Annotated in this window: 44 protein-coding genes (1 of these 44 running past the window's edge); 30 read left to right on the plus strand and 14 right to left on the minus strand. The window is 39.0% G+C overall.

Translation table 11 applies throughout. The features are described 5' to 3' along the window. Together AACZ88_RS21675 and AACZ88_RS21680 are read right to left on the minus strand one after the other, a co-directional pair. Positions 1–136 (minus strand): DUF6660 family protein (locus AACZ88_RS21675; RefSeq protein WP_339715411.1); only part of this gene is annotated, 136 nt, incomplete at its 3' end. Between the two features lie 51 nt (positions 137–187). Further along, positions 188–1,402, minus strand: a complete 1,215-nt coding sequence (locus AACZ88_RS21680) for a site-specific integrase (RefSeq protein ID WP_339715137.1) — start codon at positions 1,400–1,402, stop codon at positions 188–190. A 449-nt stretch (positions 1,403–1,851) separates the two neighbouring features. Between AACZ88_RS21680 and AACZ88_RS21685 the strand changes: the two genes are divergently transcribed. The 14 genes from AACZ88_RS21685 (at position 1,852) to AACZ88_RS21750 (ending at position 15,638) form a co-directional block, all read left to right on the plus strand. After that, positions 1,852–3,120 carry a site-specific integrase gene (locus AACZ88_RS21685; protein WP_339715140.1) on the plus strand — a complete coding sequence of 423 codons (1,269 nt, stop codon included), beginning with the start codon at positions 1,852–1,854 and terminating at the stop codon, positions 3,118–3,120. A 417-nt stretch (positions 3,121–3,537) separates the two neighbouring features. Further along, positions 3,538–4,497, plus strand: coding sequence for a hypothetical protein (locus tag AACZ88_RS21690; protein WP_339715143.1), 960 nt, complete (start codon positions 3,538–3,540; stop codon positions 4,495–4,497). A gap of 21 nt (positions 4,498–4,518) precedes the next feature. Continuing rightward, the gene (locus tag AACZ88_RS21695; protein ID WP_339715146.1) at positions 4,519–6,111 is read left to right on the plus strand and encodes a nickel-dependent hydrogenase large subunit; all 1,593 of its coding nucleotides are present in this window, start codon (positions 4,519–4,521) and stop codon (positions 6,109–6,111) included. Positions 6,112–6,192: 81 nt separating this feature from the next. Then, a complete protein-coding gene (locus AACZ88_RS21700; protein WP_339715149.1) occupies positions 6,193–6,672 on the plus strand; it encodes a hydrogenase maturation protease in 480 nt (159 codons plus the stop codon). Then, entirely contained in the window at positions 6,669–6,986 is a 318-nt protein-coding gene (locus tag AACZ88_RS21705; RefSeq protein WP_339715151.1) for a hypothetical protein, read from the plus strand. Before AACZ88_RS21700 ends, AACZ88_RS21705 begins: the two co-directional genes overlap by 4 nt. A gap of 11 nt (positions 6,987–6,997) precedes the next feature. After that, positions 6,998–7,255, plus strand: coding sequence for a hypothetical protein (locus AACZ88_RS21710; RefSeq protein ID WP_339715153.1), 258 nt, complete (start codon positions 6,998–7,000; stop codon positions 7,253–7,255). Then, positions 7,230–8,711 carry a hypothetical protein gene (locus AACZ88_RS21715; RefSeq protein ID WP_339715156.1) on the plus strand — a complete coding sequence of 494 codons (1,482 nt, stop codon included), beginning with the start codon at positions 7,230–7,232 and terminating at the stop codon, positions 8,709–8,711. The genes AACZ88_RS21710 and AACZ88_RS21715 overlap by 26 nt, the downstream gene beginning before the upstream one ends. Next, on the plus strand, positions 8,711–9,058 hold the full coding sequence (locus tag AACZ88_RS21720; protein ID WP_339715159.1) for a hydrogenase maturation nickel metallochaperone HypA: 348 nt from the start codon (positions 8,711–8,713) through the stop codon (positions 9,056–9,058). Before AACZ88_RS21715 ends, AACZ88_RS21720 begins: the two co-directional genes overlap by 1 nt. A 62-nt stretch (positions 9,059–9,120) precedes the next feature. Further along, a complete protein-coding gene (hypB, locus tag AACZ88_RS21725) occupies positions 9,121–9,816 on the plus strand; it encodes a hydrogenase nickel incorporation protein HypB (protein WP_339715162.1) in 696 nt (231 codons plus the stop codon). A gap of 7 nt (positions 9,817–9,823) precedes the next feature. Beyond that, complete coding sequence (gene hypF / locus AACZ88_RS21730; protein WP_339715164.1) at positions 9,824–12,085, plus strand: carbamoyltransferase HypF; 2,262 nt, start codon at positions 9,824–9,826, stop codon at positions 12,083–12,085. 3 nt (positions 12,086–12,088) lie between these two features. Then, positions 12,089–12,364: a HypC/HybG/HupF family hydrogenase formation chaperone gene (locus AACZ88_RS21735; protein ID WP_339715167.1), complete on the plus strand. Its 276-nt coding sequence runs from the start codon at positions 12,089–12,091 to the stop codon at positions 12,362–12,364. Positions 12,365–12,375: 11 nt separating this feature from the next. After that, on the plus strand, positions 12,376–13,470 hold the full coding sequence (gene hypD, locus AACZ88_RS21740) for a hydrogenase formation protein HypD (protein WP_339715170.1): 1,095 nt from the start codon (positions 12,376–12,378) through the stop codon (positions 13,468–13,470). A gap of 10 nt (positions 13,471–13,480) precedes the next feature. Next, complete coding sequence (gene hypE / locus AACZ88_RS21745) at positions 13,481–14,542, plus strand: hydrogenase expression/formation protein HypE (protein WP_339715172.1); 1,062 nt, start codon at positions 13,481–13,483, stop codon at positions 14,540–14,542. A gap of 1 nt (position 14,543) precedes the next feature. Next, a complete protein-coding gene (locus AACZ88_RS21750) occupies positions 14,544–15,638 on the plus strand; it encodes a hypothetical protein (protein ID WP_339715175.1) in 1,095 nt (364 codons plus the stop codon). On the opposite strand, the gene AACZ88_RS21755 is transcribed toward AACZ88_RS21750, so the two are convergent. Beyond that, the gene (locus AACZ88_RS21755; RefSeq protein WP_339715178.1) at positions 15,635–16,342 is read right to left on the minus strand and encodes a sulfite exporter TauE/SafE family protein; all 708 of its coding nucleotides are present in this window, start codon (positions 16,340–16,342) and stop codon (positions 15,635–15,637) included. The genes AACZ88_RS21750 and AACZ88_RS21755 overlap by 4 nt on opposite strands. An 815-nt stretch (positions 16,343–17,157) precedes the next feature. On the opposite strand from AACZ88_RS21755, the gene AACZ88_RS21760 reads away from it, so the two are divergent. The 7 genes from AACZ88_RS21760 (at position 17,158) to AACZ88_RS21790 (ending at position 26,013) form a co-directional block, all read left to right on the plus strand. Continuing rightward, on the plus strand, positions 17,158–17,559 hold the full coding sequence (locus tag AACZ88_RS21760; RefSeq protein ID WP_339715181.1) for a BfmA/BtgA family mobilization protein: 402 nt from the start codon (positions 17,158–17,160) through the stop codon (positions 17,557–17,559). A 19-nt stretch (positions 17,560–17,578) separates the two neighbouring features. Continuing rightward, entirely contained in the window at positions 17,579–18,238 is a 660-nt protein-coding gene (locus AACZ88_RS21765) for a hypothetical protein (RefSeq protein WP_339715184.1), read from the plus strand. 467 nt (positions 18,239–18,705) lie between these two features. Further along, complete coding sequence (locus tag AACZ88_RS21770) at positions 18,706–19,881, plus strand: DUF4198 domain-containing protein (RefSeq protein WP_339715187.1); 1,176 nt, start codon at positions 18,706–18,708, stop codon at positions 19,879–19,881. Continuing rightward, the gene (locus AACZ88_RS21775; RefSeq protein ID WP_339715190.1) at positions 19,882–20,565 is read left to right on the plus strand and encodes a HupE/UreJ family protein; all 684 of its coding nucleotides are present in this window, start codon (positions 19,882–19,884) and stop codon (positions 20,563–20,565) included. Positions 20,566–20,754: 189 nt separating this feature from the next. Continuing rightward, positions 20,755–21,126 (plus strand): hypothetical protein, encoded by a 372-nt coding sequence (locus AACZ88_RS21780; RefSeq protein WP_339715193.1) that lies wholly within the window; start codon positions 20,755–20,757, stop codon positions 21,124–21,126. A gap of 268 nt (positions 21,127–21,394) precedes the next feature. After that, positions 21,395–24,544 carry a TonB-dependent receptor gene (locus tag AACZ88_RS21785; RefSeq protein WP_339715196.1) on the plus strand — a complete coding sequence of 1,050 codons (3,150 nt, stop codon included), beginning with the start codon at positions 21,395–21,397 and terminating at the stop codon, positions 24,542–24,544. A gap of 11 nt (positions 24,545–24,555) precedes the next feature. Next, a complete protein-coding gene (locus tag AACZ88_RS21790; RefSeq protein ID WP_339715199.1) occupies positions 24,556–26,013 on the plus strand; it encodes a RagB/SusD family nutrient uptake outer membrane protein in 1,458 nt (485 codons plus the stop codon). A 77-nt stretch (positions 26,014–26,090) separates the two neighbouring features. Here the strand turns inward: AACZ88_RS21790 and AACZ88_RS21795 are convergent, their stop codons facing one another. Next, on the minus strand, positions 26,091–27,338 hold the full coding sequence (locus AACZ88_RS21795) for a hypothetical protein (protein WP_339715202.1): 1,248 nt from the start codon (positions 27,336–27,338) through the stop codon (positions 26,091–26,093). After that, on the minus strand, positions 27,339–27,851 hold the full coding sequence (locus tag AACZ88_RS21800; RefSeq protein WP_339715205.1) for a TlpA disulfide reductase family protein: 513 nt from the start codon (positions 27,849–27,851) through the stop codon (positions 27,339–27,341). Between the two features lie 196 nt (positions 27,852–28,047). Between AACZ88_RS21800 and AACZ88_RS21805 the strand changes: the two genes are divergently transcribed. The 6 genes from AACZ88_RS21805 to AACZ88_RS21830 all read left to right on the plus strand — a co-directional run bounded on the left by AACZ88_RS21805 (position 28,048) and on the right by AACZ88_RS21830 (position 40,454). Then, positions 28,048–30,852, plus strand: a complete 2,805-nt coding sequence (locus tag AACZ88_RS21805; RefSeq protein WP_339715208.1) for a triple tyrosine motif-containing protein — start codon at positions 28,048–28,050, stop codon at positions 30,850–30,852. Positions 30,853–31,091: 239 nt separating this feature from the next. Then, complete coding sequence (locus AACZ88_RS21810) at positions 31,092–34,220, plus strand: TonB-dependent receptor (RefSeq protein ID WP_339715211.1); 3,129 nt, start codon at positions 31,092–31,094, stop codon at positions 34,218–34,220. Positions 34,221–34,235: 15 nt separating this feature from the next. Further along, positions 34,236–35,750 carry a RagB/SusD family nutrient uptake outer membrane protein gene (locus AACZ88_RS21815; protein WP_339715214.1) on the plus strand — a complete coding sequence of 505 codons (1,515 nt, stop codon included), beginning with the start codon at positions 34,236–34,238 and terminating at the stop codon, positions 35,748–35,750. Between the two features lie 11 nt (positions 35,751–35,761). Next, a complete protein-coding gene (locus AACZ88_RS21820; protein WP_339715217.1) occupies positions 35,762–37,369 on the plus strand; it encodes a hypothetical protein in 1,608 nt (535 codons plus the stop codon). A 10-nt stretch (positions 37,370–37,379) separates the two neighbouring features. Then, on the plus strand, positions 37,380–38,978 hold the full coding sequence (locus AACZ88_RS21825) for a glycoside hydrolase family 16 protein (RefSeq protein WP_339715220.1): 1,599 nt from the start codon (positions 37,380–37,382) through the stop codon (positions 38,976–38,978). A 153-nt stretch (positions 38,979–39,131) separates the two neighbouring features. After that, positions 39,132–40,454 carry a glycoside hydrolase family 2 TIM barrel-domain containing protein gene (locus AACZ88_RS21830; protein ID WP_339715222.1) on the plus strand — a complete coding sequence of 441 codons (1,323 nt, stop codon included), beginning with the start codon at positions 39,132–39,134 and terminating at the stop codon, positions 40,452–40,454. 130 nt (positions 40,455–40,584) lie between these two features. Here the strand turns inward: AACZ88_RS21830 and AACZ88_RS21835 are convergent, their stop codons facing one another. The 7 genes from AACZ88_RS21835 to AACZ88_RS21865 all read right to left on the minus strand — a co-directional run bounded on the left by AACZ88_RS21835 (position 40,585) and on the right by AACZ88_RS21865 (position 49,879). Continuing rightward, entirely contained in the window at positions 40,585–42,939 is a 2,355-nt protein-coding gene (locus AACZ88_RS21835) for an alpha-L-fucosidase (protein ID WP_339715224.1), read from the minus strand. Positions 42,940–43,068: 129 nt separating this feature from the next. Further along, on the minus strand, positions 43,069–44,172 hold the full coding sequence (locus tag AACZ88_RS21840) for a heparan-alpha-glucosaminide N-acetyltransferase domain-containing protein (RefSeq protein ID WP_339715227.1): 1,104 nt from the start codon (positions 44,170–44,172) through the stop codon (positions 43,069–43,071). Between the two features lie 272 nt (positions 44,173–44,444). Next, positions 44,445–45,473, minus strand: coding sequence for a Gfo/Idh/MocA family oxidoreductase (locus AACZ88_RS21845; protein ID WP_339715230.1), 1,029 nt, complete (start codon positions 45,471–45,473; stop codon positions 44,445–44,447). A gap of 10 nt (positions 45,474–45,483) precedes the next feature. Continuing rightward, complete coding sequence (locus AACZ88_RS21850) at positions 45,484–46,752, minus strand: MFS transporter (protein WP_339715232.1); 1,269 nt, start codon at positions 46,750–46,752, stop codon at positions 45,484–45,486. Positions 46,753–46,761: 9 nt separating this feature from the next. Further along, positions 46,762–48,147 (minus strand): four-carbon acid sugar kinase family protein, encoded by a 1,386-nt coding sequence (locus AACZ88_RS21855; protein WP_339715234.1) that lies wholly within the window; start codon positions 48,145–48,147, stop codon positions 46,762–46,764. Positions 48,148–48,152: 5 nt separating this feature from the next. Next, positions 48,153–48,794 (minus strand): cyclase family protein, encoded by a 642-nt coding sequence (locus tag AACZ88_RS21860; RefSeq protein WP_339715237.1) that lies wholly within the window; start codon positions 48,792–48,794, stop codon positions 48,153–48,155. A gap of 5 nt (positions 48,795–48,799) precedes the next feature. Next, entirely contained in the window at positions 48,800–49,879 is a 1,080-nt protein-coding gene (locus AACZ88_RS21865; RefSeq protein WP_339715240.1) for an isocitrate/isopropylmalate family dehydrogenase, read from the minus strand. 645 nt (positions 49,880–50,524) lie between these two features. On the opposite strand from AACZ88_RS21865, the gene AACZ88_RS21870 reads away from it, so the two are divergent. Together AACZ88_RS21870 and AACZ88_RS21875 are read left to right on the plus strand one after the other, a co-directional pair. Then, entirely contained in the window at positions 50,525–51,631 is a 1,107-nt protein-coding gene (locus tag AACZ88_RS21870) for a hypothetical protein (protein WP_339715243.1), read from the plus strand. Positions 51,632–51,675: 44 nt separating this feature from the next. Further along, positions 51,676–53,550: a DUF5060 domain-containing protein gene (locus AACZ88_RS21875; RefSeq protein WP_339715246.1), complete on the plus strand. Its 1,875-nt coding sequence runs from the start codon at positions 51,676–51,678 to the stop codon at positions 53,548–53,550. A gap of 35 nt (positions 53,551–53,585) precedes the next feature. Here AACZ88_RS21875 and AACZ88_RS21880 read toward each other — a convergent pair whose 3' ends face one another. Both AACZ88_RS21880 and AACZ88_RS21885 read right to left on the minus strand, forming a co-directional pair. After that, positions 53,586–54,608, minus strand: coding sequence for a LacI family DNA-binding transcriptional regulator (locus AACZ88_RS21880; RefSeq protein ID WP_339715248.1), 1,023 nt, complete (start codon positions 54,606–54,608; stop codon positions 53,586–53,588). Between the two features lie 145 nt (positions 54,609–54,753). Continuing rightward, positions 54,754–55,554, minus strand: coding sequence for a hypothetical protein (locus AACZ88_RS21885; RefSeq protein ID WP_339715251.1), 801 nt, complete (start codon positions 55,552–55,554; stop codon positions 54,754–54,756). 455 nt (positions 55,555–56,009) lie between these two features. Here AACZ88_RS21885 and AACZ88_RS21890 point away from each other — a divergent pair, with 455 nt between their 5' ends. Beyond that, positions 56,010–57,671, plus strand: the 5' portion of a protein-coding gene (locus AACZ88_RS21890; RefSeq protein WP_339715254.1) for a T9SS type B sorting domain-containing protein. 642 nt of this gene lie beyond the right edge of the window; only the first 1,662 of its 2,304 coding nucleotides appear in the window; it begins with the start codon at positions 56,010–56,012; the stop codon falls past the right edge of the window.

Below are 57,671 nucleotides of genomic sequence, written 5' to 3' on the forward strand. Positions count from 1 at the left end.
AATCTTGACTGTGGTCACCATCAGCATCGATTACCGTAACAACTTGGGAATCATCTTCGCTATAATTCATATCATTGCAAGGCACAGCATTAAGTGCCAAGAAATAAAACGAAAGTATGATTGCTATAAATTTCACAGTACAAAGATAACAGAATTTTTGTGCAACTGTGTTGCAAAATTGGAATGTTCAAAAGTTGATTACACTATCCAAAGCATCATCAGCATCTTTGTGGATGAAATTTGCTTGGTAGCTTATTGTTGTTTTCAGGTCGCTGTGTCGGTAGAGTTTTTGCAGCATTTTAATTGGAATTTTGTCTTCGGATAGATTTCCAAAGCTGTGACGTGCAATGTGCATCGTTACTTTCTTTTTAACTTTTGCTTTCTTAGCAACTTCAACTAAGTATTTATTGAATTTTTTTGTAGCTGTTTTTGTCTTGGCATAAACATCCCTTGCATCGTCCAGGTCAGCCTTTTTCAATTCCGGAAAGACAAAATCGTTGTCGCTACGTTTTGTGCTCTTATAATATTCTAAGATGGATAACGCCTTTTCAGGAATCTTAAGAGAAAGCAATTTTGAATTTTTATTCATTCTATAATGCAATCTTTCGTCATAAATATCGGACCATCTTATTTCAAGAACGTCTGCGGCTCTAATACCTGCAAAATAAAAGCTGAATAACCAAATATTGCGAGCGTGGGTTTCACTATCTGTTAAGTTTTTTACAGTTTCAAAAGCCACTATATCTTTTTTATTGAGCCCGATTTTTTCAGTTTCTGGAAACTTAATCCTAACCTTATCTGAACCGAACGGATAAAGCTTTCTGTCCACTAAGTTCATTTTAATCGCCCTGTTGTAGATAGTTCTTATAACCACTAAGTTGTTTACTATGGACCTGTCAGAGAGCTTAAACTCTTTCTTTAAATAGATTTTGAATTTCCTTAAGAACTGCTCATCAATTTCGGGAAAAGTTAGTTGCTTACTTTTATTGAAGTTTATGACGTGATTCACACGAACTTTGTCTGCGGATAGTTGGGCAAGCTTATTATTTTCTTCAAGTTCAAAAAGAAAATCATTCGCTACATCATAAAAAGTACTTGATTTGGATTCGGAATAAAGAGACTCTTTAATCTGATTTGCTGAATAATCCTTTTTCTCAGACTGTAAATCCACAAGTGCTTTATTGACCTCTAATAATTTTGTTGCTAATAAATTATTCAATCTTACTGAATTGGTATTGGACTTTCTAACTCGCGATTTATTTTCATCCCAATCTTGTAAATCAATATAATGACCTATATAATGGTATGTAGATTTACGATTTTGAGTAATTCTTATTGCCAATGGGTACAGCCCTTCTTTATTTACCTTTTTTCTTACTACGATTTTTGCGTTCGATGCCATACTCTTAAAATTTAGATTATAAAGATAATCATTTTTGGTACAACATAGGTACAACAAATATTGATTTTAGATGATATTAAATGAAATCAATTAAAATTAAATTATTGTTAATCAATTGATTATAAGAGTAGTTAATGAATTTTGGTATTAAAATCGCTGGATTCAAAATCCAGTTCCTTTGGAGTGTGGGTTCGATTCCCACCTCGAGTACTAAGAACTCATCAAATTAAATCAAAACCCTATAAACCTCAATGTTTATAGGGTTTTTTATTTTCAGTGATATCATTTAATAGTATTTAAATTCAACCAAAAGGTGTCTAATTCGGTGGCACTAGTAATATTTAATTTAGTGCAACCGAATTGGTTTTAATTATCTTGTATTCAGTAGTTTATAAGCATGCTCTTTAAGATTTATTTTCTACATTTAAGTGTTTTAAACTTAAATAATCGTGCAAGATTTATTATCCATATTATTTTATATCAGAAAAAAGGGAACTAGCGACCCAACAATGGCCACTATCTATCTTAGAATAACAGTCAACGGGAAAAGAGCAGAAGTGAGTACTATGCACAAAGTACCACTGTCTAAATGGAATGCTAAGGCGAACAAAGTAATCGGTTATAGCATAGAAGCAAGACAATACAATAGACAACTAGATGTTATCAAAAACAGAGTATATGAAATTTATCAGAATCTGTCCAAGGATAATAGTAATATAATTTCTGCAAAAACAATACGTGATGAATACATTGGGGCTAATAAAAAACAGAAACTAATTTTAGAGTTATTTATTGAGCATAATTTGAGAATGGAAAGGTTATTGGGTAAAGATTTCTCTTACAGGACCCTTCAACGCTACAAAACAACTAAAAAGCATCTGGGGAAATTTATAGAGAATAACTATAATTTGAAAGATTTTGCAGTAAATAAAATAGATGTCATTTTCATTAACGCGTTCATCTATTTCTTAAAAACTGAGCAAAATCTTTCGCATAACTCTGCTTTAAAGTACATAGCTTATTTCAAGAAAATTATTAGAGTTGCTTATGCAAATGGATGGTTGGATAAGGACCCATTTTATAATTTTAAACTTCGACCAAATATTATTAACAAGGAATTTTTGAGTAACGATGAGCTTGCGAAACTCATACAAAGTGATTTTTATATTAAACGACTAGAGCATGTTAGAGATGTTTTTGTTTTTAGCTGTTATACGGGGCTTGCTTATGTTGATATTGAAAAACTTAAGGAAGATGATATTGTAATTGGGATTGATGGTGAGCGCTGGATAAAAGTGAATAGAACCAAGACCAAGACTTTGAGTAGTATTCCAATTTTACCTATTGCTGAGCAAATTATAAGTAAGTATTCGGGTCAAACTAAGTTTAATGGTAAACTTCTTCCTGTATTTAGCAACCAAAGAACAAATGGTTATCTCAAGGAAATAGCAAACTTAACGGGGATAAAGAAAAAGCTGACTTTCCATATGGCTAGACATACTTTTGCAACAACAGTAACCTTATCTAATGGAGTTCCACTAGAGTCAGTTAGCAAGATGCTAGGTCATAAATCATTGAAAACTACACAGCATTATGCAAAAATTTTAGATACTAAACTTTCAGAGGATATGAAAAAACTTAGAATAAGGTTTGATTATGAAAATATACACTCTCCTATAAACGGATATTTGAGTAGAGAAATTCACAGTACTAAATAGAAAGTAAATGTCCTACAAAAGGTCAATTAACGAAACTATTAAAAGAGACCAAGAAAAAAAACATCAATTATCCAGAAATTGTTTTTGTAATCCCATCCGTTAAAATGGCCCATTTTTGGGTTTGTACAATAGTATCATTAAGTCACTAGAAACCATTGGTCTTATTGCAATTAGCGGTATAGTTGAAAACTTTCTATTTCCCTAATAGACACAGTCAAGAGCCTTTTGTTTTAAATAAAAGCTCGTAATTATAGGTAAATTCTTAATATATCGAAAATGGTTATTCGGACTATTCTATAAAAATTGAGTGCTTATTATCTGGAACAATTCTAAACAAATTAGAATATCATTTATTTTTTGTTAAATAAATGACATATTACTATTTTAAAGCCTTGTAAAATAAATAACTAATAATTTATGGCAAACGTACTATGGTTACAAGGAGGAGCATGCAGTGGGAACACCATGTCCTTTTTGAACGCTGAAGAGCCAACAGTGGTTGAACTTATCACCGATTTCGGTTTAAACATTTTATGGCATCCAACAACTGGTTTACAGATCGGAGACCAAGTTCAAGATTTGTTAAAAGATATTCTTGACGGTAAAATCCAGATGGATATTTTTGTGTTCGAAGGCTCTATTATTCAGGGACCTGACAATACGGGTACTATGAATCTTTTTGCGGACCGTCCTATGAAGGACTGGATTGATGAACTTTCTAAAGTAGCAGGTTATGTAGTTGCTATTGGCGATTGTGCAACATGGGGAGGAATACCCGCAGTTGCTCCTAATCCAAGTGAATCAACGGGTTTCCAATTTCACAAAAAGAAAAAAGGTGGTTTCTTAGGACCCGATTTTGTTTCTAAAGGTGGTTTGCCAGTAATCAATATCCCTGGTTGCCCTGCGCACCCAGATTGGATTACTCAAATTCTTGTTGCTATTTCTGTCGGAAGAATTGGTGATGTTCTTATTGATGAATATCACAGACCAAAAACTTTCTTTACTGATTTCGTTCAAGATGGTTGTACCAACGTAACCAATTTTGCTCAAAAAGTGGATGGTGGCTTTGGTCGTCGAGGTGGATGTCTCTTTTATGAAGTAGGATGTAGAGGTCCAATGACTAGAGCAAGTTGTAATAATATTCTTTGGAATAGACAATCAAGTAAAACACGTTCTAACCATCCATGTCTGGGTTGTACTGAACCAGGATTTCCTCATAATGATCTTGCTAAGGGTAGTGTGTTGAAGACAATGAAGCATCTAGGAGTTTTTCCAAAAGAAGTTCCTGAAGGTAGAACTAAGTTAGCTTATTATTTGGAAGCTGGCTTTCAAAAGGTCATGCCAACTAATAAGAGAGTTATGGAAACTTCTAAATAAATAGAATTTAAAGAAAAGAAAATGTCAGTTACAGAATTAAATATTTCGCCTGTAGGTCGAGTTGAAGGTGATTTGGACGTAAAAGTATATATCGACAATGGCAAGGTTACTCGCGCACACACGCAAGCGGCAATGTTTAGAGGTTTCGAGAAAATTATGGAAGGTAAAGACCCGCAATCAGGACTCATTGTTACTCCTAGAATTTGTGGTATCTGTGGTGGTTCGCATTTGTACTGTGCATCATCAGCCTTAGATACTGCTTGGGGAACCAAGTTAAGTCCAAATGCGCTGTTATTAAGAGCTATTGGTCAGGCTACAGAAACTATTCAAAGTATTCCAAGATGGTTCTATGCTATTTTTGCTACAGATTTAGCAAATAAAAAATATGCAGATAAACCTTTGTATAAAGAAGTAGTAAAACGCTGGTCAGCTTATGTTGGTGAAACCTTTCAAATTGGTTTAACCGCTAGTGGTTTGCCAGTTCAAGTTTACGCTTTGTTTGGTGGACAATGGCCACATTCAAGTTATATGGTGCCAGGCGGTGTAATGTGTGCTCCTACTTTAAAGGATATCACAAGAGCACATGCCATTATGACTCAGTTTAAAAATGATTGGCTTGAGCCAGTTTGGTTGGGCTGTTCAATCGAGCGCTATTTAGAAATTAAATCATGGGATGATATGTTGGCTTGGGTTGATGAGAATGAGTCACATAAGAATAGTGATTTAGGATTGTTAATTAGAGCTGGTCAAGAATTCGGATTAGATAAATTCGGACAAGGTGTTGGCAAATTCTTGGCGACTGGAACGTATTTACACAAAGACCGATATAACAACCCTACAATTGAGGGGAGAAATGATGCCTTAATTTCATCTAGCGGATTCTTTGATGGCGAAAACTATCATGAATTTGACCATATGAAAGTAAGTGAGCATGTTAAGCACTCTTGGTATAATGACCAAGAAGATGGTTTACACCCATGGGACGAGCCATTACCAACACCCGCCAAGTCACAAACTTTACATGATAGTGACTTTGATGGTCAATATAGCTGGTCAAAAGCTCCTCGGTATGATGGTCACGCTGCAGAAGCAGGACCCTTGTCTAGAGTTATTATGAATGCTAATCCGAATAATAAAGACCATCAAATTAATGACCCTTTGTTTGGAGACATTATGAAAAAGCTCGGACCTAGTGTGTTTACTAGAGTACTGGCGAGAGTTCATGAAGCACCTAGATTATATAAATTTATTGAGCAATGGTTATCTGAAATTGATTTAGATGGCGAATTCTACATCAAACCTGTCGAAAAAGACGGTAAAGGTTTCGGTGCTACAGAAGCTGCTCGTGGTGCATTAGCCCATTGGATAGAAATTAAAGATGGTGTTATCAAAAACTATCAAGTAATGGCGCCAACAACATGGAATGTTGGTCCGCAAGATGGTAATGATAATCCAGGTCCTATAGAAGAGGCTTTATTGGGTACAACAATCGAAGACCCATTAGATCCAGTAGAAGTAGGTATCGTAGCACGCTCTTTTGATTCATGTTTGGTTTGTACTGTACATGCGCATGATGCAAAAACTGGCGTAGAGCTATCACGATTTAAACTATAACTTCTGACATATAGTTTTATATAGACTTTCCTGGGGGCAACCTCGGGAAAGTCTTTTACTTTAACAGGAAATTAAAAAGATATGAAGACGGCAATAATGGGGTTTGGAAATCCGGTGCGAAGTGATGATGCCATTGGTATTTATGTAATTGAGCAATTAAAAGAAAAACTACCTGTTTCTGAAGACATTAGCATATTTGATATGGGTACCGCTGCTTTTGAAGTGCTTTTCAGATTGAAAGGTCATGATAAAATAATTCTCGTAGACGGAGTTTTGAACAGCAATGAACCAGTAGGCACTTTATTTAAAGTACCTGCCGAAGAAGTTATGAAAGCACCACAAGACGACCCTCTGGTTTTTCTCCATGGAATGAAATGGGACCAAGCCTTATCTTATACCAAAAAGATTTTGCAAGACGAGTATCCAGAAGACATTCAGGTATACTTAGTGGCAATTGAAAACACAAAGTTAGAAATTGATATGAGTGATGGGGTAAAGGAAGCTGGAGATAAAGTGGTTCAACATATTCTAGAAGATTTAAATCTATCTATTCATACGTGAGTACAAAAATTACCCTAAAGACTTCCCATATCTATTTGGATAATGAATTGATTGAACCCATTTTTGGAGAAATTCATTACGCCTACGTCACCTATTTGGAAGAAAAAGGGACCATTTTAATTACTCCTGTTTCTAGTCAGTGGTTTGTTAAAATGTACAAACCGACTCAGTTTCTATTAAAATCGCGTAACTTAAAAGGAGATAAAACTCTAGCTATTCGTGAGATATTGATTGACAATGATTTAGACACGACAGATAGAGATTTAGAATATGAAATTATTGAAAAAACAAGTTTGATAAAAGTTAGTATTTAAGACTTAGCAAAATGTCGAAACAAAAGAGCGATTGGTTATTGGATGCGGAGGTACAATACAATGTTACACCAGTCAAAGGGCGTTGGGAAGTTTCTCTTATATTTATAAATACCAAAGACCCAAACCAAGTTTTAATTCAAACCATTGGGGATTACAGAACAGAACGCCTAGCCGAAATATATGGGAGAAGTATGCAGCAGACGGCAGCAAAAGACCCAAGAGGCACACAAAAAGTAGACAAAGATGCTTACGATATTAACAACAACTGATTCATATAAAGAAGTTCAGAAAGCAATTGCTTCTGTGGAACGTTTGGGTGAACTAGTTACTATAACTGAAGATTCGGAAACTATAAAGGACCTAAAAACCTTGGTAGTTGATTCCGATGAAATTACAGTTCCTTTAGATTGGTATGATTTAGAGCCTCCATATGTATTTCCCGCTAATCCATATAACAGAGAAAATTTACTTGCTTTGGTTTTTTATAAACTAGGAAATCAACAGAAAGCTTTTGAGTATGTCTCTGAAGAATATCCCATTTACCATCATCTTTTGATTGCAACACATTTGCAATTCGGGTATGAAATTTCGGCTGATATGATTGATTTTTGTTACAATACATCACCGCATAATAGTGCTATACTTAGTTATTATGGTAATGTCGAAAGTCAGCAAGACCATATGCAACTAAAAAAAGGATTTTTAGATGCATTGAGTAAGACAGAAAATGATGAAGTCAAAGTATTTTCAGCAAAACACTTTCTGAATCTATTACTAGATGCTGGAGAATTACAAGAAGCGAAACAATTAGCAGAAGAACAAAAAGCAATTGCCATTTCCGACGATGCAAAATTTGCAATGAATACTCATTTAGCTGGTATTTTGATGGTGCAATTACAAGTACCTTATAGTAACGAAGAGCTAGAAGAAGTTCATGAGTTACAATTACAGTCTATTGCCCATTTTGAGAGCAAAGGTTTAAAAGTTCAAGCAGGTATGTTATTGGTTGATGCTGCTGAGATTGCTAATTTCAAGGAAGATTTTATTGCCTCCAAAGAACTGATAAATAGAGCGATTCAATATTTTAAACAAGAAGATATTCCTGAATTTTTAGGAGAAGCAGGTTTCAAAAAAGCCATCCTTCTTTATACATGGTCAAAAAATGGTAGTCCGCAATATTACAAAGCAGCCATTAATGCTTTTCAAGATGTGCTAAAGGTTTTTAAACGAGATACACATCCCCAAAAATTTGCAGATGTGCATCATAACTTAGCGTTGATATATTCTGAAATTCCTGTGGGAGCAGAAGAAAAGCCAATGTGGACAGCCTTTTGTGCTTCATCGTTTAAAGAGGTTTTAGCTTTCTATAACAAAGAGCAGTATCCCTATGAATATGCCATGGCAAGTCATAACTACGCTACAGCGTTGATGCATTTTCCACCGGCGAAATTGCATGATAATTTGAAAAAATCATCAGGTCTTTTTCAAGAAGCGCTTGACATACGTACGGTAGAAACATATCCTTTTGAACGTGCTTTAACCTTAATGAATATGCTAGAATTAGGATGGTTAACACATAATGAGGATAGTTCTGATGAATTAAAAAAATACGAGGAAATGAAGTCGAAAGCTGAAGAGATCAAAACATTGGTCAAAGATGCTGATTTGATTTCACAAGCAAATGACCATTTAAAAGAATTAGAAAAAGTAAAAAGTTTAATTTAATGCACGAAACGTCTATTGTGAATAGCATTCTGAGAACCCTTGAACAGGAGTTTGAGACAGAGAAATTGAATAAGATGAAGACCATTCATCTAAAGGTTGGCATTCTCTCAAATATTGAACCCCGTTTGTTGTACAATGCATATGAGGCATCTCAAATGATGAATCCAGAGTACCATCATGTAAAGCTCAAAATAGAAATGACGGAGCTAAAAATAGAATGTGAAGTCTGTGACCATATAACTGATGTGAAAAATTATCGGTTTATATGTGACAACTGTGAAAGGCCCAGTAAGAATGTGATTCAAGGTGAAGAGATGCTAATTCATAAAGTTGAATTTGACGACTAGCCTTGGCGGCTGGTCAGTTTATAAAACTAAAAACTATAAGGTTTCTCAAATAGAAAAAGAAAATGGTAGATAAATCAACAAAAGCAGCACGTGGAACGGTGCAATGTGAAAACACTAATATTAATTTGCTTAAAGCAAATGATTTTGTGGCAGATATTATTAAGAAAGAAATGGCAAAGACCAATACTTTGCTAATCAATATAACATCTTCAGCGGGAAGTGGTAAAACCACTTTAATGCAGAAAACTGCTGAAAAGCTGAAAGACAAAATAAAGATTGCCGTTATGGTCGGCGATTTAGAAACTGAACGCGATGCAGACCGTATTCGTGAAACGGGAATTCAAGCTTTACAAATTGTCACTGGTGGGATTTGTCATTTAGAGGCGCAAATGATTCATCAGGTACTCGACCAATTCGATTTAGAAAATATTGATTTACTGTTTATTGAGAACGTTGGGAACTTGGTTTGTCCATCTTCTTTTGATTTAGGAGAAGACTATCGGGTAACACTCATGGCAACAACAGAGGGCGACGACAAACCAAAGAAATATCCAAAAATGTTTTTGACAAGTGATATGATGCTGGTTTCCAAAGCTGATTTATTACCCTATGTGCCTTTCTCTGTAGAGGCCGTAACAAAAGATGCACGCGAGGTAAATCATGAACTAGAGGTAATTCAAATTTCTTCGCTTTCTGAGGAGGGAGTTGATGAATGGTGTGATTGGTTACTAGAAAAAATCGAACAAAAGAAAGGATAATGCCTAAATGCTGCAAACCTTTCAGATTATAATTTCAGGACAAGTACAAGGCGTAGGTTTTCGTCCTTTTGTGTATGGGTTAGCGCGTAAAAATTTACTAAAAGGCTCGGTTTGCAATAATGCTGACGGTGTTCTAATCCATATAAATTCAACAGAAGAAAAGGCAAAAGAATTCTTGACTTTGATTCTTGATGGTGCGCCTGAAATTTCTGTTATTCAATCACATTCCATTTGTAAGGTTTCGCATGAGGCCTTTGATGATTTTGGAATTATTCCTTCGGAAATAAATAATCAAATTAATATTCCATTAACGCCAGACTTCGCCATTTGTGAGTCTTGCAAAGCAGAAATTAAAGACGCAGATAATCGTCGATATGGCTACGCGTTTACGACCTGTACCAATTGTGGCCCTCGATATGCGGTAACCACAAAATTTCCATTTGAAAGAACAAATACTACCGTTTCAGTGTTTAATATGTGTGAAACGTGTCAAACGGAATATGCCAACCCTATCGATAGGCGCTTTCACTCGCAAACTAATAGTTGTTCTGATTGCGGTATACAATTGAAACTAAGCGATTGTGAAGGTCGGCAACTCATCGGAAACCAAAATGAGCTTATCAAAAAAGCGGCAAACATACTTCGAAAAGGAAGCATTCTCGCTTTGAAAAACACCAATGGTTATTTACTTTGTTGCGATGCAAACAACAAAAAAACTATAGGAAAACTTAGAGAAAAAAAACAACGCCCTACAAAACCTTTTGCTCTACTTTATCCATCCATAAAAAAAATAAAGAATGATTTTCAACTAAGCCAGGTTGAAGAAGAAACACTATGTTCTGCTATAGCGCCTATTGTGATTCTAAATCCGAAAGACAAGATTCAAGACATAGAGCACCAAAGTATTGCGCCGAGATTAAATCAATTGGGAGTTATGCTTCCGTCTTCTGCTCTGCTTACGCTTTTGATGGTTGAACTTCAAATGCCCATCATTGCGACAAGTGGAAATATTCATGGTTCGCCCATTATTTCTGAAGAAACTGATGCTGAGAAAAAGCTATCTGGAATAGCCGATTATTTCTTGCATCATGATTTAGAAGTTTCTTTTCCTCAAGATGATTCTGTAGTTCGTTTTATTGGAGAGAATCAAGTTATTTTGCGGCGCTCTCGTGGATTAGCTCCTAATTATATAGGGACTATACAATCTTATAATGAGAAGGTTTTAGCTATGGGTGCTCATTTAAAAAGCACTTATGCCTTTGTACCTAATTCGCATACTTATGTGAGTCCGTATTTTGGAAATTTGGATAGTTACGACGTTTCAGAAAGGTTTGAAGAAAGTGTAAATCAATTCGAAAAGCTGTTTCAAACTCAAGCTGAAACTGTCTTAATCGATGCACACCCACAATATCAGAGTAGTATTTTGGGAAGAGAACTATCCGAAAGATGGAATGCCAATCTAATTTCTGTTCAACATCATAAAGCCCATTTTGCCAGTGTTTTGGGCGAACATGATTTATTTGAATCCGAAGAAAAAATATTGGGTGTTATTTGGGATGGTACCGGATTCGGAGAAGACCAAGCCATTTGGGGTGGCGAATTTTTCAATTGTGAAAACCATAAAATGGAAAGGCTGACTCACTTTGAATATTTTGACTGGCTGGCTGCCGACAAAATGGCAAAAGAACCGCGATTATCTTTATTGAGTGTACTTCCTGAAACTGAAAAAGAAGCCGTGAAATCCAAATTCTCTGAAACTGAATGGAGAATCTACGGTAAGATGCTAGTTAACAATAGCTTAAAAACTTCATCCGTTGGACGATTATTTGATGGGGTGGCATCTCTGTTAAATATTATTGACAAAACGACTTACGAGGGGGAAGCAGCAATGCTATTAGAAAATGAGGCTAGAAAGTATAAGGAAGATGCATTTGTTGATTTTCTAGAAAATGTTCAATGTGAAACCATTCCCACCAAAGTCCTTATTGAAAATATAATGCGAGCGCAAAGAGAAGAAATGGCTGTAGAAAGATTAGCGAACAGTTTCATCCATACTTTGGTCTTGATTATTTTAAAAGTAGCCATCAAAAATAATTACAAAACTATCGCTTGTAGTGGTGGTGTTTTTCAAAACTCAATTTTAATACAAAAGCTCTCGCAGCTATCCAAAAAACAAGGAATCAAATTAAAAATTAATCGTATATTGTCTAGTAACGACGAGAACATTTCGTTCGGCCAGCTGTGTTATTATCAGCATATAAAAAATTGAAGTATGTGTTTAGCAATTCCAGGGAAAATTAAGAGTATCGAAATGCAATATGACGGTAGGGTTAGAATGGCCAAAGTATTATTTGGCGGTATAATGAAAGAAGCTAGTTTAGAGATGTTACCTGATGCTGATATTGATGATTATGTCTTAGTACATGTTGGGGTTGCGATTAGTAAAGTAAATGAAGAGGAAGCGCAAAAAACTTTCAAATATCTTGAAGAAATTGGCGAATTAGGAGATCTCACTGATGTGGATGAATACTTACCAAAAACCAACTAAAACGTACTATTATGAAGTACATGTCAGAATACCGCGACCCAGATTTAGCAAAAAAATATTTAGAGGAAATAAAAAACACGGTTTCTAGGCCTTGGTCTATCATGGAGGTTTGTGGCGGACAAACACATAGTCTCGTTAAAAACGGAATCATTGAAATGTTACCTGATTCGGTTACTATGATTCATGGTCCGGGTTGCCCTGTTTGTGTAACCCCTTTAAACTTGATTGACAAAGCGGTTTATCTTGCATCCGAAAAAGGAGTAATTCTATGTTCTTTTGGAGATATGTTACGAGTGCCAGGATCTCAAAAAAGTCTTTTGGAGGCCAAAGCAGAAGGTGCTGATGTACGTATTTTATATTCCCCGTTAGAAGCCGTTAAAATTGCTGAAGATAATCCTGATAAAGAAGTAGTGTTCTTTGCTGTTGGTTTTGAAACTACCGCACCTGCAAATGCCTTGTCTGTAGTTCATGCACATCGTAGAGGCGTGAAAAATTACTCGATTTTAGCATCCCATGTACTAGTGCCACCCGCAATAAAAGCAGTTATTGATGATGAAGAAAGTAAGATTGATGGATTCTTAGCAGCGGGACATGTTTGTACAATAATGGGCAACACTGAATATCACCCATTATCTGCTGAATATAAAGTACCTATTGTAGTTACTGGATTTGAACCTTTAGATGTGCTACAAGGCATTTTAATGGTTATTAGACAGTTAGAGCAGAGCAAATCAATAGTTGAAAATCAATATGCTAGAATCGTTCGCGAAGACGGAAATCCCGATGCGCAGAAAGTCATTGATGAAGTTTTTGAAGTACGTAATCAAATGTGGCGGGGTATTGGCGAAATTCCAGATAGCGGTTATGCTGTTAGAGAGAAATATGCTGATTTCGATGCTACCAAAAAATATAATGTTACCATAGAAGAGGCGCCAGAAAATCCGGATTGTATTTCGGGTCAAATAATGAAAGGAATTAAAAAACCTTTTGAGTGTTCTCAATTTGGAAAAACCTGTAAACCTACCAATCCACTTGGTGCACCAATGGTCAGTAGTGAAGGAGCTTGTGCTGCCTACTATCATTTTTCGGGACTGGTTGAAGCTTAATCACTTTTAAATGTCGGAAAACAACAAAATTCGCATGCAGCTGCAATGCCCCATGCCCAAACTTGACTTTGATGTCATCACCCTAGGTCATGGAAGTGGTGGCGTATTAACCAATAAACTACTAGATAGTGGTGTTTTCGAGTTGCTAAGCAATGATATTTTGGATGAACGTCATGATGGTGCCTTTTTAGAGTTGAATGGTAAAACGGCTTTTTCTACGGATAGCTTTTTAGTTTCCCCAATATTTTTCCCAGGTGGAAATATTGGAGAGCTGGCTGTTAACGGAACTGTTAATGATTTAGCCATGTGCGGTGCAATACCCAAATACTTATCCTTAAGTTTTATTATCGAAGAAGGACTTCCAGTAAAGGAGTTCTGGGATATTTTAGTAGCCATTAAATTCGCTTGTGAAAAGGCAGGAGTAAAAATCGTAACAGGAGATACTAAGGTGGTTGAAAAAGGGAAAGGAGATAAAATTTTTATAAACACTTCTGGAGTTGGTCCAATTCATCCAAAGGCAAAAATAAGTGCTAAAAACATTTCAATAGGTGATAAAATAATTATTAGTGGAAATGTTGCTTCTCATGGCATGACGATTATGTCCGTCCGTGAAGGTTTAGAATTTGAATCAGAAATTAAAAGTGACACCACCAATTTGAATCATACTATTCTAAATTTGATAGAACAATTTGGTGAAAATATTCATCTATTGACCGACCCGACGCGTGGAGGAGTTGCAACTGTACTAAAAGAAATCGCTCAATCTTCTGAAATAGGAATTGACTTAGTACAAAGAGATTTTCCTATCGATGATCAAGTTGCAAGTGCCTGTGAATTATTAGGTTTAGACCCTTTGTATGTAGCAAACGAAGGGCTTTTTATTGCTTTTGTTTCTGCTTCGAACGCCGACGCTGTTCTGGCGGCTTTGCAGGAAGAAGAAAATGGAAAAAATGCAAGAATTATTGGGAGCGTGGTTACCGAACATCCAAAACAAGTTATTATGGAAAGTGCTATTGGTGGTAAACGCGTGATAAGTATGTTGCCAGGAGAACAATTACCAAGAATTTGCTAATATGAACTTCGAAACCCTCGGCAAACAGGTTACAAATTCACGTATTTTTAAAGGTTCAAAGCAAATGCCTTTTTTGGCCCCAAGAGGAGTTTTTGTGGCAAAAAATCTTCTTTTTGTTTCAGATACGGGACGCAATCGTGTTTTTATATGGAAGGGAATACCAACTTCTGAACACCAAGAACCTGATATAGTTTTAGGGCAATCAGATGTATCAAAAACAGGACGAAATTCTGGTGGAGATGTAACTGCAAATACCTTGCAATATCCCTCGGGAATATGGAGTGATGGTAAAATTCTAGTCGTTGGTGACGCATGGAATCATCGTGTATTAATTTGGCACACCATACCAACAGAAAACGGACAAGCAGCAGATGTTGTTTTGGGGCAGCCAGATTTCGCATCTAATCAACCCAATGTAACTGGTATTGGCAATGACCCTTCAGCACAGACCTTAAACTGGCCCTATGGTGTTTTTTCTGATGGAGAACGTTTATGGATAGCTGATACAGGAAATAGACGCATTTTGTATTACAACGCTATTCCTATAGAAAATTATGCTGCTGCAGATAAAGTTATAGGCAAACCTACATTTACTACTAGAGATTATAATAATGACGAACCTATTTGGCCGTACTCCGTAAAAATTAATGGTAAGGGGCAAATGGCAGTTGCTGACACTCAATTCTATCGCGTTTTAGTGTGGAATAATAATGAAGATGCATTTTTAAAACCTGCCGATATTATAATTGGTCAAGATAACTTTGATGCATGTGGGCAAAATCAGTTTAGACTTGCCCCTGAGGGAAACACCATGAATTGGACATATGATGCTTGTTTTTATAAAGATGGTATTCTGATAAATGATACGGGTAACAGTAGAATTTTAAAGTTTGATGAAATACCAACTAAAAACAACCCTTCTGCAAATGCCCTAATTGGTCGTGAAGATTTTATAACTAGTAGTGAGTTTAAAGGTAATATGCACGGCACTGATAGTGCAATTTATTGGCCGTTCTCAATAATTACTCAAGGAGACACTTTATTTATTGCCGATACTGGAAATCATCGTTTGGTAATCACGGAGCTAATACCTTAGATGCTAAGGTGCAACCAATAAACACCTATTACAATAGCAAAAAGTCCACCTGTAATGCGGACTGTTGTAAAAATAGATGCACTCTTTTGTCCTTTCGAAAAACTGGCTATTTTTCCCAATAAATAGGTGTAAATAGCCATTGCCAAGACAGTTCCTATACCGAAACCTATAATATATTGAATACTGTCTAGCCGATTTTCAAAACCCAAAACTGGAAGCAAAAGGATAAAATGTGCTATTCCAGCTAATCCGTGAAGTACGCCTATTCCAAAAGAAGACCATAAATTTTGTTTCAGTTTTTTATCATGGGTATGAGAATGTTCTAATGTATTAGTTTCATGATTGTGTTCATGAACATGAATATAGGGTTCATTTCCATCATGAACATGCGGATGCTTATGATTTTTACTTTTGTAAAAAATGCTAAATAGCGCCCAGAGACCAACAGCAATTAACACAAATCCAACCAACTGCTCGCTATGTTCAGATATCTTTTCTAATGGAATATATTCTTTAAACAAAAGGAATAGCAACCCAATTAATAGCATTCCAGCTAAATGCCCAAAACCCCAAAATAAGCCTATTTTCCATACTTTACGTCTAGTTTCAATAGCCAAAGGAGTTACTGCGGCCAAATGGTCAGGGCCTGAAACAACGTGTAAGACAGAGGCAGCTAGACCAGCGAATAATGAAAAATTAATCATAAGTAGTAATTCGGAGTCAATGTAGTGAATTATTGTAAAAATTTTAAGAAGGTTATTGATAAAATAAACGAATACATCTAATTGAATTTTAATAACATGTCAGGTGCTAAATTTATATATACTAGAATATCGTTCCGCCACATTCCTTTACATTTCCCCAAAAAAGGGCCTCATTACAAGAAAAGCGGTTCACTACACTATCTTGAACCCAGTCGCAGAAAAAGCGACAGCATTCGCCCAGCAAAAAGAATACCACAACCTATTTCTTCACAAAATTTAAAATTCTGCCCGAGACGAACTGCATAACCGTTCGCCCGCTCACTTTTATAAGTTCTTACTCGCACAAAATTTTAGTGTTGGTTACAGAAAAGGTAACGGCGATGGCGCTATGGGAAGTAAGTGAATTGAATCGCAATCGGTATCATTTCGCTATAAATAAAATCGGTAATTATATGGCAACATAGAATTCAATATCAAAAGAAAAGGAAAACGCTCAAGATATAATAAGTAAGTGTTTAATGCCATTCTGACAACTATTTGACATCATGCTAACTCAAATTATATGGCTTCTATTTTGATGGTAATTATAGTATTGGAATTCTTGAATAGGCTTTTCGATACAAGGTAAGAAGTTTGGAATCCCTGAAATAAAATGAAGGGATGGAAGAGCAAGAGGGTAACCTGCTGGCGCAAGGTTACGTTTGTTAATTATCTAAATATCAGTCGGTTATTCATTTCGAAAAACATAATAAAGCACCTTTTGTGGATTAAAAACACTATAACCCGCTGACTATCAATCAAAATTTGATTAAAAAATGGATAAAAGTTTTAAAAATGAGGGGTTTTCAAACATCAAGATTAAAAACTCCATTGCTATAAAGTTTAGGTCATTTGCTCTTAAAAATAAAGAGTCTAATAGTATGACTTTAGACCAGATGCTTGAGTTTTTTGAAAAGCACCAACTTTCACCTAATGATAAAATTCCAAATCACTTAATTCAAGTAGAAAAGCAGATTTTGAAGAGAATAAATGCAGTGATAGCTATTCTAAAAGATATTGAAAAGACGCAAACCAAACCTACACTAGGTATGCTACAAGCACTTTTTACAGCCGACGAGAAAGAGAATAAATCTCCAATGTTCGTAGAAAAAAAGAGAAGCCAAAGGACTTTAGAGGAAGAACTAAAACTTTGGGAAAAATCTAATGAATTTGAATAACGGGGTAAGAACAAGAGATATGGAAAATGTAAATTATATAAAACACTTGAATGCTGTCTTTGAGCGCTTTAATAGTGATGAACGAATTAAACAAGGACACATAACACTCTATTTGGCATTCTTTCAAAAGTGGAATCGTGAGTTTTTCAAAAAGACCTTGACAATTAATCGAGAACTTGTCATGGATTGTGCAAAAATCAAGTCAAAAACTACGTACCATAATTACCTCAAAGATTTAGATGAATGGGAGTATTTAAAATACTATCCGTCCTACCATCCAGCTCGCGGTTCAAAAATCAAGATGTTCATATTTGGTACAAGTCTTAGTACACAGCAGGTCCAGAATATGGCCAACAGCGTCCCAGAACCAGGCCAAAAAATGGTACCTTCTTATAAACTTAAAACAAAAGAAAACTCTTTTAAACGGCACCCACTAAAATTTAATGAAAAAGAAGTTTTGCTTTTCTTTAAAAAAAACAATTGGGAGGAGGTTGAAGCGAGAAAATTTTATACCTACATAAAATCAAAAAAGTGGAAAACGGACAATTGGCAAATAATAGCTAAAATTTTTGCAAAAAATAATTTTGAATTAAAAGAACCTGAGCGGGCAAGTCCAATTTCTGGCTATGTAAATCGAATGAGTCAAATGAGAGATAAAAATTATAAGGAGCCACTATAGTCTTTTTTATACTATGACGGAATAAACTCTATTTGTAGTGGTTTGGTTTTATTTATTAGAGAGAAAACATAAAATATTGTTAAAGGTGGCAGATTCGGTTGCACTCCAATTATTACCCTTTTGAAAGCCTATGTATACTAAGCTATTGGAAAAAAAGAGCACTCCCACCTCGAGTACAAATAGAAACCCTGTTAATCATCTGATTTTCAGGGTTTTTTTATTTTTGATAATATGCCTGAATATATGCCTCTGTTCTTACTTTCGGAACATAGGTGAACTGCTGCCGGGTACATAGTTTCTTCCTCTTTTTAGTGTATGTACTTGTGTCTTTGAGTGATTGCTTGTCGCGTATATCGTGTTTAGCTGCGGCAAAACTGCTTTCTTGAACATAGGCTCATTTTTTTTGATTATTTTTGGAGTAACCCGCCTATTGTTCGTCTAGTCCTTAGGTTGAATTCAGAAGATTTATGAAAAAATTATTCCTTGCATTGATTGCCTTTGTTTTGTTCTGTAGTCATGATATGTACCTTAAGCTTGATACTTATTTTCTCAAGCCAAACACCTCGGCGACTATTCAATTGTTCAACGGAACCTTTGACAAGAGTGAAAATGTTATTGATCGCGATCGCATGATAGATGCAAGCTTGGTGGACAATGGCAACCGCGCTAAAATAAATCTGGATCAATGGAGCGAAAAAGACAGCATAACCATATTAAGTTTCAGAACGGGGGAATCTGGTACAGGTGTAGCCGGTATTTCAACTGCTCCTAGAACTATTGAAATGACCGCAACGGATTTCAATAAATACCTTGAGCATGATGGTGTACTTGATATGTTGGATTGGCGCCGTAAAAATGATGCCCTTGAGGTCGATGCAGCTGAAAAATATTCCAAACACGTTAAAGCCATCTTTCAAGTTGGCGACAAAAAAACAGAGGACTGGCAAACTATTCTGGGCTATCCCATTGAATTTGTACCTCTGAAAAATCCTTATGATTTGCACACTGGAGATGAGCTGCAAGTCAAGTTACTTTATCATGGGGAACCATTGGCCAACCAATTGGTGTATGCCAATTATAAAGAAACAGGTCATGGTCACAGTCACGACGACGAACAGGAAAACACCAAGGAACACGGCCATACCCATAATAAAGACAAAACTAACGAAACAAAGCAAGCCCATAGTCATAGCGAAGACCATGATAAGAGCGAAGAACATGGACACAGTCATAGCTCGGAGGGTGATAATGTTGGGAAACATGACCATAGTCACGGCGAAGGGCACAGTGCCAATGGGGAACATGGCCATAGCCATAGTAATGAAAATGGTGAAACCGAAGAAGACCATCAGCACACTTCGGGCACACAACTTCGAACAGATGACAATGGAAATTTAACTGTAAAACTCACCGCTGATGGAATCTGGTATTTACGAACCATTAACCTTGTGCAATCTGAAGAACCTGAATTGACCCATGAATCGAACTGGGCTACCCTGACCTTTGAAGTGGTACATGGGCATGATGAGACTACCCATACTCACGTCGATGACCACGAAGAAGGAATTTCTTCATATGTATATTGGATCGGCAGTCTTATACTGCTATTAGGATTGTTTTTTTGGTTTAATCGGAAGCGTTAAATGGATCGATCAAAATTAAGACTTCTCGTAACTTCCGTATTTTTCGTTTGTCCGCTTTTGCTTGCCGCACATGGGGTCAGTTCTTCAGATCAGGAGGTTTTGAATAATGGGGGACTGTTGTCATACATATACGTTGGGGCCAAACATATGGTTACAGGATACGACCATTTGCTGTTTTTGGCGGGTGTCATCTTTTATTTAAGCGGATTTAAGGACATTGTACGTTTTATTACCGTATTTACGGTAGGGCACAGTATTACTTTAATCGGAGCGACTTATTTGGGCATTGCTGCAAATGAACATTTGATCGATGCCGTAATTGCCCTAAGTGTCTTATATAAAGGATTTGAAAATTTAGGGGGATTTGAAAAACACTTAAAGATAAAATCGCCGAATTTATTATTGATGGTTTTTATTTTTGGTTTGATTCATGGCTTTGGGCTATCTACCAGATTGCAGTCTTTTGAAGTCGGAACCGTACAGTTCCTGGCAAAAATAATTAGTTTCAATGTTGGCGTTGAACTGGGCCAAATCTTGGCATTGATACCTATTGTATTCATTATCACTAAATGGCAGTCTAAGAAAAGCTATGATGCTTTTTATAAGGCTGCAAACTATTATTTGGTAATTGCAGGAATAGGGCTGTTCATCTATCAAATCTATGGTTATTTATACGGCCACTAGTTGTGCGCCCTATTGACTAAAGGTGAATTTCGAATATATTTTTGTCGGGTTTTACTATCGCTGTGCAAATCATGTTTTTCATTTGGTTTTTACTTTACCCCAAATATCTCGGTGAATTATTCAAGTCTTTTTGTTGTAGTTTATGCTCTGGTCAAGTAACTTTAGGGGCTGGATTTGATATCCACAAGTATGATGCTGAAACAACTTATTCCAGTACTGGCTCTGATAATGCTTTTAAAGCCCGTTTGGCCTTTGGCGGAATATATGTTGAACTATGACTACATTGTCGAAAATCTATGTGAGAATAGGGCACAACCAATGCTCAATTGTAATGGAAAGTGCTATTTGGCCAAAAAATTGGCAGAAGAATCAGGGGAGGAAGAGCAGAATCCGTTCAATAGTGAAATTTCTAAGTTTGAAATACCGATTATCGACTGGATGGGTGAACAGTATAGATCATTATCCTATTTTGATTTTGTAGTCAATAATCACAAAAGGTATGCTAATATGACCTCCAATTTATTTGCTACCGATATTTTACATCCTCCACGATTTTCTTGATACTTACATTTTTTAGAACTACTTTCATTTATGAAGTGTTTCATACGAATGGCGCATATGCTATATGCATAAACTGTACAATCATAGCTTTTTGTAGACTTGTTCTAATTGGTGTTCTAAATCAGATCAGATTATTTTTTAATTAACGATTAATAGTACCTGTTAGCTATATGAACCAGCGTAACATCCGATACTGAAAAAAGAGATAAGATTTGCCGCAACTTTCATTTTGTTCCAACGGTTTCTATTGACTTAAAACTAATTTTACATGAATATTCTTAACGTGTGTATAGGGAGCATTGCTCCTTTCACATCATATTTAAAATTCAGGGTAATAATACTATTGCTACTGGGTTTCGCGCTTTTTAAGGCAAGTGCAAATACACTTGAAACCAAAACTTTAATTATTCAGCAACATAGCCTAAATGGGATTATACTCGGCGAATCAGGAGAGGCCCTTGCAGGGGCTAATATTGTGGAAAAGGGAACTGCCAATGGAACCTTGACCGATTTCGATGGTAATTTTCTATTGAATGTCGCCCCCGATGCTATTTTGGTAGTTTCTTACTTGGGCTATACAACACAGGAGGTTCCGGTAAACGAACAGAGCACCATTACGATTACATTATTGGAAGATGCCACCGGTTTAGATGAAGTTGTTGTTACGGCATACGGAACTTCCAACAAAAGGAGTTTCACCGGTTCGGCAGCGAAAGTGGCGAACGAAACCTTGTCAAGGACCGCCTCGGCAAGTTTCGAAACTGCATTACAAGGCAACGTTTCAGGAGTTAATGTGTATACCACAGGCCAGCCCGGTGGTAGTTCGAATGTTCAAATAAGGGGCGTTGGCTCTATAAACGGGTTAACCCAACCTTTATATGTTTTAGATGGAGTGGTAATAAATTCTGATAATAATTCTAGAATCGGGGGCAATGGTGCTGTTACGAACATAAACCCCCTTTCTACGATGAATTCTGCCGATATTGAGAGTATTACCGTTCTAAAGGATGCCGCCGCCGCATCATTATATGGTTCAAGGGCAGCCAACGGAGTCGTTGTTATCACTACCAAAAAGGGAAAAAATGGAGAAACCGAACTCACTTTTAGCACAGAATTCGGCCTAACCCATAATTTGACCGAAGAAGAAACCATAACGAACCACCAGTTTAAAGAACTTTGGCAAGAAGGGCAGCTGCACCAATATATTCAGAACAACGAAAATGGGGAATTTACAAGGGTTTATGGTGACAGTAATTTATATGCCAACTATCAAAGCTTGGCAAAGAGCGATTATGAATCTATTTATGGCACTACCGATGTCAATTCAGACTGGCTTGATGCCATTTATAGAACGGGCTCCAATCAAAAGTATGGTCTTTCGGCAAGGGGTGGCAATGAAAAAACAAAATTCTATATATCAGGAGATTATTTAGCTCAGGAAGGAACAATTATCGAGTCTGACTATAAGCGGTATTCCGGTAGAATCAATTTAGAAAATAAAGCCAAGGATTGGCTCACCTTGGGGGCCAATCTATCGGTAGCCAAGTCGGAACGTAACACAGGGCAATATGATGGTTCATATGCTGGCGGATTAAATCCCTTATATATGGCTCGTGTTTTACCTCAGGCCGCACCTATCTATGATGCTAACGGTTACGAAGGTATTGCAGACCTGCCCAACGATATTGAGAAAAACGCCAACCCTATCGGCGTCATTAAGGTCGGACAATATTTAAATAACGAATTTAGGGTGAGGGGCGATGTTTTTGCCGATTTTGCCTTGCTCAAAGGCCTAAGGTTTAAAACCACATTTGGCATTGACCACCAAACCAATGAAGAATCGCTCTATGACAATAAAGAGTTTGGTGCAGGTGGTGGTGTATGGAATGGGGTATTGTACGTTTCCCAAGGGGAGGTATTTCAACATACTTCTTCTAATCTGCTTACCTATAATAAGCAAATAAACAAGCATGGTTTTGGGGGGCTATTGGGGTTTGAGTCACAGGTTTCAAAAATGAAATCCATAAGAAATTCTGGTTATGATATTTTAGATAGTGAGTTATTATCGTCTAGTAGTATAGGGTCGTTGTGGTCATGGTCGGGGTATTCCGAAAATTATGCCCTGCTCTCCTACTTTTCAAGGTTCAACTATAACTATGATCAAAAATATTATTTATCGGCAAGTTATCGAAGAGATGGTTCTTCCCGCTTCGGAAAAGATACACGCTGGGGTGATTTCTGGTCTGTGTCAGGGGGGTGGATTGCCACTGAAGAAGATTTTATCGACCTCGAATCATTAAATTATTTAAAGTTAAGAGCTAGTTATGGTACCAATGGCAACCTACCCCCGGAGTACTATGCAGCATTGGCATTTTTTAATACCGATGGTAAGGGTTATGGCGGGGAATCAGGACTGTCTTACGGGCAATTGGCCAACCCAGACCTTTCTTGGGAGTTGAGCAATAACTTTAACGTAGGGTTTGATGCGGTCGTTTTTGACAAGTTGAACCTAACCTTGGAATACTTCTCAAAAAATACACAAGACTTATTATTGAATATTCCTGTTACCGCAACTACCGGATTTAGTAGTCAACTACAGAACTTCGGTGAAATGAAAAACACTGGCTGGGAGTTGGATTTGGGGTACACGCCTATTTCCTCTGCAGTTTTTTCTTGGAATACAAAGATAAACCTTACGATGCTCTCCAACGAAATAACCAAATTAAAGGGAGATTTGGTGCCTAGCTATAGTTCGCAGTACGGCCAGGATCCCACGATTATTAAAGTCGGGGAAAGCTTAAACTCTTTTTATTTAAGGGATTATGCAGGGGTAAATAGTGCCACGGGTTTGGCTGAATATTATATTTTGGAAGATGGTGAACGTACAGGTGAACTGACTACCGATGCCGAGATTGCCGGTTTTGGTATTTTCGGTACGGCGCTGCAAGATATTCAAGGCGGTTTCTATAATCAACTGAGTTATAAAGATTTTAGTTTAGACTTCCTTTTTACTTTTGGTGTAGGCGGTGAAGCGTATGATCGAACCGCATTCAAAAGAGATGATGATGGGTTCGCACCACAGTTCACCAATACAACTGCTCAATTGAATCCTTGGAATCCAAACAATGTAGATTCCAATGTGCCGATAAGAATCAATGGAAACACAACTTTTTCCAATGATGTATCTACAAGGCATTTGTACAACGCAGATTACCTTAAGTTAAGAAATCTCAAGTTGAGCTATAACTTGCCTCAATACAAATTGATCCAGGGTGGGGCGGTATATATTCAAGGAGACAATTTGTTACTATTTACCGAATTGAACGATTATGATCCAGAGGCGATAGCCAACGGTGTCAACTTTTTTCAAATGCCTACGGCTACAAGCTTAGTAATAGGATTACAATTAAAATTTTAAACGGTTATAAAATGAAGTATATAAAGTATATAAAATCTGTGATTTTGGTTTTTGCGTTACTCTCACAACAGGCCTGTAGTGAAGAGCTGCTTACCCAGACCCCAGATCACGTAATTTCGGAAAGCTTGGTAGTGAACTCGGTCGACAAACTGCAAAACCTGCTTAACGGGGCTTATAATGAAATTTCCAGCGGTTCTTATTTAGGACGTATCCTGTATAAGCGTGCCGCCGTAAAGGGTGCCGATTTCAGGTTTGTAAAGACCATCTATAATCCTAGGGATTATGAACAGACCGAATACAGGTACGAAGAGAGTGGCAATAATAATGGAAGTGCAGAAAATCTCTGGCTACAATGTTTTAAGGCGATCGGGAACCTTAACCTCATTCTCGATAATATAGATACGGCTGAAGGTGATGATAGCGAAAGACAACAGATTAAGGCGCAGGCATTCGCGCTTAGAGGTATGGTGTATTTTGATTTGACACGAACATTTGCCTATCCTTGGATTAAGGATCAAGGTAACGCCCAAGGAATGCCATTGAAGTTGACCTCCTCAGAGGTTGTTGTTGACCGTAGTAGTTTAGAGGATACTTATGGGCAGATTATATCCGATTTAAAGGCGGGCCTGGGCGTTATCAAAGATGATACTTGGGCTGTAGGAAGTACAAAGTATATCACCAAAACGGGCATTAATGCGTTGTTGGCAAGGGTATACCTTTATAAACAAGATTGGGAAAATGCACTCCTATATGCCAAAGAGGTACTGGCGGTTAAAGGGGAAACGGATCTTATGGGTGTAGATTCCTATGTGTTTAATGACTACACCTCCGAATCCCTGTTTGAAATGAGTATCGACAGCGAAAATTCCGTAGGGAGTAATGGCCTTGGTGCCCAGTTTGATTTTCGTGACGGGGGACAAGGCGATGTCATTGCCACCCAAACTTTCGTAGACCTGCTGCAAACCTATGAAGGCGACCCAAGGGCGAGCTTGTTAACAGAAGACAAAGAAGGTACTACTGCTGCTTTTGTAAAATACATCAATAGAGCAGGCGGATCAGGATTAAGTATACATAATGTACCGGTCATACGTCTTTCGGAAATTTATTTGATAGCAGCCGAGGCATGCGCCAATGGCGCCGGCAGTGGTGACCCAGAAGCATTAGTATACCTTAACACCTTGATTGACAAACGAACTACCGATTTTGAGACCTTTAGAGCTACGGAATCAGGCCTCGACCTTAAGGTACGCATTGCGCAAGAAAGAAGGCGCGAACTCGCTTTAGAGGGCCACGGGGTTTATGACTATATCAGAACAGGTGCCGACATTGGTCGACCGGAAACCGACCATGTAAACACCGGGGTCAATATTAATAATCTAAACGTATCGGCAACTTCCCCAAAAACAATATATCCGATTCCAGCGAGTGAAATCGAAGCTTCCGAAATGGAACAGACCGAGGGGTATTAGCAATTTTCAAAGCCATGTGTAAAGATAGCGGAGAGATACTCCGCTATCTTTTTTAACTTCAAGTTCGGCTTATATTGCTAAAAAATGTCAAGCGGCATATAGGCTGTTTTGATAGTAGATGTATCATTTTCAAGGGAAGTCCATGCAAAATATAGCTCATCTCCGATCCGCTCCATTTGTGGAAATCCGGTTTCTCTAGATCCGCTCATTTCGCTAACGCTAATAGACGCTGATTTTGTGCCTGATTTATTTACTTTCATGATTTTTAAGTAGGTTGATTCTTTTACAGTTTCCATCCAGCTTACAATGGCATTGTCTTCATCAAGCAATACAATATCTACTCTTCCCAAGGCATCCCGATTACTTACTGAAATAGGGGTAGTAAAATCGGCGCCACTGTTTTCAGAGAAAGTTACTTTTACTTTAGGTTCCCCGTTTGCCGCAGTAAACCAGGCCACTGCGACACTGTTGCCTATAACGTCTACTTTTGGCCCATTAACGGGACAACCATTTATTTCCCATCCATCATCAAAAATAGATTTAGGGGTGGTCCATTTACCGTTTACTTGTCTCGTTATGGCAATATCTCTAATTTCTTTATCCGTTCTATCCCGATATAAAACAATAGGGCCATTGTCGGTAATGGCTGCGGTAGTTTGACAACAACTACATGTCTTTCCGTCTAAAAGGGCATTGTTGCTTACGGTGCCATTCGAAGAAACCTCTGCTGCCCTTAAGGTCATGGCACCGCCGTGACCTGAATGCGCATGGCCATTTTCCGACGCTGTATTCCTGCCATCCAGCCATGTGATAAAAAACGAGTCTTTCTTGTAGGGCAACATGGTTACAAAACCATGTTCGGTCTTTGTGCTATCGGTATGCAAAGGCAATTGGGTTTGCCATTGTGAAGTACCTTTGGGTAAAATGCTTAATTTAATATCATAAGAAAAGGTTTCTTGCGAAGATTTTTTGAGGAAGTGGGCCAGTACGTTTTCGTTGTTTACCGTAATCATTGGATAATCGGCCCAGTTTACAAACCAGTCTTGTCCTGTGATAATTTCCTTAGGTTGTTCCCATTTTTCGTCGGTCAAATAAGAATAATTAAATTGGGTCGTGGAGTCGTTTAATTTTTTAACCCAAGATAGAATCGTTGCTTCTCTACTAGAGAATAAATGGGGCAACAGAGTTTCCGTGCCCCCGGGAAAAGAGATGAATTGAATAATTTCAGTCTTCTTATATTCCGTTACTTGTTGCTTTTTGTTGGAATTGCATGAAACCAATAAGATAAACAACACCAGAACATATAGGTATTTGATTTTATTCATTTACTCAAAATTCTTAAGTTTATGCATCATCCCAGGGGAGTCCCAATCCGATGCTCCGTTTATCTCAGCTATCTTTTCTCCTTTTTCGTTAAAAACAAAAGTGGTGGGGAGAGCGTATATTTTTAATTGTGAAAAAGTTCCTGTATACCTTATGAAATTAAGGTTATAATCAGTTTCGGCTTTAAATGCCTCAATTTCTTTTGCAGATTGATCCGAAGCCAAAAGTAGTAAATAATTTTCCTGCTTCAAAAATGACTCAGAACGTTTTAAAGACGACATTTCTTGTATACATGGCCTACACCATGTGGCCCAAAAGTTAAGCAGTATCTTCTTGCCCTTATATTTGTTCAAAGAAATGGGGTTGCCATTTAAGTCTTCATAGAGAGGAATCTCGACGGCTTCTAAGTTAACCGAATCGCTTCGAATGGTCGATTCAGAAGGTCTTTTTTCTACCTGTTTGCATGAAGATGACAACCAGAATAATATAATTATGACACTAATTAATACGCGCATAGTATCTTTGTTACCCTTATGCCAAAAATAGTAAATTCAGCCTACTAAATGACTAAAATAGCCACGTGTTACGTGGGGGGGTGTCAATAATGAGAAAGATTTCTTTAATTGGCTATTGCCAACTATATTGAGCCTAAATCTGTAAATAATATTATAAACACTATATTTAGTATTAGTAGTATACAATTAGATATGAATGGTCTGGAAACCTTTTAATCTGTTATTTCTTTTTCTTTCAATCGGGCTTCTTTCCCAAGAATTACCTCCTATCCAAAATTATAATCCGATAGATTACGGAGCAGGAAACCAAAATTGGTCGGTTTCCCAATCCGATGACAAACACATTTATGTGGCTAATAATAGTGGCCTACTTGAGTTTAATGGAACGAATTGGAAATTGCACCCTTCACCCAATGGAACCTACCTGAGATGTGTTAAGGTAATAGGCGCACGTATCTATACAGGTAGTTATATGGAATTCGGATTTTGGGAAAAGGACGAATTCGGTAATTTGGCATACTCCTCCGTATCCTCAAAACTTGAGAGTCCACTTGTAGAGGATGAGCATTTTTGGAATATATCGGAATTTAAGGATTGGGTGGTATTTCAATCTTTAGATCGCATATACATTTACAATACCATAGATGAATCTTTTGAAATGCTCGATGCCAAAACCACGCGGACCGAGATTCTCAAGGTTGGAAACAGTATTTACTTTCAAAAAATCAACGAAGGGGTTTTTACTATTGAAAATGGGAAGTCTGTATTGGTCTCTGATAATTCCATCTTGAAGAATGATATTGTAGTTGGGGCTTTTTCTAACCAGGAAAGCACTTTAATAGTAACCGAACAAGGGGAGTTTTATTTTTTGGACGCCAATGGTCTTCGCAGATGGAATATTTCGGCAGACGATGCGCTGGCATCGGTAAAAATATATAGCAGTATTCAATTAAACGATGGTTCATTTGTGTTAGGAACAATTTCGAACGGAATTTATCATATTGACAAAAACGGAAATATTACGGCCCATATCAATCAAGAAAAAGGATTGAACAATAATACGGTCTTATCCCTTTTTCAAGACATCGACCATAATCTTTGGCTAGGTTTAGACAATGGAATTAGTGTTATAAACTTAGACTCGCCATTCGAAGAGTATATTGATCAAGTTGGAAGAATAGGAGTTGTTTACGCGTCTATTTTGTTCAATGGCTTTAAGTATTTAGGTACAAATCAGGGCCTGTTCGTCAAAAGAGAAAATGAAGAAAGTGTTTATCGACTTGTTAAGCATACTGAAGGGCAGGTATGGGTGTTAAAGCAAATTGACGGTACACTTTTTTGTGGACACAATTCTGGAACTTTTGTTATAAATGAAGATGTGGCAGCGCAAATTTCCGACCTGCCCGGAACATGGGATATTAAGCAGCTTGAATCTGATAATAATTTATTGCTCCAAGGAAACTATAAGGGGTTGAGTATTCTTGAGCGAGCAGACGGCGAATGGCGATTTCGCAATAAAATAGAAGGTTTTGATAGCTCTAGTAGGTTTTTCGAGTTTGTAGACAGGCAACATATTCTGGTAAACCATGAATATAAAGGCATTTTCATTTTAAATGTAGATAGTGAATTTAAGAAAGTTTTGACCGTTAAAAAGAAAGATTCTAAAGGCACGGGATCGAGTTTGATCAAGTTTAATGGTGAAATAGTATATTCAACAGTCAATGGAGCTTTTAAATTCGACAATGAAAAGCAAGACTTCATTGCCGACCCTCTTTTAACCGATAAGCTTTTTCGTGCTGATGAGCATATTATAGGGGTGCTTACCCCGAATGATGATACGGGAAAACTTTGGGGATTTACCGATATCAATATTATATATCTGGCACCCGGAAAGTTCAATAACGAACTAGTGGCAAATAGAATTCCGATACCAAAATCTTTCAGAAATAGTATGGGAGTATCTGGGTTTGAATCTATAACCCATTTGAAAGACGAATTATACCTCATAGGTATTTCTAACGGGTATGTTACCCTGAATTTGAAGAAATTAAAGACGCAGGAATATCATATCTCAATACATTCGGTCTCGAAGGAGTTTTATGATGCTCCGAAAATAGCGGCAACAGTCGATGGGAATCACGAGTTCAACTATTCAGAGAACAATTTGAACTTCGGTTTCAGCGTTCCCGAGTTCGATAAATTCACCGAGGTATATTATCAATACCGATTGGATGGAATTTATGATGAATGGAGCAATTGGTCAACGATACCTGAAGTATCGTTCAAAAATTTACCCTATGGCGATTATATATTTAAGGTACGGGCAAAGGCAGGAAATATTCTCACCAATAATACAGCTTCGTTTGAATTTGCAATTGCAAGACCCTGGTATATATCCAATTGGGCAATTTTTGTCTATGTTGTCTCTATAGCCTTAATAACGGCCCTGATTCATAAATTGTATAAGAGATATTATAAGAAACAACAAGATTTGTTGGTGAAGGAAAACAGAAAAAGGCTCAAGCGTAAAAAGCTAAAGACGCAAAAGAAAATAATTCAGATTAAGAATGAAAAACTGCAAAGTGAGATAGATAGTAAGAATAGGGAACTGGCTGTATCTACCATGAGTCTTATTAAAAAGAATGAGTTTTTAAATGCAATCAAGGATCAATTAAAGGAGAGCAGCAATGATCCGAAAATAAAATCGGTTATTCAGACAATAGATCGAAACATTAACAACGCCGACGACTGGAAACTCTTTGAAGAGGCTTTTAACAACGCTGACAAAGACTTTTTAAAGAAAGTCAAAACATTGCATCCCGAACTAACTCCCAACGATTTGCGCTTATGTGCTTATTTAAGGCTTAATCTATCTTCCAAAGAAATAGCTCCGCTACTCAATATTTCTAGCCGCAGTGTAGAGGTAAAACGATATCGGCTTCGTAAAAAAATGGCATTGCCGCACGAAAATAACCTTACCGATTACATTTTAAACCTCTAAAGGGTACAACAAAATCTATTTAGACTACAACATTACCCATACAAAGCGTGTTTTCATAATCTTTTGTTAATGCTTTAGCACACCGGGGAAGATTGTCAAACCCATAATATTTTATGCCTTTAACAATGATTTCCTATTTTTTTATACATTTTTTTTAAGAATGTATATTTTTTGTTGGGGTGTACTTGTTGGATTACGACCGACTAAGAAATACATTGTGACATCAAAATAAACTACAGATGAAGAACACTTTTATTTTTCTAATTACTTTATGTTGCATACCAACATTATGGAGTCAAGACCTTACTGTTAGCGGAGTAGTTAACGATGCCAGTTTTGACGAAGCACTGCCATTACCTGGGGTAAGTATAGTGTTAAAAAATACGACAATAGGTACCACTACCGACTTTGATGGTTACTTTACCATGACCGGTCTTTCCGCTGGTGATGTTCTTGTTTTCTCCTATATAGGATTTGTCGACCAAGAAATAACCATTCAAAATTCGGAGCAACTTACCGTTTTATTGAAGGAAGACGTAAGTGCGTTGGACGAAGTCGTCGTCGTCGGTTATGGTACACAAAAGAAGAGTGTGGTAACCGGTGCCATTTCAAGTGTAAAAGCATCAGATCTTGAAAGTTTACCAATACCAAGAGTTGAGCAAGCACTTCAAGGTAGAGTATCGGGTGTAGTAATTGCCTCAAACTCTGGTCAACCTGGTGATGCTTCTACAGTTAGGGTTAGGGGTATTACTACTTTTAATACAACTTCTGGTGGAAACAACCCGCTTTGGGTTGTTGATGGCGTTATAGTAGATTCTGGGGGGATTGGATACTTAAATCAGTCAGATATTAAATCGATAGAAGTTTTAAAAGATGCAGCTTCCTTGGCAATTTATGGAGCTCGTGCTGCTTCAGGAGTACTTTTAATAACCACAAAAACCGGAAGTTCAGGAAGAATGAATGTTAATTATACCGGCTTTACCGGTGTATCGGGTCCCGCCAATAAATTATCCTTATTGAATGCTGCAGAATATGGGGGTATAATGAACGAAAAATCTGTTGCTGCCGGCGGATCTGTGGTTTATCCGAATTTGGCCGCATTGGGTAGTGGAACAGATTGGCAAGATTTAATTTTCAATAATTCGGCTATCCGTACCTCTCATGAAGTAAGTCTTAGTGCTGGTAACGATGTGTCAACATTTTATGCCTCTTTTGGGTATATGGACCAAGAAGGTATTGTATCGACCAATATTTCAAATTTCAACAGAAAGAATTTCAGGTTGAACTCGACCCACAAAATATCTGAAGTATTCAAGGTAGGTCAAACATTTGGGTACGCCCATAAAAAAACTATTGGTTTAGGAAATACAAATAGTGAGTTTGGGGGTCCCCTGAGTTCGGCGATAAATTTGGATCCTATAACACCTGCAGTGATAACAGATCCTAACATCGCAAATCGATCGCCGTATAACGATAGTAATGGGCCTGTCTTTAGAGATGCTAATGGAAATCCTTATGGAATTTCTGAAATAGTTGCACAAGAAATGACGAATCCGCTAGCATACGAACAAACAAGATTAGGGAATTATGGTTGGTCGGATGATTTTGTTGGTAATGCCTATTTAGAAGTAAAACCTAAGGAAGGTTTAGTATTTAAAACTTCCGGTGGAATGAAATTATCTTATTGGGGAGATGAAGAATTTACGCCCTCCTATTATTTAAACGCAAATAATTCCAGGGAATTAAATAGCATTTACAGAAGTAGGGAGAAAGGTTTTGGTTGGAATATTGAAAATACGCTTTCGTATAACAAAGCAATTGGTAAGCATGACATTACGGTTTTATTAGGTCAAGGAGTTTATGTAGATAATATTAATAGTAAGGTTACGGTTACCTATACAGATTTGCCAGTCGATAATCGTGAAGATGCCTCATTTAATTTCGATATCCCGGCAGATCAAAAAACAACTGATGCAGAAACTGGTGATTATCATAAAGTGTCCTCTTTATTTTCTAGATTAAACTACAATTTTGATGAAAAATACATCTTCACAGGAATTATTCGCCGTGATGGTTCTTCCAGGTTTGGGCCGAATAATCGTTATGGTTTTTTTCCTTCTTTTTCATTAGGATGGAATGTTTATAGAGAAGATTTCTGGTCAGAAAACAAAATCATTGATGAACTTAAAATCAGGGGCGGTTATGGCGTGGTAGGTAATGACGCAATTCCTGATTTTGGGTATTTGGCAACTATAAGTGGCGGTAGTAATTATACCAATGGTTCCGATGACACTGTAGTGATCGGTTATAGTCCAGACGCACCAGATAACCCAGACTTACGGTGGGAGGAAACTGCACAGTTGAATGTTGGTTTTGAAGCCAGGTTACTTAATGATTTAAGTGTGACATTCGATTATTTCAAAAAAACAACTACCGGTATTTTACAACGTTCCGAAATTCCTGGATATGTTGGCGCTATAGAAAACCCGTTGGCAAATGTTGCCGATATGGAAAATTCGGGTCTTGAATTGGAACTGGGTTATAGTAAACCTTTTGGGGAAGTGAATTTTCGGGCAAGCGGTAATGTGTCTTATCTAAAAAATGAAGTAACCTTTTTAGGAAATGATAAGGAATTTATCACAGATGAAACAGCATCGTTTCAGTCTATGGGCCCAATTACCAGAACCCAGGTCGGCCAATCGTATAATGCATTTTATGGATTCAAAACTGATGGAATTTTCCAAAACCAAGCAGAAATAGACGCTTATACGAATTCTTCAGGAGGTCTTGTCCAGCCCAATGCAAGCCCCGGAGATATTAAATGGGTTGATGAAAACGAAGATGGAACTATCACAGATGACGATAAAACATTTATTGGTAGCGGTATTCCAAAATACACCTTCGGATTGACATTAAATGCAGACTACAAAGGGTTTGATGCAATGGTATTCTGGCAAGGTTCGGCAGGCAACAAAATTTTCCAAGGTTTGCGCAGGCTTGACATTCCTACGGCCAATTATTCCACTGTTGCCCTGAGCAGATGGACTGGGGAAGGAACTTCAAATGACTTTCCAAGATTGACTGATAATGATAGCAATGGTAATTTCTCCAGAGCTTCAGACTTTTATTTAGAAGACGGAAATTATGTAAGACTCAAAACTGTTCAACTAGGATACTCGTTGCCTTCTGATGTTGTTGGCAAGATAGGTGCCCAAAAGTTGAGACTTTACATCACTGGTGAAAATTTGTTGACTTTTACGAAATATACCGGCTATGACCCAGAAATTGGTGGAGACATTTTAGGTATTGATAGGGGATATTATCCGCAAGCAAAATCCTATATGGTTGGTATTAACTTACAGTTTTAATAAAAAATGAAAAACATGAAATTTATAAAACATACTTACATTTTTGGCATAAGCGCTTTGATTTTAGGTGCGATCACATCGTGTTCTGATGACTTTTTAGAGGTTGAGCCTAAAGGCAAGTTTCTGACAAATAACTATTATGAAAACGAAGAACAGGCCTATACCGGGCTGATAGCCACTTATGATCGGCTTCAGAAAAATACGGGCGGGTTTGATAATTTGGTAGCCATGATGAATTCAGGCTCAGATGATCATTTTGCCGGTGGTGGAAACGCAAGTGATGGTCAAGGGCTTCAAGATTTTTCGTCATATAATATGAATTCCATCTCAATGCCGCAATCGTATTGGAGTGATCATTATCAAGGAATTTTTAGGGCCAATATATTGCTCTTAGAATTACCTGATGTTCCAATGGATGCAAGTTTAATTAGTAGATTTAGCGCCGAGGCAAAGGCGTTACGAGCACTTTACTATTTTAATTTGGTACGAATGTTCAAGAACATTCCATTGTTGACAGAACCCATAGAACAAGCTGAAATTTTTAACATACCTCAAGCAAATCCAGCCGATGTTTACGCACTCATAGAAACGGATCTTTTAGAAGCAATAGCTGTATTGCCAGAAACTATAACTGCTGCTTCCGAAACAGGTAGGCTTACCAAGGGAGCCGCTCAAGCCCTTTTAGGAAAAGTGTACCTGTATGAAGGTAAAAATGATTTGGCGGCAGCTCAATTAGCTGAAGTCAACGGCACACCGGGGGAAGTGAATCAGTACGGTAACAAATTATTAGACAATTTTGACGATTTATGGGGCATTAGTAATAAGTTCAATTCAGAATCAATTATCGAAGTGCCACATACGAATGAAAGTCTTACAGGGTGGGATAATTGGGGGCAAGGTTCTGATGAAGGAAATTCCTATAACCAGATGGTTGGCCCAAGAACGTATTCTAAACTAAGTGATTCCGCACCTGACTTTGCAGCTGGTTGGAGCTTTAATCCTATTACCCAAGATTTGTACGATTTTATCAAAGATGACCCAAGATTTAATGCGACTGTGTTTGACATGAAAGCTTTAAAAGATGCCGGTGAAGCAGATTATATCGCAGGCTACCAAGACACTGGGTATTTTCTAAGAAAATTTATGCCGACCAATGCAGAAAAATCAACGTTAGCAGGTAATACGGAATTAAACTATAGACAAAATTCTTATATCATAAGACTGGCAGACACTTATTTAATGGAAGCAGAAGCTCTCGGGGCAACTGGCACAAGAGCGCAAGCATTATTGGATGCTGTCAGGGCAAGAGTCGGTTTACCATCTGTACCAGTTTCCATGGATGCTGTTATGGATGAACGCAGACTTGAATTGGTAGGAGAAGGTCACCGTTGGTTCGATTTGGTTCGAACGGGGCGGGCGGCTACAGTATTGGCCGATAGAGGTTTTGTTGCTGGAACTCATGAGATTTTTCCAATTCCTTTTAAAGAATTTGAAAATACTATACTGGAACAAAATCCAAATTATAACTAAAAAATTTAAATATGAAAACAATAAGATATATTTTAAATGCTATTGTTCTTCTGGCTGTCGTTTGGAGTTGTGAGGACAATGACTTTAATAATGTAGATTTTTTAGACGCTTCTGTAGCCCCGACAAATGTTTCTGCGTTTTTCGATGTCACCCAAGACAACACCGGATTCGTTACAATAACCCCAAATAGTGAGGGAGCTTCGTCATATAGCATCTATTATGGCGATAATACTACAGAGCCCGAAGTAGTTGCACAAGGCGAAAGTGCCACACATACCTATGGTGAAGGTTCGTATAGTATACGAATCGTGGCGACTGGTTTGGGAGGTAAAACTTCCGAGGCCACAGTGCCCTTGGAAGTATCGTTCAAGGCGCCAGAAAATTTGGAGATTACGGCAGAAATTGATAGTGCTAACCCTTTTGTTATTAACGTGTCGGCGACTGCCCAGTATGCAGCTTCTTTTTTGGTATATTTTGATACTGCGAATGTAGATGAAGAGCCTACACCATTAGCTTTAAATGAAACGGTTAGTTTTGAGTATCCAAGTGTGGGCGACTACATGATAAAAGTTGTAGCACTAAGTGGAGGAGCAGAAACCATTGAGGGAACCCAAGACATAACTATAGAAAAACCAACAGTTTTGCCCATTGATTTTGAAATATTTGATGTCAATACGTTTCAAGGTTTTGGTGGGGCTTCAAATGCAGTCATAGATAACCCTGATGTTAGTGGAAATACTTCTGCTACAGTTGGGCAAATTATTAAAGGTGGCCCAGAAGTATGGGCAGGTAATGTTATTACCCTTTCAAGCCCGATAGACTTTTCAACGAAAAAGGTTATATCAATGGATGTTTGGTCTCCAAGAGCTGGAGGTAAAGTATTATTAAAATTAGAAAACCTTGCTGATGCCAATATAAATATTGAAGTTGAAGCGACAACAGAAGGTAATGGTGCTTGGGAAGAAGTTGTATTTGATTTTAGTACCATTGATGTAAACCAAACCTATCAAAAGCTAGTAATGTTTTTTGATATTGGAACTGTTGGGGATGGTAGTGCAGATTGGACGTTTTATATTGATAATATTGAACAGAGTTCAGGAGCTATTGGACCAATGATTCCTTTAGGGTTTGAATCGGCAACCTTGGATTATGGAATCTGGAGTTTTGGAGGTCCAAGTTTTGAACCAATTCCCGCAGCGATAGTAGATAATCCAGATGCTTCAGGCAGTAATACTTCAGATAAAGTCTTCGAAATCGAAAAAACTTCTGGAGCCCAGGTTTGGGCAGGCGCAGGAATTTCTTTAGATGGAGCAGCAGACTTTACGAATGGTACGACCGTAACCGTTGATGTTTGGTCTCCGACGGCAGGAACACCAATTTTATACAAAATGGAAGACTCGACTTCGCCGCCAGACGCTAATGGTAATCCTTCTGTTATTGTAGAGGTAGTGGTAAACACAACTGTAGCTAATCAATGGGAAACACTGACCTTTGATTTAACAACATACGGTGATTTTAGTACTTCAAATTCTTATGATAAAGTTGTTCTTTTTCCCAATTTTAATAATAGCGGGACTGGAACTACCTACTACTTTGATAATATTCAGTTGACCAATTAAAAACTAGAACATGAAAAATTTTAAATATATGAATACCCTTTTTCTGTTTGCAATTGTTATGCTCGGTTGTGAAGAAACGGAATATGAATTCGGGGATATTGTGGCCCCATCGAATATAGTAATCAATACTGTGATTGTTGGGCAGGATGATGAAAACCCTTATGGCGATGGTACTGGTGAAGTAAACTTCACAGCATCCGCATCGGATGCGCTGACTTATAAGTATGTTTATAACGGTAAGGAAGAACAGGCGCCTACTGGTACATTGACCACTAGTTTTTCGACAACGGGTATCAATACCTATGATGTAACCGTTATAGCTTTTGGCAAAGGGGGCGTGAGTTCTTCGAAAACCGTTCAAGTTGAAGTTTTGGCATTTTATACCGCTCCTACCGACTTATTGGAAATGTTATATGGCGATGGAACAAAGACATGGAGGGTTAAAGCTGAATCTCCAGCTCATTTTGGAGTAGGTCCGGCAGAAGAAACGACGCCGGTATGGTGGGGGGCAGCGCCTTTTGATAAAGCTGATAAAGGGGGATATGATGATAGAATTACATTTAGTGCTGATGGCACCGTTACTTATGCAACCAACGGAACCATCTATGGTCAATCCGCAGTATTGGAGGCCGATTACGGAATTTCATGGGAGGCGAACACAGATAATGAATATGAAAATTATCCTGTAGATGATTTCTCGGATACGTGGACGTTGACTGCCCCGGATGGTCAAGAAACACTGACCTTCAATGGTAACGGGTATCATGGTTTCTATGTAGGTGGCGATCACAGTTATGCTATTCTTGAGCGTACTGAAACTGAAATGAGTTTAAGAACAACCGGGGCAGACGGATTGGGTTGGTTTGCCATACTTACTTCAGAGGATGAACCCGTGATCGAAGAAGGGGAAACGCTTCAAACGATCTATACGAATGAAGTCTGGGCCGATGAATTTGATGTTGACGGAGCACCAGATCCGGCGAATTGGGGCTATGACCTCGGTGCTGGCGGCTGGGGCAATAATGAACTTCAAACCTATACCAATAATGCCGAAAATGTAATTGTTGAGGGCGGAGTGCTCAAAATTATAGCCAAAGATGACGGATCAGGAGGCTATACCTCGGCCAGATTAAAATCGGTTAATTTACAGGAATATACATATGGTAGAGTTGAGGTAAGGGCCAAACTACCTGCAGCACAAGGAACATGGCCCGCGATATGGATGTTGGGCGCCAATTTTGAAACTGTTGGATGGCCGGCCTGTGGAGAGATTGATATTATGGAACAAACAGGATGGGATAAAGGAAAAACTTCTGGAGCACTACATTTTCCCGATAATTCTGGCGGTAATGCACTACATGATGATACAGAGAATGAGACGGCTACCACGGAGTTCCATAACTATACCGTTGAATGGACCGCAGATGTAATCAAGTTAGCGGTCGACGATGAGGTTTTCTTCTCCTTTGACAATTCCGCGAGCACGCCTTTTAACGACGATTTCTTTTTTATTCTGAACGTAGCGATGGGCGGTAATTTGGGCGGCACGATAGATCCTGGGTTTACAGAGGATACCATGGAAGTAGATTATATAAGAGTTTATCAGTAATGAGTTGTTGTTAGTTTCAATGTAGCGTTAAAGGCTGGTTGTGTTTGAACTGGCCTTTTTCCTTACAATGTTTAGTGTAGGCAAGCACAAGCACGACCTTTTGTGCGGGCTGTTGAAGAAGGTAAAGCGGTATTAATTTGAAATAAAGTTAAAATGAAACAATCATTATTTGTTCTTTTTTTATGTCTTGTTCTTTCATGCAAGCAAAGTGGGCAAAACAAGAGCGCCCAAGCAATGCTACAGAAAGGTGCAGCGGCACCGGCCAAGGTTGAAGTAAGCCAAAAAGGCAATAAATATCGATTGTTGGTCAATGGCGAAGAATTTTATATAAAAGGTGCAGGACTTGAATTTGGTAATGTGCCTGCATTGGCCGAACACAAAGCAAATTCATTTAGAACTTGGCGTACTGAAAATGGTCAAAAATCGGCCAAGGAAGTACTTGATGAGGCCCACAAAAATGGAATAATGGTGACCATGGGTATTGAAGTTGGTAGGGAGCGCCACGGATTTGATTACAATAATGAAGAAATGGTACGAAACCAACTCAATGATATTAAGAAAGAAATACTGCCCCTGAAAGACCATCCAGCGCTTTTGATTTGGGGTATTGGAAACGAACTTAACCTTCATTATAAAAACCCAAAAGTATGGGATGCCGTGAATGATATTTCCAAAATGATTCATGCCGTAGACCCGAACCACCCTACCACAACCAGTCTTGCCGGCTTATCTCAAAAGGAGGTGGACTTTATTAAAGAAAGGTGCCCAGACCTAGATATTTTGTCGGTACAGATGTATGGTGACCTGCCCAACTTACCCAATTTGATCAAGAAATTTGGGTGGGAAGGTCCGTATATGGTAACCGAATGGGGAGCTACAGGGCATTGGGAGGTGCCGACTACAGCTTGGGGAGCACCTATTGAAGAGAATAGTTCAGTTAAGGCCAATAACTATTTAAAGCGATATCAAGGGGGGATAGCTGCCGATTCACTGCAATGCATAGGCTCCTATGTTTTCTTATGGGGGAATAAGCAAGAGCGAACGCCGACTTGGTACGGTATTTTTTTGGAAGATGGCAAAGAAACGGAATCCGTAGATGTTATGCATTATATCTGGAACGGGGAATGGCCATCAAACCGCACCCCCATCATAAAAGACTACACGTTAGATGGAAAAACAGCTCATGACAATGTGATGTTGAAAGAGGAAGGACAATATGTAGCCCAGATCGAGGTAATGGATTTTGAGAATGATACTATAGTATATGATTGGGAAATTATGCCAGAGAGCACCGATTTAAAGGAGGGCGGGGATTTGGAAGAAAGACCTGAATCGGTTAAAGGATTGATAATATCACAGGAAGAGAATAAGGTTACATTTAAGTCACCCACGAAAGGAGTATACCGCCTATTTGTCTATGCTTCCGATGGAAATAATCAGGCGGCCACCGCCAATATTCCATTTATGGTCGAGTGATAGGAAATCCCGTTTACCAATAAATGTACTGTTAAATTATTTTTTTGGAGGATGTTTTTCGGAAAGACCTTTTCGGAAACCTTGAACAAAATTTAAATGTCGGAGTTTTAAATTTGGGAGGGTCTTTATTTTAAATATCCTCAAAGTATATCGCAAAGCTTTTGATAAATAGTTCGTTGGAGTCCCCATCCACACTTAGCTTGATTTTATTTGTTTTAACAGGATCGAAATTTTGAATTCGCTTTCTTCCGATGCTTTGACCTTCCGCTATGGTAACCCACTTGTTCTTGATTAAGGCTTCTACTTTATATTTTTTGATGTGCTGGCCATATTTAATCGCTTCCTCGATTACCAAAAGGTTTATTTTCTGCTTTTTAGGAAGCACTATCGATACTTCGGTTACTGGTATGTCCGCGGTGGGGTGAATGCTCCCTATTGGCTTGTCAAAGGTATTCTTCAATATTTTCCCGAAGTCTGCAAGTCTTTCTGTTTCGGCTATTGGAATCAGGCCACTGGTATCCGGGGTCATGTTGATCAAAAGATTTGCACCTCTGCCTATCGATTCTTTGTATGCGGTCTCGAGATAATCGAGGTCTCGAAGCGTGTTGTCTGAGTTTGGTGCCCAAAACCAAGTACTTCTCGTATGCAAGTTTGCTTCGGCGGGTACCCAGCCGGCGTTTTGCGGTCCGATCCAGTGCTTGAGTCCTTCCCCGGGTTTTACAATATTCCACAACGGGTAGGCCGCCCAACCTTGTTCACTGCCCGACCATCGAACATCTGGTTTGGTACCACCCATCACTATGGCGTTCGGTTGTAAGTTTCGCACCATTGATCGAATGGCATCGCCATAGGCAGTTCCTAAAGGTTTTAGGGTTTCGGCATCCATTACATCCCAACCGAAGGGATCGTATGCCCCATCGAACCAAACGTAGGAAACTTGTCCGTAATTGGTTAAAAGCTCCCTTAACTGTTCTAAAAAAATAGGAAAATAGGTGTTGATATCACCTACCAATTTACGTTCTCCTTGGGGGTCGGGGGTACTGGTACACCCAAAATGCTTGTCTCCGCCGGATATGTATAAACCAATTTTCATATCGTATTTTCGACAGGCTTCGACAAATTCGGCTACTACATCGCCATTGCCATTTTTCCAAGGAGAGTTCTTTACCGAGTAATCGGTTGTTTCGGTAGGCCATAAACAATAGCCGTTGTGATGCTTGGCGGTTAATACGATATGTTCGGCGCCAAATGATTTTGCGGTTTTGACCCATTGTTCGGCATCGAGTTGTTGGGGATTGAAAATGTCCGCTTCGGGCACGGTCATAAAATCCGAAGCCGTATAGGTTGCCGGACCAAAATGAATAAAAGCACCCAATTGGCGTTCTTGATAGGCCAGCTGTTGAAGTGTCGGTTTGTCGCTTATGTTTTGAGTGGAAAACGCATCGTCATTCTGGTTTTCTCCCGCAATAAGTACCGGTGCCCAATCACCTTCATGCTCCGGGGTGACGTCTGTAGGCGCTTCAACATCCTTGAAAAAATGTTCGAACAATTGAGAGGGTGTTCCATCAAAAGTCGCCCATTGTAGGTCGCCACCAATCTTTTGATCGCTTCCTGTAAAATAGAGGATGGTCTGTTCATTGAAATAACAGAGTTCTACGTCAGAAGCGTTGCTTTCCACAATTTCGGAGGGTCTTAACGGAATGTTCTTATGGCTTGGGTCAAAGGTCACAAAAGGTCTATCTGACGGAGCATCCTCCCAATGAACAAGGTCTTTAGATCGGGTAATTCGCGTTTCGTATCCATTTTCAAGGTCCTCTAGATAAAGTGTATAATACCAATCATCTTCGTAGTATAAGGCAGGTCCGCCTACATATTTATCACGACCGTAGATGGCGTCGGGTATGGCTTCCCAGTTTATCAAATCTTCTGATTTCTTATACCGCAGTGTAAAAGGTTTCCAATTTTTGTCATTGGTTTCATATAGCAAGATAAAGCTGTCTTTTCCCCTGCAAACGGCGGTGTTAAAGAAAAATTCGTCTTTTGATGCTCTTAGTACAGTTTGCGGTTCGGTCCATGTTTTCAAATCAGTAGAACTGGTCATGCTGATTTCCGTCATCTTGCGCCATGGCTTGTTTTCACCATAGTTGCCCGCAAAAACATAAACGCGGCCATTATAGGTCAACACTGTGCCAAAACCATGGTTCTTTAGAGGTACTGATACTATTTTATCGGAGGCAATATCACGAATGCGAACCTCATCTTCATGAAAATAATCTCCGGGCTTGGTATTTGGTAAATCCCAAAAGCGCTGATGGTTTTCCAGAAGATACAACTTATCCTTAAAAACAAAGGGAGAAGTTTCTACTAGCGGTGAACCCAGCCTGCCTTGTTTGACTATGGGGTTCTTAAAGGTGTCTTGTGCATGTAAAAGGGAACCTAGGGAGCATAAGAATATATAGCAGAATAATAGAAATTTTGTCTTCATAGCATAACATTGTTTTACGCAATAGTGTAAATCTAAAGCTAAAATCTAATGTTGGCTACTCAACATTTGGCTAAAGGTGATGGAATTTTTACTCTCATTAGATACTCTAAAGCCCATTAAGATGGTACATTAGACTTTTATATAAATCCTTTTTTTGTCCAACCAAAGTCCGATAGCCCAGCAAAGCAACATAAAAACCAAGGCAAAGGCAAACGATCCATAATAGGGTCCGATCCAACTAAAACCATTTTCATAAATGTAACTATACAAGCTTTGGTTTCCATCGACACGAAGAAAAAGCATGGTTATGGCAAGGTATTCCGATAAGAGGTATATAAAAAGGGAGTTCTTTCCAAAAACTTCGAAAAAATAATAGTTTACTGGTTTTTTGACAAATTCTATGGAATAGATTAGTATCGATAATACAATGATATCAAGACCTGTGGTTAGAATAACGAAAGAGCTTGTCCATAATTTTTTGTTTACCGGGAAGCTTAAATTCCATAGATAGGCAAGGGCCAAAAGACCAGCGCCCACCATAAGCATTTTTGATAATTTTTCGTAATTGATGCCCCCTTGAATAACAAATTTACCCACAAGGTAACCGGCGATTACATTACAAATCGCGGGTAGCGTACTTAACAAGCCCTCGGGGTCAAATGGAATTCCGTCACCTCCATAAAGATGACTGTCTCCAAGAAGAAACCTGTCGACCGTTCGTACCAAGTTTCCTTCTAAAGTGTAGTCGCCAAAAGCACTGAGCAACCCCCAGTATCCGATTAAAATAAGGGCTGAGGCAATAATAAGTTGGCGGTTTGTGAGAAAATAAATCATAACGGCCCCGATAAAATAGCAAATCGCTATACGTTGCAGCACACCTAGAATTCTAGTTTCACTAAAAGGAACTAACGTGAGGTCTCCAGCATCGGTCCATGATACAAACGGAAACCAATACATGATATAACCGAGCAAGAAAATGATGACCGTCCGTTTTATGATTTTTCGAAAGACTTCCGAGAGTGGTTTATCTGCCCAACGGGTCTTTACGAAGGCAAAGGCGTTTCCAACGGCAAAAAGAAAAGAAGGGAAGACCAAATCAGTTGGGGTAAACCCGTGCCAGTTGGCATGTAGTAAAGGTGAAAAGGTAAGGTCCCAGTCTCCGGTAGTATTAACAACGATCATCAGGCAAATGGTCAATCCCCGGAAAACATCGAGCGCTTTGAATCTTTTCATATAGTGTTGGCTTTATTTGGCCTCTAAGTTAAGCGCTCCTGCTATTTATTCAAACAAATTAAACTTATTAAGCCCACTTTTTAATTCGTCGTATATACATGAACAATTGAGTTGGTCAAGATTGGGGTAAGAAATTTAAGTAAGAATAATTTCCTATTGTATGGTAATCACCATTGCCGTTTCAAGTAAACCGAAACTAGTGACACAAATCGAACCAGAAATTTTGAACGTAGTGGAGGTCTCCATGGGATAAATTAGGAAGTGGATTGGCATCAGTCGACAGGCAGCGGAATGCCTTTCTCGCTGGATTCATAGACCTTCTCGAGAACCTTTATATTTCGAAGATAGCGTGTGACGTCAGTTTCAAAAGGATTTCCTGAAATGAGATTTTCGATAAAATGAGATTGAGTATGAAAAACACAGTCCCCGGAAAAGTTTTGCTTTAGAAAGGCATATTTATGTGGTCTTTCTTGTTTCCCTAGAGGTTGAATTGTGATGTTTCCATTATCGTAAAGGCGCAAGCTTCCTCCTTCGCCTTCGATTAAAACAGAGCCAAAGGTCAACCTCGGGTCTTCGGCTATATTTTCGTTATAACGGTTGGCATCTAAAAAACCCAGGGCTTGATTGGCAAAGTCAAAATGTACCCAAGCAAAATCTTCCCCTTTGATATTGGGGTTCAGGGTTTTTAGTTTCGCATAAACTTGGGTAATGTCGCCCATTAAGTATTGAAATACATCAATAAAATGAATGCCGGTCTCATAGATAAGCAGTCGCTCCATTTCCCTAAAATAAGGTTGGCGGTTCATGTAGGCGTCCGTCTGCCAACCATCGCCCATGCGCATTCTTAGATGTATAGTATGTAACTGTGCCCCTATGACATTTTGGTCTAACAGCTTTTTCAATTCGCGATGCCAGGGTTGAAATCTAAAGTTCTCATGAACCATCATTCTCACTGTAGATTTCTCGACATATTTTGCAATTTCCGTTGACTCGGCCAGCGTGGGGGCCAGTGGTTTTTGACAAATGATAGCGATTTGGTGTTTAATGGCAAGCTGGCAAAGTTCTAAATGGGTTTCGGGTGGTGTAATAATGTCAACAAAGTCGGGTCTTTCTTTTAGAAACATTTTCTCCACATCGTCATAGGTCTTATTAAATCCGTATTTCACGACCACCGATTCAGCACGTTCCTTGACTAAATCGTAAACACCTACAATGTCAACATTTTCTAAGCGTTGCCATGCCTCAAAATGAAATTGGCTAAAATAACCTGCTCCAATGCAAACTCCCTTTAGTTTCGGCATACGATTGATTTTAATAGGTCGAGTAATGTTTTTGTGGTTTCATTTGGTACCAAAATACTATTGCAATACTATTCAATATCGCGCCAACTACGAAAAATGGGGTTGTAGATTCCGTCCAAGCCTGTAGGTACGGGAAAGCTAAGGCGGTCAAAAATGCACCGATGTTCCCGGCCATGTTCATAGTGCCCGATACGGCGCCGGAATGTTCTTCACCTATATCGACACAGAATGCCCATGATGGGGGCAAGGTCATGTCCGCTCCGAAAATGGCAATGCTTAAAAACACAATGGCTCCCACGGCGCTGTCCATATAAATACTTCCGATTAGGCCTAAAGCTGCAAGAAGGAATCCGATAGAAGCCGGAAGCATACGAGACTTGTCCCAATTGCCTTTTTTGTAGATACGGTCACTGAGTGCTCCGGAGGTCCAATTTCCAAAGGCTCCAAAAATTAGAGGTACGGCCGTGTAGAACCCTGCTTCTAGAGTGTGTAGGCCGTACTCACTTTTTATGTGCGGAAATAACCAGGTAAGGGCAAAGAAAAATGTAAAGTTGCTACAGAAGTATTGCCCCATAGCCAACCATATATTCTTTGATCTCAATAAATTTCCCACACTAATTTTTTCGATTTCCGCTTTTGAATTTTGTGGTTGTCTGGTGGAAAGGATATATTCCTTTTCTTTTTTTGAAATACCGGGATGGTCTTCCGGCCTGTCCCTAAATAGCAGAAACCAAATAACAGCCCAGAGTATACCGATTCCTCCAAGAATGACAAAGGAAACACGCCACCCGAAATCTTCGATCATCCAAGCCACTGCTGGAAGCGCGAATGCGGCACCTAATCGAGATCCGGAAAAATTGATGCCAGTTACGATACCTCTTTCCTGCAAAGGAATCCAACTATAAATTGCCCGTGACATACCCGGAAATGCACCTGCTTCTCCAGCGCCAAAAAGAAATCGAACCACCAATAATGAAACGAAATTCCATGCTGCGCCCGTTAAAGCTGTGAACCCGGACCAAATAGTTACAATAGCCGAGAGCACTTTACGCGGACCCAATGCGTCTGACAACATGCCCGCTGGGGTTTGAAAAAGGGCGTAGCCCAATGAAAAAGCTGCCAAAACCCATCCCATTTGTTTGTCGCTGAGGTCCAAAGCATCTGAAATAGGTTCTTTGGCCACTGAAATACACACCCGATCTACATACAGCAGTAAAGCCAAAAGAAAGGTGCCCATGACCATAAAGTAACGCTTGGCAAAGTTGACTTGTGTTTTCATGCGGGTCTTCTATTTCAGTAATGTAATTAATTCATGCAGTGCCGAATTGACGCCCACATTTCCAGGAAAGACAATATATGGCAACCCCGGAAATTTAGCCTCTTTTCCCAATTGCCAAACGGGTACGCCATTGAGCACTTGGCCAAGTATATGGGCGCGTCGAACCCCTAGGCCTTTGGTGGCTATATCGCTAGAAGTAATGCCTCCTTTGGCGACTAGGTATTTGGGTCGGTTCTTGATGTTTTTTATGATGGAAATCAGTCCTTCGGAAACACGATTGACAATTTCTAGGCTTTCATTTCTGGTACTGCCTTTAACTACGGTTCTGCTGGTAAAAAGAACGACATCTTCACCAAGACCTATTTGTCGGTCTATTCGGCTTACTAACGAGGTTAGTTCTTGGCTGAAAAGAACCGGGTTCAGCACATTGGACACCTCCAATTCGAGGAAAACGGCATTGTAATGTTTCTTGAGATATTCTAATTGAGCCGTCGTTTTTGGCACGTATGAACCGATTACGACCAGAGCTCCGTTTTTAGAAGTTTTCCCTAAAATTTCATTTCTGCAGAGACAGGCGCGTCGCGCAATCCCCGATATCGCATTTATAAAAGAAGCTGCAGTTCTAAAGAGAAGGGGGGTAGGGTTTTGAAGCGCGATCTGAGCCATAATCTGTAAATCATGGCAAGACGTGGCATTGACCACAATATGGGTGGTTTCCGGTTGGTTCAATATGGTTTTTATTGCGTCGGTAGATTGTTGTCTGAGCAATTGAACAGAAATGCTGGCAATGTGGTCGGGAGTCACTTTGTTTTCTGATTTTTCAATAATCCAATCCCTTATGTTCGAAGCTTCGTATCCGAAGGTGTTGTCTTTGGCAAAAGGGGTTTCGGCAGCAGGTATGAATTTATCACCTTCTTTGACATAATGAATATCATTATAGGTATAGCGCCCTCCTTCAAAAAAGGCCGGAATCAGTACTTGTTTTGCTTTTTCCATCTGCAATCCAATTGCAAGTGCGTTGACTTCGATGGGGTAATGTCCTCTTAAGGTCGAATCGCTACGGCTAATCACGATCAATTTTTTTTGATGCTTGACCGCTAATTTTTGTAAGCGTTGGCCAATTAGTCTTCCTAGTGCATCCGCAGCTTCAGCGTATAGGCTTCTTGAATTGGTCAAGATAAAAAATACGGGACTTGTTAGGAGTTCTTTTTCGAGTATTTCTTCCGTCCATTCCGTAATAACTGGAACATCATAAACCGTTTGGGTTCCTGTGGGGTCATCATCTAAAATGACTATCGATTTCGGATTTTTTACGAGTTCTTCACGTATTTCTGCCTCACAGCCGTGTAGGCGACTCCCTTCTTCAATGGATTGCAAAAGAGCTGTGTGCACCATAGGTTTTATTGTTTTTCCAATGCAATGACCCGTGCAGGGGCACCATCGCCATTCTCCACTTTTAAAGGTAGTGCTATAAGCGTGACTTTGTTTTTTGAAATGGCAGCGAGATTGGTAAGGCCTTCTATGATGATGATATCATTTTTCATTAAAATGGTGTGAATCTCCGTTACCTCTTTCAAGTTGTTGACGTCGGCAACGGAGGGTGGCTCTACCCCTAGCATATTTATGCCTTTTTTTCCCAGCCAATGGGCCAGTTCGGGGCTTATTCTTGGGAGGGCATTTCGATATTCGTCAGTACCTAGTTTCTTGCTCCATCCCGTATGTAAGATGATACTCTGTCCTTTTTCGACCAATTCGGCAATGGTGTGTAAATGAGCCACTGTTATAGATTCTTTGGGTAGAATATCGGTCAGGTCGACCACCCACGCTTCTGATATAAAACGGTTTATAGGAGTTTGGTCAATGGTCTTGTCGTTGACCTCGAAATGAATGGGGGCATCCATATGGGTTCCGCTATGGGAATAAAGGTGTAAAGTGGTGGCGTTCCAGCCATCTTTGGCCAATGTTTTGGCCGGTTCGATAGATGCTCCGCTGCTGTACCCGTTTATGGACAATGTAAGGTCAATGAGTTTCTGGTCTATCATCGCAATTAGACGGTTGACAATTTCGGTGCCTTAATATATTCGACTACGCTTTGGGCTACTTCTAGGGTAGAAGCGGTACCGCGAAGGTCTTTGGTCAGATTGCCTTTGGCCGTCGTTGCTTCGATACCTGCCATAATGTTCTCAGCTGCTTCCGTTTCTCCTAAATGTTCCAACATAATGGCTGCAGACCAAATTTGCCCAATTGGATTTGCTATGTTTTGTCCGGCTATATCTGGGGCCGAACCATGAATGGGCTCAAACATTGAAGGAAAATCTTTTTCAGGGTTGATGTTCCCACTTCCGCCCAGACCTAAGCTACCCATAATAGCTCCGCCAAGATCAGACAAAATATCACCAAAAAGATTCGTCGTTAAAATAACATCGAAAATTTCGGGGCGCAGCACAAAACTGGCCGAGGCATTATCGATGTACATTTTGTTATATTCCACATCGGGGTATTTTTCCGCTATTTCGGCTATAACCCTGTCCCAATAGGCAAGGCTGCTGATGAGGGTATTGGATTTGGTCACATTGGTAACCTTTTTGTTTCGCTTACGCGCCAATTTAAAGGAGTAATGTGCGATGCGTTCGATGCCAAATCTTGTAAATATACTAGTATCTATGGCTACTCCTCCAGGTTGGTTGCCGTGCATTATTTTGCCGCTTTGAACAAACTCGCCTTCATTGTTTTCGCGTACTACGACAAAGTCGATGTCTTTTTCGGTTTTGTACCGTAAAGGGCTCTCGATTCCAGGGAATAATTTTACTGGACGGTAATTCACATATTGTTGAAAAGAAGTCCTTACCCGAAAAGTATAGTCCTTTGCCGGCAATGTATCATCAACATCGGGCAATCCAACGGCACCAAAGAAGATGGCGTCAAATTCTTTCAAAGTCTCTAGGGCATCGTCAGCCATAAACTTGCCATGATGCTTGAAATACCCGGCTCCGAAGGGAAATTCTTCTTTTTCGAGGTTAAATCCATATTTTTCCGCCACCGCATCTAATACGGAAACGCCTGCCGGAACAATTTCAGTTCCTATTCCGTCACCATTCACAACGGCGATTTTGTACGTTTTTCCCATTTCTAACTTATCTATAAATAATGTTCATTGAATTTTGCGCAATATTGCGCAAATCTAATTTTGTTGATGATAAACATGAGTTTGCACAAATATATATAAATAATTGGACTGGATTGTGGTTAAAACACTTCTTTCAAAGCTTTATTTTGAGCAAAAAATTGCACATATGGTGATTTGTTTCTTCATAGGTTTTGAAATGGAGTGAAATTTATGTAGGGGCGGCTCAATATTTTTTCAATCAAGATATTGGTTTGTTTAGGGAAGCTGTCGGGGTATTTCTTTTTAAAAATGCGTTTTAATATGGGGACGGGCGAATTATTTTGGAAGGCAGTTCTACAATTGTGCAAACAATTGCTCAATTAATATATTGTTATTGATTGTTTTATTGCTTTATATTTAATAGTATTGTTGTAAATATGCCAAATAAATGATGATGATGTATTATTTTAAAGATTGAGCAATTATTTGCATTATTTGAATTTTGTTGATGGCCGTCCCTGTATTTTGTATCGAATGGTGATAAATTCGAAGATAAATAGCAAAACCGTGTCGAATGTCTTTTTTTAAAAAAAATATAAGTGGTAACCAAATAGCGCACTTCATAGCTTGCAAAACTGAAATGTGAAGATTAGAACCTTGAAACATATGAAAATCAATATTTCACTTTTATTGCTGCTTGTATTCGCAGGAACAATTTCTTTCGGCAATGAATCCCTCCTTGAAAAAAAATCTCGAAATACTGTTGTAACGATAGTCAAGGATAAATTCTTTATCAATGGCCGGATTACGTATCAGGGGCGAACCTGGCAAGGGCATAAAATTGAGGGACTGCTGATGAATTCTCGAATGGTTCAAGGTGTTTTTGATGACTTGAACCCTAAAACGGTGGACCGTTGGAAGTATCCTGATACCAACACATGGGATGCCGATCGTAACACGGATGAATTCATTGCGGCTATGGATGCGTGGTATGCCAAAGGGTTATTGGCTTTTAATATTAATTTTCAGGGAGGCAGTCCGGAAGGCTACTCTCGGGTACAACCCTGGGAAAACAATGCCTATGAATTCGATGGTAGTCTGCGTCCGGCATTTGTCAAAAGAATGGCCCGTATAATTGAAAAAGCTGATGAATTGGGAATGGTTGTTAACCTTAGCTTGTTCTATTTCGGTCAAGATGAACGGCTAAAAGATGAGGCGGCCGTTATTTCCGCCGTCGATAATGTCATACAATGGATTCAGAAAAAGGGGTATACCAATATTATTTTGGAAGTAGCCAATGAAAGTAACAATAAAGCATATCAGCATGATATAATTGGTCAAGATAGAATTCACGAACTTATTCTGAGAATTAAGAAAAATGCGCCTGATCTTTTGGTGTCCACGAGTTTTAACGGTAATACTCTTCCGCCCGATAAGGTGGTTGAAGTATCAGACTATGTATTGATTCATGGAAATGGGGTCGGTGACCCGGCAAGAATTACGGAAATGGTCAATCAAGTGCGGGCATTGCCTTCATACCGCCCTATGCCCATTGTCTTTAATGAAGATGATCACTTTGATTTTGATAAACCATCCAACAATTTTGTTGAAGCTATAAAGGCGTATGCTTCGTGGGGCTATTTCGATTTTAGGATGAAAGGAGAAGGTTTTAACGATGGATATCAGTCCGTTCCCGTCAATTGGGAAATCAGCTCCCCTCGCAAAAAGGCTTTTTTCGATAAGCTGGAAGAGATTACCGGAGGTCTGCACTAGCCCAAAACACTTATCAATAACCGATAATATCTAAAATTCAAAACATGAAATACTATTTTCTTAAAGTATCATTTTTTCTGAGCGTGTTGCTCTTTTTAGGAGCCTTGCTTTGTTCTTGTACCTCAGAACCTGAGTATGCGGTTCATGGGGAATTAAAAAAATGGCATAAAGTAGAATTGGTGTTTAATGGCCCGACCACAAGTGAGTTGGACAGTGTCAACCCTTTTTTAGATTATCGCTTGGATGTGACGTTTACCAATGATGACCAGACTTTTGTTGTCCCTGGTTTTTACGCCGCTGACGGTAATGCCGCCGAAACAGGAAGTGAGAAAGGGAACAAGTGGATAGTACGATTTGCACCCAATAAGACCGGAGTTTGGGGGTTTAAGGTGTCGTTTAAAAAAGGAAGTGATATTGCCGTTGCCGATTCGGCCAGCGATGCACCCAGTGCCAAATTCATGGATGGGGTAATTGGTAGTTTTACTGTTGGGGAATCTGATAAAACAGGAATTGATAACAGGGCGAAGGGTAAATTGGAATACGTTGATGACCGTTACCTACAGTTCAAAGACACCAAACAATATTTTATAAAGGTCGGGGTCGATGCCCCCGAGAATATTTTGGCATTTGAAGATTTTGATGCTACGACCAATGCCCTTGGTTTGCTAAAAACTTGGGAACCTCATGGAAAGGATTTTGACGCAGATGCCGACGATTTGCTGTGGCAGGATGAAAAAGGGAAAAATTTGTTCGGGGCCATCAATTATTTGGCTTCCGAAGGGTTGAATGTATTTTCTTTTCTTACGTTCAATGTAGATGGTGATGATCGTAATGTTTTTCCGTACCGCTTAAAAGTATCCGAAGAAGCATATACCGATTATGCGAACGATAAAAAGAATAAGGAGGCCTGGCAGACGATGTTTCATAAAACCCGTTTAGATGTTTCTAAATTGGAACAATGGGAGCGTATTTTTGATTATGGTGAGCGAAAGGGAATGTTTTTACACTTTAAGACCCATGAGACCGAGACCGATCATTTAATGGACCACGGAGCCTTTGGGGTAGAAGGTAAACTTTACTACCGTGAGCTGATTGCCCGTTTCGGGCATCATTTGGCGATGAACTGGAATATAGGCGAAGAAAACAACCAACCGATCGAAGAAGTAGTGAAAGTGACCAACTATGTTGCAAAACTTGACCCTTACAATTCACATAGGGTGATACATACTTTTCCTGATCAAGACTACCGATACGCCGAGTTGATCGGTGATCAATCAGCGTTGACGGGAGCCTCATTGCAATTGAGTGAAGAAGACTTTAAAGATGTACACCCCCGCGTATTGAAATGGAGGGAAAAATCAGATGCCACAGGAAAAAAATGGGCTATTGCGGTTGACGAACCCGGTAAAGCCAAGGTAGCACTTTTGCCCGATGCAGAAGACAGGGAGCACAATGAAGCCCGCGGAAATGCTTTGTGGGGCACGCTTATGGCCGGAGGGTATGGTGTAGAATGGTATTTTGGCTATGCGAGTCCGCATTCAGATTTGACCTGTCAAGATTATCGAAGTAGAGATCTTTTTTGGAATCAGAATAAGCACGCGAAGGTGTTTTTTGAAACATATCTTCCGTTTTGGGAAATGAACCCTTCCGATAATTTGCTGACCGATTCAATTTCTTATTGTTTTTCGAAACCTGAGGAGGTATATGCGATTTATTTTCATCCAGGCACGGAAACCACAACGTTAAACATGGGCAATTCAGGAAATTCCTTTACTGTCAAATGGTATGATCCGAGAAATGGGGGTGACCTTATTGATGGTTCTGTCAAAAGCGTGAAGGCTGAAGGACACGTTGACTTGGGGTATCCTCCCAAAGACAAGGAAAAAGATTGGGTGGTACTGGTTAGGCGTCAAAAATAGATTGAAACCTGGTCGTCTGCCATTTGAAACGTGTTCTAAGACTTGTTCTTATTGGTAGATTTTCGAATGATCAAATGGGATTTTAAGACTTTTCTTGATATTGCTTTATCAAAATCGGCAATGCGTTCAATGATAAGGTTGGCCGATTCAACACCCATTTGATAGCTTGGCTGGTCAATGCTGGTCAGCGTAGGCTCTAGAAGTTCGTCGACAGGTTCGTTGTTGATACCTATAATGGCTAGATCCTCTGGCATTTTTAATCCCCGCTCCTTGGCTGCAAGCATAACACCAATGGCCACTTGATCGCTAAAGGCCAGAACGCCATCGGGGTGTTCAGGAGAATATAGTAGCTTTCTAGCCGTGCTTAAATTTCCTTCTCTGGTGAAATCAGAATATTCGATAAATTTTTCCTCCACAGAAATATTGGCATCGGCCAATGCTTTTTTGTAGCCTAAAAGACGTGTTGTACTAATTTGTAGAATTTTTGGCCCACCAATATAGGCAATACGCTTACAGCCCACGGAAATCAAATGTTGGGTGGCGTCATAAGCGGCTTTGAAATTATCGATAATTACTTTGTCAGCTTCGACCTCGTCACAAAGACGATTGAAAAAAACCAAGGGTATCCTTCTTTTCTTCACTTCTAAAAAATGGTCGAATTCTTTGGTTTCGCCGGCCAAGGAAACAATCAAACCGGCCACTCCAATATCCAACAACTCGTTGACCAAGATCTTTTCGCGGGCGTATGATTCGTTAGATTGGCAAATGATAATTTGCATTTGGTGCTTTTCCAAAATTTTCTCAATACCCGATATGGCCATCGCGTACAAATGATATTTGACCCCTGGTACAATAACACCTACGGCATTTATTTTTTTTGGCGCAAAAGGGTTGATATGTTTCGTTTGAAAATAATTGTGTTTCTGTGCCAATTCAAGTACCCTTTCCCGTGTACGGGCGCTAATTCGGGGGTTGCCCTGTAAGGCTCTCGAAACGGTAGAAATTGAAACACCTAGTTTCGTTGCAATATCTTTTAAAGTGGTTTGCTTTTTTTCCAAGTTCTTGAAAATGATTGTAGCAAAGATAGCCCAAATATATGTTTGTACTTTAAGGATTCATTAAACATGGACGCTTGCCGAATATTCATCGAACTATTCAAATCAATTTTTGAATAATAATGTATTTTGAAAGCCTCTTGCGGGACTATTTTTTAATCTTGATTAGAACGGCCTCGCAACTTTTTAAGTCGGAATTGAGTACAATGTCTTCTTTCGTTTTGCCATCGGTGATTTCTATGGCCACCGTGTTTGGTGGAAATTTGCCCAAATTATGGGCATAAAGAAACAAGTCATTTGATTTGCTAGGGTCTAACGTAAAGGTGATACGCTTTTTTCTATAAGTCAAAAGGTGTTTTGAAATGATGGTTTCACCATTTAAATATATAGATACAACATCATCGTCTTGCCGCCCATGGTCCCAGATGTCAATACTTACTTTTTCATTGTCGAAAACAAGTTCTTTTACATAGGAAATTTTCCGGCCTTCAAACGATTGTCGGTTGGGGGATTCTAGCGCTTTAGCTACTGTGTTTTTTTGGCTATTGCCATATTTTGAGGTATTTCTTCGAGCATCGGCTTCTTCGTTCCGTATTGAAAAATAGGGTGTGGCAAACTTGGCCACGTGGTATTTGTTATCGGGAAAGAGTTCAATACCTACTACTTGGTAGGTGTCTCCAGAACTAATGTTCTTGGCGAGTTTTATACCGTTGACGGAAAAGGTATTTTTAAATGTGCCCAATTCTTGAACAACCATATCATCTCGAGCCAGAAAAAAACGTATTGACTTTTCTGAACCAATGTTCCAGGTTTTCCATGCTATGCTGGCAGGCTCTGAAATGGTCCAAATGGTACTTTTGTTAGGTTGCAAAATTTCAATAGCCGATTTTTCAATAGTTTGATAAATTCCTTGGTTGGCAATGGAATTGTTTGTGGTATGACTACACATAAATTGGCACACAAAGAAACTGAGTAGTAGCAAGCACTTGTTTCTTGTACTCTTGTAATAGTCATATCTATATTTGGTTTCCACAATCTCCATAATAATCATTATCTAATTAACACATAATTGAGGTAAATGTTGGATAACGACCCCTTTTTTTGCTCAAAACGATGCCTTTTTCGATGTAAAGATGGCTTAAGATAGATTTTTTGATGAGGAATAATAATAGAAGGCTAGAGATTTTTTTGCTGAGAACCGGTTTGACGAAAGCAAACAATTTTAGATAAGCGATCTATAACTACTATTTGCCGGGTATAAAACGATAATATTCTCTTTCACAACTTCCTTCCGTTTGTATTCTTAGAAATGTACTTTATCGCGTTTTTATACGTTAAAAAACAGGGGCTTATGTGAATTCCAAATCAGCATGGTTCCAACTAAAAACTTAACCTGCGTAAATTTTGAAAAGGATTTTCACAACCTTTCTGGTTCTATGGTGCCTTCAAGTGGTCACGGCCCAAAAAGAAACCGCTATCTGGTATTTCGGAAAAAATGCCGGACTCGACTTTAATTCCGGGTCACCTGTAATTTTGGAAGATGGCGCGCTGAATACTGTGGAAGGATGTGCTACTTTCTCTGATGCTAAGGGAGATCTTTTGTTTTATACTGATGGTCGAACGGTCTGGAACCGCAATCACGACATCATGCCCAATGGTACAGAATTAATGGGGCACTCCTCAAGTACGCAATCGGGCATCATTATTCCCGCACCTGGAAATAAGAACAACTATTACATATTTACTTCCTATTTTCAAGTACAAGGCGGTTTACACTACTCCGAAGTAGACATGAACGCAAGCCTTGGAATGGGTGAGGTCACCAGAAAAAATATTGAACTTCGTAATCCCGTTGCCGAAAAACTCACGGCCGTACAGCACAAGAATGGCAAAGATGTCTGGGTTATCGCACACGATTGGGGAAACAATGCCTATTTGGCTTATTTGGTAACTGAAGCTGGCGTAAACCCGACCCCGGTTGTCAGCAATGTCGGTTTTAGTTTGGAATTCGGAACCGAAGGAAACGATGTTTTTAAGAGTAGGGGGTATTTAAAGGCCTCGCCCGACGGAACAAAGTTGGCCGTTAGCCATGCCTTTGTCGGTGCTGAAATTTTAGATTTTGATACCACAACTGGTAAAGTCTCGAACCCTTTGGTTTTAATGCAATCCCCAACGAGCGATTTTTATGGGGTTGAGTTTTCGCCCTATGGTAATTTTCTTTATGTTTCCATTTTAAATGATGATATCTATCAGTTTGATTTAAAGGCGGCCGATGTTGTAAATTCCAAAATACCTTTGAATGTGCCCAGAAAAATGGCGGGTGGATTGCAGATGGCATTAGATGGTAAAATCTATGTTGCCAGCTTTCAGTCACTTTCTGTGATAGAGCAGCCAGAGCAATTAGGGGTGTCATGTTCTTTTAAAGGAAATGCCATTGACTTGGGGTCAGGGGTTAGTACGCACGGCTTGCCACCTTTTATAACTTCTTTGTTTCAATTGGGTATTCAGGCAGATAATTTTTGTTTTGGTGATGTTACCGAGTTTTCGGTCAAGGCCACGGAACCTATTGATTCTACGGAATGGGATTTCGGGGATGGACACACCTCTTCATTGCCGAGCCCATCGCATACCTATGAAACCCCAGGTGACTATACCGTGAGCGCTACGGTGACTATCGGTACACGTATAAAGACGGAAACCAGACAAATAACGATTTATAATATTCCCGAAGCAAAAGACGCTACTTTGGTGCAATGCGACTTGAATTCAAATGGAACTGCTTTGTTCGATCTTTCTCAAGTAGATGTCGATATTTTGGGAGATCAAAATCCATTGCAATATCAGGTGTCTTATTTTGCGGATGAAATGGATGCCGTTAATGGGCAAAACGCACTTTTGAAAACGGAATTTCAAAATAAGGGTTTGCAGGAAAGCATTTATGCAAGAGTGCAATCGCGAGTGGCAGGAGATTGTTATGCCCTATCACAAGTATCACTGAAACTTCTGGGGTTACCTGAACCCGATTTGGAGGCTGCTTATGTGGTTTGTCCCGATAATCCGGATCTG

This window comes from uncultured Kriegella sp. (genome assembly GCF_963975415.1).
In the GTDB taxonomy this organism is placed as follows: Bacteria; Bacteroidota; Bacteroidia; order Flavobacteriales; family Flavobacteriaceae; genus Kriegella.

Excerpts from the sequence above, each read along its gene's own strand:
- hypF (WP_339715164.1), top strand. The coding sequence starts at position 9,824 with ATGCTGCAAACCTTTCAGATTATAATTTCAGGACAAGTACAAGGCGTA.
- AACZ88_RS21735 (WP_339715167.1), top strand. The coding sequence starts at position 12,089 with ATGTGTTTAGCAATTCCAGGGAAAATTAAGAGTATCGAAATGCAATAT.
- AACZ88_RS21820 (WP_339715217.1), top strand. The coding sequence starts at position 35,762 with ATGAAAACAATAAGATATATTTTAAATGCTATTGTTCTTCTGGCTGTC.
- hypD (WP_339715170.1), top strand. The coding sequence starts at position 12,376 with ATGAAGTACATGTCAGAATACCGCGACCCAGATTTAGCAAAAAAATAT.
- AACZ88_RS21815 (WP_339715214.1), top strand. The coding sequence starts at position 34,236 with ATGAAATTTATAAAACATACTTACATTTTTGGCATAAGCGCTTTGATT.
- AACZ88_RS21755 (WP_339715178.1), bottom strand. The coding sequence starts at position 16,342 with ATGATTAATTTTTCATTATTCGCTGGTCTAGCTGCCTCTGTCTTACAC.
- hypE (WP_339715172.1), top strand. The coding sequence starts at position 13,481 with ATGTCGGAAAACAACAAAATTCGCATGCAGCTGCAATGCCCCATGCCC.
- AACZ88_RS21715 (WP_339715156.1), top strand. The coding sequence starts at position 7,230 with ATGCTTACGATATTAACAACAACTGATTCATATAAAGAAGTTCAGAAA.
- AACZ88_RS21790 (WP_339715199.1), top strand. The coding sequence starts at position 24,556 with ATGAAGTATATAAAGTATATAAAATCTGTGATTTTGGTTTTTGCGTTA.
- AACZ88_RS21845 (WP_339715230.1), bottom strand. The coding sequence starts at position 45,473 with ATGCCGAAACTAAAGGGAGTTTGCATTGGAGCAGGTTATTTTAGCCAA.
- AACZ88_RS21795 (WP_339715202.1), bottom strand. The coding sequence starts at position 27,338 with ATGAATAAAATCAAATACCTATATGTTCTGGTGTTGTTTATCTTATTG.
- AACZ88_RS21760 (WP_339715181.1), top strand. The coding sequence starts at position 17,158 with ATGGATAAAAGTTTTAAAAATGAGGGGTTTTCAAACATCAAGATTAAA.
- AACZ88_RS21770 (WP_339715187.1), top strand. The coding sequence starts at position 18,706 with ATGAAAAAATTATTCCTTGCATTGATTGCCTTTGTTTTGTTCTGTAGT.
- AACZ88_RS21780 (WP_339715193.1), top strand. The coding sequence starts at position 20,755 with ATGATGCTGAAACAACTTATTCCAGTACTGGCTCTGATAATGCTTTTA.
- AACZ88_RS21860 (WP_339715237.1), bottom strand. The coding sequence starts at position 48,794 with ATGATAGACCAGAAACTCATTGACCTTACATTGTCCATAAACGGGTAC.
- AACZ88_RS21785 (WP_339715196.1), top strand. The coding sequence starts at position 21,395 with ATGAATATTCTTAACGTGTGTATAGGGAGCATTGCTCCTTTCACATCA.
- AACZ88_RS21810 (WP_339715211.1), top strand. The coding sequence starts at position 31,092 with ATGAAGAACACTTTTATTTTTCTAATTACTTTATGTTGCATACCAACA.
- AACZ88_RS21875 (WP_339715246.1), top strand. The coding sequence starts at position 51,676 with ATGAAATACTATTTTCTTAAAGTATCATTTTTTCTGAGCGTGTTGCTC.
- AACZ88_RS21690 (WP_339715143.1), top strand. The coding sequence starts at position 3,538 with ATGGCAAACGTACTATGGTTACAAGGAGGAGCATGCAGTGGGAACACC.
- AACZ88_RS21720 (WP_339715159.1), top strand. The coding sequence starts at position 8,711 with ATGCACGAAACGTCTATTGTGAATAGCATTCTGAGAACCCTTGAACAG.
- AACZ88_RS21870 (WP_339715243.1), top strand. The coding sequence starts at position 50,525 with ATGAAAATCAATATTTCACTTTTATTGCTGCTTGTATTCGCAGGAACA.
- AACZ88_RS21865 (WP_339715240.1), bottom strand. The coding sequence starts at position 49,879 with ATGGGAAAAACGTACAAAATCGCCGTTGTGAATGGTGACGGAATAGGA.
- AACZ88_RS21885 (WP_339715251.1), bottom strand. The coding sequence starts at position 55,554 with ATGTGTAGTCATACCACAAACAATTCCATTGCCAACCAAGGAATTTAT.
- AACZ88_RS21830 (WP_339715222.1), top strand. The coding sequence starts at position 39,132 with ATGAAACAATCATTATTTGTTCTTTTTTTATGTCTTGTTCTTTCATGC.
- AACZ88_RS21840 (WP_339715227.1), bottom strand. The coding sequence starts at position 44,172 with ATGAAAAGATTCAAAGCGCTCGATGTTTTCCGGGGATTGACCATTTGC.
- AACZ88_RS21850 (WP_339715232.1), bottom strand. The coding sequence starts at position 46,752 with ATGAAAACACAAGTCAACTTTGCCAAGCGTTACTTTATGGTCATGGGC.
- hypB (WP_339715162.1), top strand. The coding sequence starts at position 9,121 with ATGGTAGATAAATCAACAAAAGCAGCACGTGGAACGGTGCAATGTGAA.
- AACZ88_RS21835 (WP_339715224.1), bottom strand. The coding sequence starts at position 42,939 with ATGAAGACAAAATTTCTATTATTCTGCTATATATTCTTATGCTCCCTA.
- AACZ88_RS21680 (WP_339715137.1), bottom strand. The coding sequence starts at position 1,402 with ATGGCATCGAACGCAAAAATCGTAGTAAGAAAAAAGGTAAATAAAGAA.
- AACZ88_RS21710 (WP_339715153.1), top strand. The coding sequence starts at position 6,998 with ATGTCGAAACAAAAGAGCGATTGGTTATTGGATGCGGAGGTACAATAC.
- AACZ88_RS21825 (WP_339715220.1), top strand. The coding sequence starts at position 37,380 with ATGAAAAATTTTAAATATATGAATACCCTTTTTCTGTTTGCAATTGTT.
- AACZ88_RS21775 (WP_339715190.1), top strand. The coding sequence starts at position 19,882 with ATGGATCGATCAAAATTAAGACTTCTCGTAACTTCCGTATTTTTCGTT.
- AACZ88_RS21695 (WP_339715146.1), top strand. The coding sequence starts at position 4,519 with ATGTCAGTTACAGAATTAAATATTTCGCCTGTAGGTCGAGTTGAAGGT.
- AACZ88_RS21800 (WP_339715205.1), bottom strand. The coding sequence starts at position 27,851 with ATGCGCGTATTAATTAGTGTCATAATTATATTATTCTGGTTGTCATCT.
- AACZ88_RS21765 (WP_339715184.1), top strand. The coding sequence starts at position 17,579 with ATGGAAAATGTAAATTATATAAAACACTTGAATGCTGTCTTTGAGCGC.
- AACZ88_RS21750 (WP_339715175.1), top strand. The coding sequence starts at position 14,544 with ATGAACTTCGAAACCCTCGGCAAACAGGTTACAAATTCACGTATTTTT.
- AACZ88_RS21805 (WP_339715208.1), top strand. The coding sequence starts at position 28,048 with ATGGTCTGGAAACCTTTTAATCTGTTATTTCTTTTTCTTTCAATCGGG.
- AACZ88_RS21855 (WP_339715234.1), bottom strand. The coding sequence starts at position 48,147 with ATGGTGCACACAGCTCTTTTGCAATCCATTGAAGAAGGGAGTCGCCTA.
- AACZ88_RS21700 (WP_339715149.1), top strand. The coding sequence starts at position 6,193 with ATGAAGACGGCAATAATGGGGTTTGGAAATCCGGTGCGAAGTGATGAT.